Here is a 57,671-nt window from a genome sequence, read left to right on the forward strand (position 1 = left end):
TCTTCGCCAACACCGGCATGACCCTCGACCCCGAACCACCGTGACGGTGCGAACTTCAGCCTTTCAACCTCTGTAGCGGCCGAATCACGTTCAAGGATCCGTGTCGCCAGGCCGCGAGGCTGCTCAGCAGCTGGATTGTCGCTTTAGTCGCTGTCTTCGGCATCGGTAGCGTCGACAAGCCGAGGCTGACCGCCATGTCGTCGGTGTGCACGACCAGCTCCATGAACTGGGTCAGCAGGAAGTCATTGAACTTTAGGCCCCAGTCGCCGGGGTCCACGATGCACCACGATGGCTACCAGCCTTTGCGGACGGGGACAAAGGTCGTTCGTCCAGCAAGGAGCTCCACCTTGTCCCCGTCCGGGAAGGCTGGACGGTCTACGACTGCCCGACGAGGAGTTCCGCAGCTTGGCCGACAGTCACCGCTCTCGCATAACACGTGTGCGCGCGGCTAGAGCGACAACTCCAGGCAGGACAGCGGGAATGAGTCCCATGAAGCCGATGATCAGAAGGACCCGCTGGGCTATGTACTGCCCGTGCGCATAGGCGACCGTCGCCCACATGGCTAGCACGCCGACAATCAATAACCACACCAGCATGAGTTCGTCGAGCGAGTACGGCAGGTCCTGCCCCCGCGCATCGTTCAACTGTTCTAGTACCCCAACAGCCGCTAACGCCGACACCCCGGAGAAACCAGTCAGTGCAATCGTGAAGACACCACGTGAGGTACCGACCGGCACTTCAAGGCTCCTTGATCCGTTGTACTCAGGTCATGCGTCGTCATGCGCCAGATACTGCTCGCCCCAATGCGACAGGGGCTGCAGTGCGGCGATCAACTCTTCGCCCGCGGTGGTCAGGGTGTAGGTGATCTGCACCGGCGTGCTGGGGATTACCGTGCGCTCGATGAGGCCGCGGGCCTGCAGGTCTTTGAGTCGGACGGTGAGTTGAGGGTCGGAGATGCCACTTACCAGCGCGCGGTACTCCTTGAATCGGCGAGCTCCGCGGACTGCCGCGATCAAGATCGGTCCGGTCCAGCGGACCCCGACGACATCGATCGCGCGCAGGACCAGGTGGCACCTATCCTCGTCGATCCGACCGTTGAAAGACTTGGTCACTCTCTCAGAGTAAGTAACTTGGGCCGGGTCGACAAACCTGCTGCGGGAACGGCCCAGCGTTGGCACCGCACCGTCGCTGCCCGGGTTGCGTCTCCGGGTGCGACAGCGCGGTGCCTGGCGGGTCGAACTACCGTCCGGTGTCAGGCCTCCAGCGGCCGGAGCCACTCGATCTCCACGTCCAGGTTCTCGAAGAACTGGCCGTGGTAGGTCTGCAGGGATGGATTCCGCATGTGGCGGAGCAGGTCCGCACCGCTTGACCACCGCTCGTAGAACGCATAGATGCCCGGCTGGTAGAGGTTGGCGTGGATCGTGTACTGCTCGCAACCCTCTTCCTCGCGTGCTGCGGACATCATCTCCTTGAACGCCTTCTGCATGTCGTCGTCGCTCTTGCCCGGCTTGAGCCGAGCCAGCGAGGAAATCGCGATCGGGCTGGTTGAGGCCAGTACCTCGGCCGGCACCAGGTCGTCGGGAAGGACTTGCTCGTTGCTGGCCATTCCGGTGGTCCTTTCGTGTCTTGTGTCTTCAGCCGGGACCGAGGCGATTACCGAATCCGAGATCGTTCGGCAATGGGCGACCTGCCCCAGACGCCAGAGAGCGGCTGCATCGGACGGCCAACTCCTCGGCCCTGTACCGAGTTTCGAGCGGCCGTTCGATCCTCGCAACACGCCCCCAAGTTGCTTACTTGGGGTAAGTAGCTGGGGCGCCTCCGGGTGAGCCCTCTAACGCGGAGCACCGCACGAACGCCCAGGATCGGCCGCCGTACGCCGGATGTTGACCGTGTCTCGGCTTCTGCCGTCGGTACGGGAGCGGCTGGCGCGGCTCGACGCCCGCCTGATCGGGGTGCGCATCCATCCGCCCGACACTCCAGTCCTCTCGTGTGGCCCAGTCGGATAACCGCGACGTACGTGCCTGCGCTCAGGCTGGCGGGAGCGTCGGCCTGCACTTAGCCGTTGAACGGCAGGACGTTGCGACAGTCCAACGCCGTGGGAAGACTGCGCTCCTGCCCGTGAGCGGGACCGATTGACGTCGACTACGGGGCGTGCCCCTGCTCAAACGCGTGAACGTGAAAGAAGACCTCAAACGACTCGCCAATGCAGTCGCGACCCGGTGGCCACAGACCCAGGCGCTCCGGCGGACCTGGATCACCAACGCCGGCTCGCCGTCGCCGGGGACGCGGGCCCCGAACCTCTGAAATCAGCTGACGAGCTCTGCCTCAAACCGGAGACTTGGCAAAGTATGTGGAAATGCCCTTAAGTCTGAAACTGTGGGCTTGGTGTTGACTCCCAATAGTCCAGACTCAAGGGCTCTTCCCGTCAACGAGCTAGCGGGGCAACACGGGATCTAGCAGTAAATCCCGGTGACAACCCACGTCTGGCTGTTGCTGAATTTCCGCCACTGGTGAGTGGATATTCCTCGCCTGTCGTATTGGACACCATTGCCATCGATGGTCACGTTGGTGACACAGTTGGCGGGGAGGCGAATCGCGTCGGTGTCGTAATACTTGGGGTACTCGTTTGAGCGGCGCCCCGGCTGGAGGGTGAAGGAAGCGGGGTGGATATATCCGTTCTGTCGATTCGCCGCCGGGACGCAGCTCGTCGGCAGGAACTCGCCGGTGTATGTGATGGTACCTGCGGCAGAGCACCAATTGTTGCTAATCATGATGCCGCGAGTGCTTGCGTTGGTGGCCTCTCCGCCGCAGCCAGGCGTGGAACATGTGCCCGCCTGCGCCGGGGCGGGAACCCCAACGATGGAAGCTGCAATAAAGGCCGCTGCAACGGCTGCCAGGGACTTTTTGCCTGACGAGAACTTTGCCAAGGTTACCCTCCTCGTGGAGAAATGTTGATTCGCCGCTGGAGGTCCAAATAGGTATGACATCGCCTCGATGCGTGAGCTATCGAGGCGATAGCAGGCCTTCGTTTCACTCCTTGTGCAATAGGTAATGAATCGACCCCCGTCGGCTGTGGACAGCGTACGCACGCGGCCCTGACTTAGCAAGGACTTAGGACTCCGGAAGGTCGCCACGTGGTCGCTTCAAGTGGATTCGAGCAGTCGGTCGGCCGATATTTCCCGCAGCTCCCAGTACTTACGAAAGGCGGCAAACGCTGCCCGTCGGGTCTCCAGTAGGCGGGCCGCGAGTAGCTTCTAGAGCGTGTTTGAGAAGTACGATCAGGCCTGAATGAAAGTGCGGAGGGCTTGGCGTCGGGCGGGTCGGCCTCCGGTAATGCCGCGATAGCGGCCCATCGATGATGGCTTCGGAGGCGTCGAGGTGACGTTCGTAGTCGCGGGCGAGTCGGCGGCAGGCGGTGAACCAGGCCAGAGTGCCCTCGACGACTCAGCAGCGGGGATGCACGGCGAAGCCGCACTGGTCCCCGGGCTTGCGGACGATCTCAAGGGTGGTGCACAGGACGGCGCGGGTTCAGTCGACCAAACGGCGCCGGTGAGGCCTTCGCGGCGAAGACGTGCCGGATCGAGGTGGCCATGTAGGCGCTCAGTAGGGCGGTATTCGCGCCGTCGCGGTCCTGCCAGCTCGCGGCGAGGACGGTCGCGGTGGCCAGCAGGCCCAAGGTGTCGGTGACGATGAACCGTTTGCGGTCGTTGACCTTCGTCCCGGCGTCGTAGCCCCGACTGTCTCGGCCGCCGGTGTCAGCGTCCTTCATGCTCTGCGCGTCGACGACCCCCGCTGACGGCTGCGGCTCGCGGTCCTGCTGCATCCGTGCCTTGACCCGCAGAGTGGTAAGAATCTTCTCTGTCACGCCGGAGTCTTCCCACCGGGTGAAGTACCAGTACACCGTCTGCCACGGTGGCAGGTCAGCGGGCATATACCGCCACGGACATCCGGATCGCACCACGTACAGGATGGCGTTGACGATTTCCCGCCGCGGGTGCTTCTCCCGCCGGCCGTACGTGTTGGGCTCGGGCAGCATCGGCTCGATCAGCGCCCACTGGGCATCGGTCAGATCGGACGGGTAGCCACGACGTGCAGGCACCGCGCCACCCTGCCCGCTGCGCCGGTGGAAGTCATGCCGCCACGCCGTCCACAACGGACAGCCGACATTCTCAAACACGCTTCACGCTTCACGCTTTGCTTTAACGGCTGCCGTCCATGCGCAGGGCCAATCCCAGGTGTTGCACCTTGTGCGTGAGTGACCGCTAGGCGAGGTTGTGCAGGGCTTGGGCCACCTCGACGGCGGTGTGATCCACGCGAGCAGGCCGCGGGTTGGCCAAGGTGTACGACGACGAGCAGCCCGCCCGCCATCATGAGTGCCTGCTCGAGGTAGATCTCGCCCGTCAGCGGGACCTATCGACGTTAACGACAGGGGAGTGCCCCTGCTGACGCGTTCGCGGCTGCAGGGGCACTCCCTCGCTTTGGTCGCTGATCACCGACCCGCCCGGGGTCGGGGTACGCCTAGGGCAGCCACCACGGTGCGAGGTACGGCACCGACGCTCCCTCGTCCGAGAAGGACCATCCGCCCGCCGGCGCGCTTTGCAGCTTGACGACGACGTGCGCGATGTACGGCGAGCTGACCGGGGTGAAATCGACGTCGTTGTGCCAGCTCCTCCCGTTCGGGGCGCAGAAGTCCGACGCGGTGTCGGTGTAGGGCACCACCACGCCGTTCTGGTAGGTGATGACCATCTGAACCCGGACACACTCGCCCGAGGCGTTGTTGATGTAGATGCGTCCGAGCAGCCGAGGCTCCCAGGTGCCGTTGACCAGATCCCACTCCAGCCGGCCGTCAGCCTTGGGATCCCCGGAGATGCTGCCCAGGTCGCCGTCGCCGAAGTCGAAGTGTGGCTGGGTGATGGAGAACCGGTCGGTCCGCTTCAACGCAGCCTGCGCCGGGCTCGCCCCGATCAGCCCGAGTGCGCACACCACGGGCAACACCAGGAGCCGGGTCGCCGTTTTGCTGAATCGCATGTCTTCCTCCTCGATCGCGCCGCGGCCGTTGCGCGGCGTTCGTCATCGAGTCTCGGCAGGTGCGTCAGGGTCACGTCACGCTCCGCTCCGGGTGGCGGCTCGGGGCGGGCGCACCATGACGCCACCCTGAGGTCCGACCGGACCATGGATGATGCCCGGTCCCCACTGGGCCGGGACGAAACCCACCCTCGCCAGGCCCGAGTGGCCCGGCGGAATCGGCGGAATCGACCATCGCCGGCCCGCCGGGCCAGCGAGATCGACCAGAGTCTGACCCGGCCGGGTCGGCGAGCGAAGGAGCGATATGCGCACAAGGGACATCGCACGGCGGACTGTGGCAGGCGCGGTCGTTGTCGTGCTGGGTACGGCGGCCGGGACGGCCGCACCGGACCGGCAGGCCCACGCGGGAGGGCTCGCACCGGTACGGGTCGTGGAGGCCAGCGAGAACGACGGGAGCGGGACCAAGGTCGTCACCGCGACCTGCCCGGGGGCGCTATCCGTCTTCGCGGCGGGCGCCCGGATCGTGAACGGCAACGGCGGAGTCGTACTGACCGCGATGGAGCCTGACGCGGAACTCAACACTGTGACAGTCACCGCGACAGCCCGCACGGGGTACGCGGGCGCGTGGTCGGTGGTGGCGTATGCCACGTGCGACGTGTCGACGAGCCCACCGGTGCGGGCGACAGCCACTGTGGAATCGGCGTCAACGGTGGAGGTGAACTGCCCGGGCAGCACACGGTTGTTCGGCACCGGCTTCCGCTTCGAAGGACCGGTGGACCAGACGTACGTCGACGAGGTTGGCTTCGGCCCCGGACTGCGGACGGTGCGTGTGCATGCGGGCGGCGCCGAGCCGGAAAGTCTCACCGCCGTCGGAATCTGCAAGGAGCCCACACAACCGACCGGGCCGCCCGGCGAACGCGTCGAGGCCGCCACCGGGTACGACGGCACGTGGCCGAAGACTGTCGTCACCGAGGAAGCCGGCCCGGACGTCCACGTGTACGGCGTCGGCGCCCGCGTGACCGGCGCGGGACCCTTCTTCCTCAGCGCGCTCGTCCCCAGCCCGGACCTCCGTCAGGCGGGCGCCGAGGCCGTCCGGGCGAGCCAACTGCCGGGGTCGCCCGCCGCCCGGGACGATGCCGAAGGCGACGGCGAAGGCTCGCTCGCCGTAGCTGCCCTGGAATCGGCCGTCTTCCACTGACGGTCGCCGTGAGCCGGCCGGCGACCCCGGTCGGGCGCCGGCATCCCGCGGCCGGTCAACGCCCGCGATCGGGCGCCGGGTCCCGCCGGCCGTTGCCAGCGGCCGGCGGACCCTGACGAACGGCGGCCCGCGGTTGTCGGCCCTGCCCGGCCGGCGCGAGGATGAGCTCGTCCGGCGGGTGCACCCCGATTGCCCGCATCGCCTCGCGGTATCGGGCGAGTGCCCGGCGGGCCTCGCCGTGCTGGCCGGCGGCGACCAGCGCGCGCACCAACGCCCGGTGCGCCGGCTGGTCGTACGGATCCCGTTCGAGGAGCCGCAGCAGGTACGTCACCGCCGCCGCCGGGCCCGCAGTGGCCCGGCTGACCTGGGCCAGCATGCGCAGGAGGCCGAGGTACGCCGCCCGCGCCTCCTCGCGCAGTGGGCCGGACCAGTCGGCGTACGGCTCATCTTCGAACGCGTCGGCGCGGTACTGCCGGTCGGCGGACAGCAGCACAGTCCGCCCCTCCGCCATCGCCCCTCGTTCCAGCAGGCGTCGCGCGTGCGCGACGTGCGCGAGGAACTCCTCGACGTCCACCCGCAACCGGCTGACATCCAACGCGATGCACGCCTGATCGGCGATGAGGAAGTGGTCGGGCGCGAACGTCTTCGTCGGGTCGAACACCCCGCGCACGATCGAGAGCAGGACCGACAGCCGGTGACCGGTGCGATCCGGGTCGTCGTCCGGCCAGAGCAGTTCGCACAGTTCGCCTCGTGGCACCGGCCGGCCACGCCGAGCGACGAGGATACGCACGAGGTCACGCGCCTTGCGGGACTGCCACTGCGAGGCCGGTACCGGGTGACCGTCGAGATGCACCTCGAAGCGGCCGAGGGCCCTGATCACGACCCGCTGGTAGACCGGTCCGGCGCCCGCCGCCCACCCGCCGAAGCTGCTCGCCGTTCGGTCCACCAGAGCGCCGGCAAGGGCGACCTGCTCGCCTGCGAGCAGGCCGGCCAGCCGATCGTCGATGTCGGCCCCGGGCAACCGCCCGAGGAGGACGAGCAGCCGAGCCGCCTCGACCGCCGCACCGGCCCGGGTCCAGATGGCGTACCCCTCGCGCAGCGCCTCGCGGGCCCGTTCGAGGTCCTGCTCGGCGGCGGCCCGCAGCTCCAGCGCGTCGGCCATCCCGGCAAGGTCGCCCTGAACACGTGCGATGCGGGCGGCCTCGTCAGCGAGCACTGTGGCCCGGTCGGGCGCGGCCATCCGGAGCGCGACCCAACCCTGGGCCAGCAGTGCCGGTACGACGATCTCGTCCCCGACGTCCCGAGCGGCCCGGTCGGCGTGCCCCGCGGCGGCCGGTACGTCGTCGTCCAGTCGCACCAGCGCCAGCCCGGCGAGCGCGGACACCAGGACGTGCACGTTGCCCGTCTCCTCGGTGACCCGGATCGTCTCCTCGTAGGCGGCGCGCGCCTGCTCACGCCAGCCTCGCCGGCGGTACAGCTCACCCAGTCCGAGCAGCGCATGGATGAACCGACGGGAACCCTTCTGCTGGTAGAACCCCAGCGCCGCCTCGTACCGCTGCACCGCCTCGTCGTAACGGCCGAGCATCGCCAGCGCTTCCGCCTCGTTGCTCGTCGCGATCGCGCGCAGGCTCGGGGCGCCGGCCAGCGCGGCGTAGCGGGCCGACCGCTCGGCCATCGTCAACGCCTCGGCGAACCGTCCGGTACGCAGGAACTGGTGGGTGCGGTTGGTGTGGATCCGGGTGAGCAGCAGGACGTCACCGATGCGTTCCGCAATCGGCAACGCCAGGGCGAAGTGCTCCTGGCTGCCCGCGATGTCACCGGCCACACTGAGGCACAGGGCGACGCTGAGGTGGGTCGCGGCCAGCACATCGTCCTGCCCGGCGCTTGTCGCGGCGGCGAGTGCCCGCCGTGCGCATGCGGTCGCGGTCTCGGTGTCGCCGGCCAGCAGGTGCGCGTGTGCGGTCCAGGCGAGCAGCAGCGCCTGATCGGCCAGCGGAGCGGGCCGGGGGAGCGGCCGGTCGAGGATCGCCAGGGCCGACCGGGCGTCACCCCGCTGGTAGTGGATCCGACCCAGCCGCCAGGCCAGGCCGGCGTCCCAGGCCTCCTCGGCGACGGTGTCGTACTCGTGGGTGGCCGCGCCCAGGTCGCTGCTGGTGCGCAGGGCGTCGCCGAGCAGCAGGCGCAGCCGCCGGCTGCGATGCCGCTCCGGCAGCATGCCGACCAGCTCGGTCACCGCGACGGAGCGACCCGCCGCGATCATCCGATCGCCGTACGCTTCGAGCACCCGGGCGCCCGCGGCAAGGTCTCCGGCCCGCAGGTACTCCCGGGCCGCGGCGACCGGCGGCCCGTGCTCGTCGTACCAGACTGCTGCTGCGGCGGCCGTGTCGCGAATCTGATCGGCGGTCGGCGCCCGGCGCCCGTGCCGGGCGGTCTCGACGACGATCGGCACGAAAAGCTCCTCGGGCGCCGGTGCACCTGGCCCGGCCGCGGCCCAGGCCGGCCGGGTCAGCAGGCCGGTGCGGCGCAGCCCGTCGATGATGCGCTGGGCGCCGCGATGGCCGAGCGCGCGGCACAGCCCCACACTCACCGGCGTCAGCGCACCGACCTGACGCAGTAGCCGGTTCGCATCCGCTGGTAGCCCGGCCAGCACCTCGTCGGCGACGTACCGCGCGATCGGCCCACCGGGCTCGCTGAGGATCGGGGCGAGCGGCCCGGGCGGCACCCCACCCAGCCGCAGAGTCTCGGCGGACAGATGGACGAGCGCAGGCCAGCCCCCGGTCGCCTCGTACAACCGGTCGGCAAGGTCCGGTGTGGAGAGGCCGTACTCCTCGGCGATCAGGTCGGCGATCCGTGCCGGGGAGAGCGCAAGGTCGGCCGGGCCCAACTCGGTCCAGAGGCCGCTGCCGAGCAGGCGGGTAGCCGGTGCCGACAGTGGCCACCGCGAGGCGAGGACGACTGTGACGTCGTCCTCCCACCGCCCGACCTCCTTCAACAGAAGGTGCAGCTGCTCCGCCGAGGTCGGCGGCAGGTCGTCGACCACGACCAGGCGGTCGCCGGCCGCGACGGCGTCGGCGACGAGCTGGCGCACTGGTGCGTCGTCCCCCCTGCACCAGCGGGCGCCCGCTCGGGGAAACCAACGGTGCAGCGCGGTGGACTTGCCATAACCGGCGGCGGCCACGACGCAGTAGACCCCCCGCTGATGGCCTGCCCGCAACGGATGCACCGCGTTCCTCCCGGCCGTGCGGCGCGGACGACTGGCGTGCGCCCGCCCGTGGATTAAGGTTCACCGTCGGCGTCGGGGGAGGCAAGACCCCTGTTGGTCGCGTACCCGATCGAGGTTGCGCGCGGACCGGCGGGCGACGGCACCGTCGTCGCGTTCACCGGCGATCGCCGCCGCGACGCCACGGCCGGAACATGTCCCCCACCGCACGAAGGATCGCCGCCTTCTCACGAGGTGGGGCACCCTTCGTCACGATCAGCGCGACGACCACCTTGGCAAACACGGGCAGCCCCACGGCCACGATCGCCACCCATGGGCCGTACGTCAGATACCGCTCAAGGTCCACTGGTCCACCTCGCCGCTTTCCCTGTCGTCGCTCCGCAGTTCTGATCGCACCTTCACGCCCGAGCCGCTCGGTGAGGCTCTGCGGGACAAGCCGGGACACAATCGATGTGGATCGCCTGCTAGGGCGGCTGCCATCGAGACACCACAGAGAAGCTGCAGACACCTGTGGGACGACTGCGAGGTGTACGGAGTGGACCGGGACCCGACGAGCGTGTTGACACCGGCCGACCTCGGCGCGGCGCTTCAGGCGCTCAGGGAGAGAGCTGGCCTCACCACGAGGGAGATGGACGCGCGGACGCGCTTTGGCGATGTGCGGCTGACCCGTACGAAGATCAGCAAGGTGGAGGGCGGTGAGCTGCCGCGCTTGGACTGGCTTCGCGCGTATATCAACGTCTGCGGCGTCGGCACCGGTACGCGTCGCTATCGCGCGTGGGAACACGCCTGGGCCACGGCACGTCAACACGCCACAGCGGGAGCACCGTCACCTGGCACGCAGGGCGGTGTGCTGCCCAGGCAGCTACCGATGGACACCAGCCCTTTTGTCGGTCGACAGGCCGAACTGGACCAGCTCACCGCCCTGTACCGGAGGGCGCGCAACGGAGTAGCGGTCATATCTGCCGTGCATGGCACTGCGGGCATCGGTAAGACTGCGCTCGCGCTGCGCTGGGCGCACACGAACGCACGACAGTTCGCCCATGGCCACCTGTACCTCAACCTGCGCGGGTTCAATGGAGAACCTCCGGTCGCGCCTACCCATGCTGTGCGCGAGCTGCTGGACGGGCTCGGCGTGCCGGCCGAGAGAATACCGGCCAAGTTCGACGCTCAACTCAGCCTGTATCGCAGTGTGGTAGCCGGCAGACGCCTGCTGCTGTTGTTGGACAATGCCGCCACCGCCGAGCAGGTCCGCCCACTGCTGCCCGGCAGCCCGTCGTGCTTCACGATCGTCACCAGCCGCAACCAGCTCACCGGGATCGTCGCCCGTGACAAGGCTCTCCCGCTCAAACTGGACGTTCTTCCTCGCGAGCAGGCGAGACAGCTGCTCGATGACCGCATAGGCCGCGAGCGGCTGGACGCGTTCCCGGAGGCGACCGCCACGCTGCTCACCCTGTGCGGCGGGCTGCCGCTGGCGCTTGTCGTCGCAGCGGCGAGGATCATGCTCGCACCGGACCTCCCACTGGACCGACTCGTCGCGGAGGCTACGGGCGGTGGACCTTCACTACGGGACTTCGAGGTCGACGACGCAGAGTCGGACCTGCCCACCGTCTTCTCCTGGTCCTACCGGGCCCTCGACCCGGATGCCGCGCGGCTGTTCCGATACCTGGGTCTGCTTTCCGGCCCCGACTTCACCGTCGGTGCCGCCGCCAGTCTGACCGGTGCCGAAGCGGGGTTCGCCGACAGGTTGCTGAGGACCTTGGCAGCTCAGCACCTAATCGAGGAGTATTGCCCGGGTCGCTACCGGCTTCACGATCTGCTGCGTGCCTATGCGGACGAGCTGGCCGAGGAGCACGACTCCGCCGCCGACCGTTCCGATGCGCACGATCGGTTGGTCGACTATTACCTCCAGGCCGCTCTCCGTGGTGACCGTCTGTTGGACCCGCTTCGGGAGACCTTCCCGACGCCTGCTCCAGAGGACGGAATCCAGTCGGTCAGGCTCTCCTCGGCCGAGAGCGCGGCCCTGTGGTTCGAGCAGGAGTACGGCAACCTCTCCGCGGTGACCCGACTCGCTGCCGCGCGCGGCCGGCACCGACCGGCGTTCCTTCTGCCGTGGAGCCTGACGACGTTTCTTCACCGGCGCGGGTACTGGCGTGAGTACGCCGACCTGTACCGGTTCGCTGTGGAGGCTGCCGAGCAGATGGGCGATGGGCGCGCACAGGGTGTCGCACTGCGTAATCTCGCTAACGCGCTGGCGCAGCTCGGGGAGTACGACCAGGCGATGACGCACCACCGGCTGGCGGTTGGCTTCTTCCGGAAGGCCGGTGACATCCAGGGCGTCGCCCGCACCGAACGCGCCATGGGGTACGCCAGTGAACAAATGAGGGACTTCCGCGCGGCCGAACAGCATGCCAGTTCTGCCCTGGGTCTCTACCGGGAGATAGCTGACCGAACAGGCGAGGCGCAGGCACTGAATGCGCTGGGCTGGTACCGGGCGCTACAGGGCGACTACGACAGCTCGCTTGAGCACTGCTCACAGGCCCTGGCTCTGTTCGACGAACTCGACGACCGTACCTACCGGGCCCACACCTTGGACAGCATCGGGTACAGCCTTCAACATCTGCAGCGGTACGCCGAGGCGGCACACCACTACCAGCAGGCCATCGCCATCTACGAGGCACTGGGCGATCGGTACTACGAGGCGGAAACCCTGCACCATCTCGGTGACACGGAGGCTGCCGCAGGGAACGCGAGGGCTGCGCTAGTAGCGTGGCAGAAAGCCCTCACCATCTTCGTCGCGATTGACCACCCGAAGGCAGAGCAGGTACGTGCCAAGCTTGCCCGCTGAAATCTGGCCGGCCTGCTTGAGAATGCCGCCGGATGCCCGGCAGCGGCTCGCGCGCTGGGGCCGAGTCCGAACGCGCGATAATCGGAGTCAGGCGTTTCGCGTCCGATCCCCGGTCCAGGCCGCTTCGAGGATCGCTGTCAGGCTGGCGGTGTCGGTCGGCCCCGGATGGTTCTGGATCAAGCGAGTGACGCCACTGGCCATCTCCGCGAAGCGCGGGAGGTCGGCGCGCGCCACGCCGACGTCGGCAAGGGTTCCAGGGATGCCGATGTCGGCAAGGAGCCCGTCGAGCCAGGTGAGGAACGCATCTGCGGCCTCGCGATCCGACGCGTCGGTCACGTCGAGCCCGCACACCTTGGCGAGAATGGCCAGCCGGTCGCTGATGGCGTCCTTGGCAGCGTCCAGCGCGTAGGGCAGCAAGAGTCCGACGCCCAGGCCGTGCGGCGTGTGCGTGGCGGCGCCGATGGGGTACTGGAGAGCGTGCGGGGCTGCGTTACCCGCGTGGGAAAACGCGAGCCCGGCGAGCATGGACCCGTAGGACATGTCGGCGCGCGCGTCCGTGTCGCCTCCGTCCCGGAAGGCACGACGCAGGCTCCGGGCGATCCGTTCCGCCGCCAGGAGCGCGTAGTGGTCGGTGATCGGGTTGCGGCCGAGGAAGACCTGCTCCACCGGGTCGCGTGGCCCGTGGGGCCGGGGTCGCGCGGTGTAGCTCTCCACCGCGTGACAGAACGCGTCGATGCCGGAGTGGGCGGTGACGGTCGCAGGGCAGGTGTAGGTGAGTTCGGGGTCGACGATGGCGAAGTCGGGCACGATGTGGACGCTGGAAACCCCCACCTTCAGCTCGCGGTCCGGGTCGGTCAACACCGAGACGGGTGTGAGCTCGGAGCCGGTGCCTGATGTCGTCGGGACCGCGACGAGAGGGATCGTCGGCCCCGGCACCTTCGACTCGCCGTAGAAGTCGCGTGGCGTCCCACCGTGGCGGCGGATGACGCCGACGATTTTGGCCAGGTCGATTACCGTGCCGCCCCCGATGGCGAGGATCACGTCGGCGTCCACCACTGCGGCGGCGGAGACGGCCAGTGCGACATCGGTGAGTGGCACGTCCGGGGTGGCGTCGGAGAACACCTCGACGACCTGGACCTTCTCCCGCACGGCGGCCACGATCTCGGCCACGCCCGGCTGTCCCAGAAGAACCTTGTCGGTGACGATGAGGACTCGCGAGCCGCTCTCGGCCACCACCCGTGGGATGTTCTGCGCGACCCCTTCGCCCACTATGAGCTGGCGTGGTCCGCGGACGGTCTCAAGCATGTCGGTGCCTCTCCGAAACGTCGGCGGCGATGTGCGGGGCGGACGTCCGGGTCACCTGCGGGACCCCGACGGCGTCGGCAAGGCCGGCCGCCCGGGTGGCGCAGGTGCGCGCGCCGGACGGCCGGAGCAGCGGGCGGGTCATGGCAGGTCGATCGCCGCGTAGGTGAGGTCGAGGTACTCGAGGATGCCCTCGTGTGACCCCTCCTTGCCGATGCCGGACTGCTTCACGCCTCCGAACGGAGCTGACGGGTCCGAGATCAGACCGCGGTTGACGCCGATCATCCCCGTCTCCAGCCCTTCGGCGAACCGGAGCGCCCGCTGGAGGTCACGGGTGAAGACGTATCCGACCAGGCCGTACTCGGTGTCGTTGGCCTTCGCCAGCACCTCGTCGTCGGAGGTGAACGAGATGATCGGCGCCACCGGGCCGAAGATCTCCTCCTGCAACATCCGCGCGTCGTCGGGCACGTCGACGAGGACGGTGGGCGGGTAGAAGTTGCCCGGCCCGTCCGGCCGTTCGCCGCCCACCAGGACCTGGGCGCCACGGTCGACAGCGTCGGCCACGAGTTCGTCGATCTTGGTGACCGAGGGGTCGTCGATCAACGCTCCGACGTCCACGCCGTCGTCGAGACCGTGGCCCACCGACAGTGCGCCCATCCGCTCGGCGAAGCGCGCCGTGAACTCCTCGCGCACCGGCTCCTCGACGTAGATCCGGTTGGCCGCGATGCACGACTCGCCGATGTTGCGCATCTTGGCCACCATGGCGCCGTCGACCGCGACGTCCAGGTCGGCGTCCGCGCACACGATCAGGGCCGCGTTGCCGCCCAGTTCCATCGAGGTACGCAGCACGTTGTCAGCGGCCTGCCGGAGCAGCACGCGCCCGACCTCTGTCGAGCCGGTGAACGACAGCTTGCGGGTGCGCCTGTCGGCAAGCAGTGCGGAGACGACCTCGCCGGAACGCTTGGTGGTGATCACGTTGACGACGCCCGGAGGTACGCCGACCTCCTCCATGATGCGGGCCAGCAACAGCATGGTGAGGGGCGTCTGGGCAGCCGGCTTGGTGATCGTCGTGCAGCCCGCGGCCAACGCAGGGGCGACCTTGCGGGCACCCATTGCCAACGGGAAGTTCCAGGGCGTCACGAATACGCACGGTCCGACCGGCTTCGGCACGGTGAGGATGCGGTATCCACCTGCGGGAGCGGTGCTGTAGCGCCCCTCGACGCGTACCGCCTCCTCGCCGAACCACCGGAAGAACTCGGCGCCGTAGGCCACCTCTGCCCGAGCCTCGGCCAGCGGCTTGCCCATCTCGAGCGTTATCAGCCGGGCGATCTCCTCGGATCGCGCGGTCAGTGCCCGGTACGTCGCTGTCAACAACTCCGACCGTTTCCGGGGCGGGGTCGCAGCCCACTGCGCCATCGCCCTGGTCGCCGCGTCCAGAGCGGCGAGCCCGTCGGCGACGCCGGCGTCCGCCACCTCGGCGATGGTCTTGCCGGTGGCCGGGTCCTCGACGGCGAATGTGGCTCCGCTTGCGGCGTTCCGCCAGGCGTCGCCGATCCGGAGCCGCCGGTGCTCGGGGGCCAGGACGTTCATCGGGTCACTCATTGCGCCGCCTCCTTTGCTCTTCGTGGTGATGTGCAGGCGACGCACCGCGCCACCGATCGCCTTCTGACCGGTGACGGTTCGCGAGGCCGGATTGCCATGTGCGGGCGCAATGGCGCCGTCGCTGCCGGCGCGGCTACCGCCCGGCCTCCGACAGCGACAGCCCGGTGTCCGCATCGAACAGGTGCGCGCGGTCCAGGTCGACAGTCACCGACAGCCGCTCGCCCGGCGTACCGGCGACGGTGGGTCGTGCCTTGACCTTGAGGATCGCCGTCCCCACTCGGACGTCGACCACCGTTCGGTCACCGAGCGGTTCGAGCCCGTAGAGCTCCCCCGACAACGACGCGTCCCCACGCTGCTCGACGGACAGATCCTCCGCGCGCAGGCCCAGCAGCAGCGCACGACCGTCCTCGGCAGTGGTCCAGCGGGGCCGTGGCAGCGTCCAGCCTCCCGCGCCGACCAGACGATCCCCCTCGGCGTGGCAGGGGAGCAGGCTGATCGGCGGACTCCCGACGAACCCTGCGACCCACTTGTTGGCGGGACGCTCGTACACCTCGGTCGGCGTTCCGACCTGCTGCACCTTCCCCTCCTTGAGAACGGCGACCTGGTCGGCCATCGACAGGGCCTCGACCTGGTCGTTCGTCACGTAGATGAAGGTTGCTCCGAGGCTCCGGTGAATGCGGGTCAGCTCGGTGCGCATCTCGACGCGGAGCTTGAGGTCGAGGTTCGTCAGCGGCTCGTCCATGAGGAACGCGCGCGGGCGACGGACCAGCGCCCGGGCCAGGGCGACACGTTGCATCTCGCCGCCCGACAACTGCGCGGGACGACGCTGCAGCAGACGTTCGATGTGCAGCAGGCTCGACATCTGCTCGACGGCAGCGGCGATCTCGCTCGAGGAGCAGCGGCGTGCCCGCAGCGGCGAGGCGATGTTCTCGTACACCGTGTGTCGCGGGTAGAGGGCGTAGCTCTGGAAGACCATTGCCAGGTCGCGTGCGGCAGGGGCGTCACCTGTCGCGTCCCTGCCGTCCAGATGCACCGACCCCGCGTCGAGCTTCTCCAGGCCGGCGATCGCTCGCAGGGTCGTCGTCTTGCCTGCCCCGGAGGGCCCGAGCACGACGAAGAACGAGCCGTCCGGCACATCGAACGTCACCCCGTCCAGGGCCTGGACTCTTCCGAAGGACTTACGCAGCCCTTGCACTGCCACGGTTCCCATCAGGCCACCAGCTCTTCCGTGCTCACGTCGTAGACCGCCGGGGTCCCGCCGGTGTGCCGCAGCCCGACCTGTGCGTCAGTGGCGAAGCGGACAGTCGGAGGCATCCGAACCCGTACGTCGCGCTGCCCGCTGTGGTCGACCACGTAGATGATCTCGTCGCCCAGCCACTCCGCCGAGACCACACGGGCCGGGACCGCGCGATCAGCCCCTGGCGCGGTGACCTCCAGCGCCTCCGGCCGGACGCCCGCCACCAGGCGACGGTCACGCGGTACGCCCGGCGGTGGCGTGAGGACCAGTCCGCCCTGACCGCGCAGCTTCCCGTCGGCCACCTCCACATCGATCAAATTCATCGGCGGTGAGCCGATGAACGCGGCGCAGAAAAGACTCGCCGGACGGTCGTAGACCTCCAGCGGCGTGCCGATCTGCTCGACGCGACCCTTGTTGAGGATGGCGATCCGGTGACCGAGCGACATCGCCTCGACCTGGTCGTGGGTGACGTAGACCATCGTCGCTCCCAGTTCCCCCTGCAGGTGCTTGATCTCCGTGCGCATGTCCGCCCGCAGCTCCGCGTCCAGATTGGTGAGAGGTTCGTCCATGAGGAAGGCGCGCGGCCGTCGTACCAGGGCACGAGCGAGCGCGACGCGCTGCTGCTCCCCGCCGGACAGCTGGCGCGGTCGCCGGTTCAGCAGCGGTCCGAGGCGCATCAGCCGGGCGGCCTCGTCGACCCGCTTGTGCACCTCCGACTTGGGCAGTCCCTCGGCCCGCAGTGGGAACGCCAGGTTGTCGCGGGTCCTCAGATGCGGATAGAGCGCGTAGAACTGGAACACCATGGCGATGTCGCGCTCTGCGGGCGGCAGGTCGTTCACCAGCGTGTCGCCGATGCGGATGTCGCCCGTCGTCTGCCTCTCCAGACCGGCTATGGCCCGCAACGTCGTCGTCTTGCCGCAACCCGAAGGGCCGAGCATCACGAACAGCTCGCCGTCGTCGATGGACAGGTCCACGCGATCAACCGCGACCGTTCCGTCCGGGTAGCGCTTGTGCAGCGCGGTGACCTCGATGCCTGCCATCAGCGTCGCACCGCCCCGAGCGTCACACCGGCGACGAGGTGCTTGCGCACCAGGTACGCGAAGACGAGCACCGGTAGGGCGAACACCACGGAGGCGGCGGCCACGAGACCCCAGTCCACTGTGGTGCCACCGATGAGACCGGCGATGGCGGGTGGGGCCGTCCGGACGTCGTCGCTGGAGGTGAGGAAGATGGCGAACACGAACTCGTTCCACGAGAAGATGAGTGCGAAGACCGCTGTCGCGGCGATGCCGGGTAGGAGCAGGGGAAGGGTGTATTTCCAGAACGCCTGCAAGCGGGTGTAGCCGTCGAGCATGGCGGCATCCTCGTACTCCGCTGGCACCTCGTCGACGAATCCCTTCATCATCCAGATCGTGAACGGGACGTTGAACGCGGTGTAGATGAGGATCAGGCCGAGCTTGCTGTCGATGAGTCCGACCTGCCGGTACATGAGGAAGATCGGGACCACGACCACCACGGGCGGCATGAAGCGGGTGGACAGGATGAAGAACAGTTGGTCCTTCTTGGCCTTCACACCGAAGCGTGAGTAGGCCCAGGCCGCCGGGACCCCAAGCACCGTGGCAAGCACCGTGGAGATCCCGGCGACCACGACGGAGTTGAGGAACGCGACGGACAGGGCCGAGCGACCGCCACCGGGGGCGACGAACACGTCCTTGAAGTGGTCCATGGTGACCGTGAAGCCGAAGAACTTGGCCGGAATGGCGTAGACGTCCCGGTTCTCCTTGATGGATGTCTCGATCATCCAGAGCACCGGGAAGAGCATCACGACGGCCAGGACGATCAGCAGCACGATCTCCAGCGCGGAGCGGCCCCGGCCGCCACTGCGGCGTGCGGGCGGCGTGCGATCCGGGGCAGGACCCGTGGACACGGCCTCGTCGACGGAGACTGCCATCAGTCCTCCTTGAGCTTGTTCAGATAGCGCAGGTAGAGCTGCGTGAGGACGATGACGACGAGGACCATGAGAATTCCGTACGCCGAGGCGGTTCCGGTGTTGAAGCCCAGGAACGCGACCTTGTAGACGTGGAACGACAGCGTCTCGGTGGAGACACCCGGACCGCCGCTGGTGAGGATGTAGACGAGGTCGAACAGCCGGAACGCTTCGATGGCCCGGAACATCACGGCGATGAGCAGCAACGGCCACACCAGCGGAAGAGTGATGGTGCGGAACTTGAACCACTCGGACGCCCGGTCGATCGAGGCGGCCTCGTACAGGTACTTCGGTACCGCGGTGAGGCCCGCGAGGGCGATCAGCATGATGAACGGCGTCCACTGCCAGGTGTCGACCACGATCAGGGACACCAGTGCGGTCCGCTGCCGGGTGAGCCACTCCACCTGCCCCAGGCCGAGCGAGCCCAGCATGCTGTTGACCACGCCGAACTGCGCGTCGAGCATGAACTTCCAGAACAGCCCGACCACGACCGGTGACAGCATCATCGGCACCAGGAACAGGGTGGTCAGCGCTCCCCGCCCGCGCGTACGCCGTGAGATCAGGTAGGCGATGCCGAAACCGAGCACGGTCTGCAGACCGACCGCGCCGATCACGTAGATCAACGTCGTGAGGGCCCGCTGGTGGACCTGCGCCGACGTCAGGATGGCCGTGTAGTTCCCGAATCCGACGAAGTTGGCGGGCCCCCCGCGGGTAGCCGAGTAGTCGGTGAAGGACAGGTACAACGCCCACAGCAACGGGAACACCGACATGGCGAGCAACAGCAGCAATGCGGGGGAGATGAAGGCCACGGCAAGCCCGCGGTCGCTCAGCCGGCGGGACCGGCCCGGTGCAGGTGGCGTCGCGGACGCCACCTGCCCGGGCTGGTCGGTCGTCAGAGGGACGGGATCGCTCACAGCCCGCCGCCGCCCTTGCGGCCGCTGGAGTCGAGCACGCCCTGCTGTTCCTTGGCGATGTCGTCGAGCGCATCCTTCGGCTTCTTCGCGCCGTTGAGCGCCGCGTTCACGTTGGTGTTCTCGATGTCGACGAGGCGCGCGTACTCAGGCACGTTCCACATGTCCCGCATCCGCGGAACCGAGTCGGCGTACACCTGGTTGAACGGCCCGGCGTTGAGGAACTCAGGCGACTGAAGGGCGTCCGTACGCGATGGCACGCCACCGGCCGCGGCCCACTTTTTCTGGATATCGGCCCGCTGGAACCACTTCATGAAGTTCAGGGCCTCCGCCTGGTTCGCCTTCGCCGAGTAGGCCGACACGTGCATTCCCATGCCGCCGAGAGGGACCAGGTTCGTCTTCTGGCTCGGGAGGGTGGCGAAACCCAGCTTGTCGAGAATCTGCTCACGAGAAGTGCCGAGCGTCGACTGCTTCGGATCGAGCAGGCCGCCGCTCGCGGCGATCCAGTTGAACGCGATGCAGGCCTTGCCCTGGGCGACCGCCGCGTTCACCTCGTCGATGAACCAGTTGCCGGAGCCCTTGGCGGTCAGCGGCTTCATCTTGTTGACCAGGACGTCCATCGCCTCCTGGCCCGCAGCGTCGTTGAGGACGCCCTCGATCTTGCGCGTCTTGGGGTCCCAGAGGTTGCCGCCGTAGACGCCGTTTACCGTGTTGTAGGTGACGGCCGCGGCGTCGGAGCCGTTGGCCTGGTGGAAAGCCAGCCCGCTGACACCGGGGTTGTCCGCCTGGCACTTCTCGGCCACTGAGATCATCTGGTCCCAGGTCTGCGGTGGCTTGTCGCCGATCAGGTCCTTGCGGTAGATCATCGTCCAGGTGTCACCGAGCAGCGGCAGCCCGTACAGGCTGGCGTTCTCGTCACGCTTACCGGTCTCCGCCTGGGGGAACTGGCCGTATGCGGCCAGGAGGTACGGGTTGTAGGCGTTGACGTCGATGTTGCCCTTGACGAAGTCGGTGAGGTCGAGGATGTTGCCGTTCGTCACGGCCTCACCGATGTGTTGCGAGTCCAGGATCGCGATGTCGAAGTCGGTCTTGCGCGCGGCGAACTGGGTGAACATCGCGTCGTGCCAGTTCGCGTTCGGCACGGTGTTGACCTTGATGGTCGCGTTCGGCCGTTCCTTCTTGTACTCCGCGTTCGCGAAGTCTTCCAAGGCGTGGGCGGGCGGCCAGTCGAACCAGATGAAGCTGAGGGTCAGCGGGTCCTTCGTGAGTTCCGGGATGGTCGCCGGTGCCTTGGGGGCGCTCGCCTTCCCGCCGTCGTCCTCGTCACCGCCGCACGCTGCCACTGTCGTGGCCAGCAGCAGCATGGCCGCTGCCGCCAACTGCACCTTTCGTCTGGGAGTAGCCGATCGCCCTATTCGCTTCGGGTATCGCATCGTCTGGCCTGCTTTCTGGGTGGGGACTTCTAGGGCCTCGCTATGTGCTTCGTCGAGCAGTTGCTGGGTTGCCATGGCGCGCGTTGCCGGGCGGTCGCGAGGGCCGACCTGCGGCCCGGCGTCACGAGTACGCCGCGATGTGGAGGATGATCATCCGCCACTTTTCCTATACGATCCGGTTGGGGGCGTCAGCATGTCGCAGCGTTGTAACTGATGTCAATAGGTTCCCGAAGGCGCACGAGAGGACCTCAGGTCACGATGGACGACGAAGCGATGATCACGCGGGGCCGTAGGGCCGCGACGGACGGAATGCCGTCGGGAAGAGCTCGCGGCCGGCTTGCTGACGAGGTGTACGACACGCTGCTCGAACAGCTGATGTCGCTACGGATCGAGCCTGGCTCCCGCGTCACGATCGACGTCCTGGCGCGAGAGCTGGGGGTCTCGCAGACGCCGATCCGAGACGCTCTGAACCGCATGGAGGCCGAGGGTCTTGTCGTTCGCGTGCCGCACGCCGGCTACCGCATTCCGCCCCAGATCACCCGCCACCGATTCGAGGACATGCTCGAGGTCCGACTGCTGCTCGAGCCGGCGGCGGCACGCCGATCCGCCGAGCGCGCATCGTCGGAGCAGGTGGCCGGTCTGCGACGAATGCTGGAGGAGATGGCGGAGTTGGAGGGAGGCAGCGGGCCCACCGCCTATGGCGCCTTCGGGCTACGCGACGCCGCTTTTCACGATCTTGTCGCCCTGAGCGCGGAGAACCAGGTCATCCGTGAAGCGCTCGCCCGCCTGCACAGCCACGTGCACCTCTTCCGGCTGCACCGCGACGCCCAGGTCACTCACCTGGCAATGGCCGAGCACGAGGACATCGTGGCGGCGATCGCCGCGCGCGATCCCGATGCCGCCGCGTACGCGATGCGACGGCACATCCTGCGCTCCGGCGAGCGTTTCCGTCGGTTGTTCGAGGAGGTCAAGGATGCGGACGCGATGGCGGTAGAGGCTTGACGGTGGAGATGGGCCGGGGAATGCTTGCTCAACCGGATCGGATCGGATTGGATCTACCTCACCCACCACCAAATGCGAGGAGAAGCAGGTGCCCAGAGCGCTGCTCCTGACCGGCGACGCCGCCGAGGAACTCGACACCATGTATCCCTACTACCGCGTGCAGGAGGGCGGCTGGGACGTCGACGTCTCGTCCCGGACGATGCGTGACGTGCAACTGGTCATCCACGAGTTCGACCCCAACTCCGACGCCTACGTGGAGAAGAACGGCCGGAAGCTGCCTGTCGACGTGCCCTGGGCCGAGGTCGACGTCGAGCGCTACGACGCCCTCATCATTCCCGGGGGCCGTGCCCCCGAGTGGATCCGGGTCGACGCCGACGTCAGGCGCATCACCGAGCACTTCTTCGCCCGCAACCTCCCCATCGCGCTGGTGTGCCACGGCGCGCAGGTCCCTGCGGTGTACGGGCTGTTGAAGGGTCGCAAGACGGCGTGCTTCCCGCCCATCACCGGCGACATGGAGAACGCGGGCGCGACGGTCATCGACGCTCCCGACGTCGTGGACGGCAACCTCGTCTCCTGCCGGGGATGGCCCGACATGCCGCAGTTCGGCAGGGCGATGATGGAGGTCTTCTCGAAGTCCCTCAACTCCGCGGCGGCATGAGCGCACCCGGCCTAACCCGGTGACACCACTTCGGACGGTCACAGTCGACGGTTCCCCCGTCCACGTCCTGGAAAGCGGCACCGGACCCGCGGTGCTGATGCTGCACGGCTCCGGACCCGGCACGACCGGGTCCGGAGCCTGGGCAACGACCATGCAGGCGCTGGGCGAGTCCTGGCACCTGGTGGCCCCTGACCAGGCGGGGTTCGGCCGTACACCTGTCCCGGCAGGCGCCAAGGGCGGGCTCCGACTGTGGACGGAGCAGGCCGCGGGCCTGATGGATGCCCTCGGTATCGACAACTACGCAGTGGTGGGTCACTCGATGGGCGGCGCCGTAGCGCTGGCGTTGGCGGCCGCGCGCCCCCAGCAGGTCACCAGTGTCGTGGCGGTCTCGACGATGGGCGCCCCCGGAGCACCGCTGTCCGCCGATCTCGACGCGATCTGGGCCGCCCCCGCCGGCCCGCTCGGGGCACGGGACATGCTGAGTCGGCTCCTTTTCGACCAGGCGCTCGTGACCGAATCGGCAGTCGATGCCCGAGCGGCCGCGATGCGGGCGGGGGCGACCGCATTCGCGTCGTTGTTCCCTCCGCCCAGGACACGATGGGCCGACAAACTCGCCCTCTCGGCGCAGCAACTGGCAGCGATCCGCGTGCCCGTGCTGCTCGTGCACGGCGCCCAGGACCGGGTCACCCCGCTCGGGACGGCAGCACAGCCCCTGCTCGAATACCTGGCCGATGTCCGTCTGCACGTGTTCGGCCGATGCGGGCACGTGCCCGCGATCGAGCACCCGCACGAGTTCAGGCAACTACTGTCGTGCTTCCTCCGCCCGGACCGAGGTCACTGACGTCTACCGGCCACTCCCAGCGACGAACGTCGATGTTGCCCGAACGGTTGCGGGTGTGCTGGAATGGCGAACATCGCTGCAGCGCGGAGGCAACCGCGCTGGGAACGGTCAGCGCGGGAGCATCGCAATGCTGGCAGAGCGCCGCTTCGGCGGACGCGCGCCGCACCGCCGAACCATCTCCACGACGACGTGCAGGTGTCCGCCGTACGTCTCGTGTTCCCACGACACCGAGTCGTTCGACCTCTGGTACGCCGGAGGCGTCCGATGCGTCGACCCGACGCACCTGAACCGGTGACGAGTGAGCAGCGATCGCGATGTCCGACAGCACTGATCCGGTCCCTGCCCGCGCGGTAGGGACCCCACGCCATGAAGGATGACCATGCGCCGTTTCCTCGCGGTGTTCTCCGCCGCCCTGATCCTCGGCACCACAGCCGGCAGCGTCCCCGCCGGCGCGTCGGGTGCCTCCCACCGCTCGTGCACCCGTGCCCTGCTCTTCTGCGAAGACTTCGAGCGTTTGCCGCGAGGTGGCGCCAGTACGTTGGACTGGGGCGTCGACACCCGCAACGGCACGCTCACCGTCGAGCGTGCACGCCACGGCAACCAGGTGTTGCACGTGCACACTGTCGACAACGGCCGGGCCTTCCTGCGCGTCGACGATTTCGCCGCGCCGGGCAACCGCTTCTACGGCCGGATGCGCCTACGCGTCGATGAGTTCCCCACCGCCCCCGACTGGGCGCACTTCACGCTTGTGGAGGCGACAGGCACCGGCAGCTCGGAGGTCGTCCGGCCGATCGGCGGCCAGTACGCGCCCACAGTCCCCGGCATCTTCTGGGGCGTGGGCGCCGACGGTGGCCCGACCGGCGACTGGACCAACTGGCGGGAGTCGGCACCCGTGGTCGAGGACACCTGGCAGTGCTTCGAGTGGCAACTCGACCCGAAAGACAACCGCGTCGTGGTGTGGATCGACGGGGTGGCGAACCCGGAGCTGACCGCCTCCACCACGCAACACGGCGGCAACGACGTGCCGTTCATCCTGCCGACGGTGAACACCGTGAAGATCGGCTGGCAGCTCTACCAGGGCGGCACCACGCCGGGCGAGTTCGACATCTGGATCGACGACATCGCTCTGTCCACAAAGCGGCTCGGCTGCTGACGTCGTTCGTCGCGTTCCACCGCGTGCTCTCACCGGGCCCAGGCCCCCGCCGACAGCGCGCCCACCCAGCCACCAGTAGGCGGCCGGGACGGTCCCGACCGAGGCGTACCTCCCGCGACCACAGCGGTCGCGGGAGGTACGCCTACACCGGCTTCCAGACCGGAGAGTGCACACCCACCCGGAAATCAGGCAACACAACCCATCCCCGGTACGGCCGGACAGCGCCGCACCGATCCCGCCATCCTGATTGCCGACGCGGTTCGACCGGCCTTGCTCCAGGCTTGTGGAGGCGTTGTTCGCGGACGTGAGCGCCTGAGATCGACCTCGTCGAGGTTTGCCGATCACAAGGTTGCCTAGTTCATGGGTGGGTGACTGCGCGTCGGCTGGTCCCGCCGTAGAGATGCACGCGCTGGTCGGCATCGTGGTCCGGCTGGCCGCGCACGAAGCGGTCAGGGGTCACTCGGCCGTAGCTGACATGGACCAGCCAGTCCTCGTAGTACCAGCTCGGGCTGCACGCGCAGCCGGTGAACCGGAAGTTGGCCCGGTAGCGGCCAACCTGCCCTCGGGTCAGCGTGAACAGGCGAGCTGGCGCGTACGGGCGCGGATAGGCCGCCGAACCGGACAGCCGGTCGACGGTGACCGCCGCTTCGTCACGGCCCAGCCGGAGGCCGATGTCGATGGCCTGCCTGACGCCTCCGGCGAGCACCTTGCCCTGGGGTTGGTAGTTGACCGCCTCGTCGGCAAGGACCTCATGGACCACCACGTCGGTATCCGGCAGTGATTGAGGCAGGACCACCGCCTGGTCGAGGCCGCGACGGGCGTTCGCGGCCGGCGCACCCCGTGCCGCAGCCGTCCACCGCACACGAACCCGCTGGATGACGATCACACCTCAGCTTCACCCGCGCGAGTCCCATGCGCCAGCCGGTATCCGCACCCACTGCAGTCCGCTCGTGGCCGTGGCCGGCAACGCCAGGGTTGCGAGTGCCGGTCGCCGGCGTCATGCGTCGCCGTCGCCAGTGGGATGCCGTCGACGGTACGGCGGACCGGGACCTGGTGCGCGACACTGGGCTAGTGGATCACGCGTTGCAGGTGCTCTGGTCGCGGCTCCTGCACCTGCGCTCGAACGAGTCGACGTTAGCGGGTTCGCCCGGTGCCCTTGTCGTGGCGGAGCGGCACTCCCGTCTGGTCCGACTGGACCCCGAGACCGGAGCTTCCTTGTGGGACCAGGCCGTTGAGGACTGCTGGGGCACCACCGCCGTCGCGGGGGAATGCTGTCTCTATCTGAGTCAGGCCGGTGTCCTGCATTGCTTCGACATGCACACCGGGCAGCGGAGGTGGTCGACGCCGGACCTGAGCTTGCGCCACCACGTCAGCGTTGCCGGATCTGTCGTTCTCCTGGGCGGGTGGCGCGGTTACCGCGGGCTGACGCGGCTCGACCTGACGAACGGCCAGCCTCTGCCGGGCCGGATTCCGGGGCTCACGCCAGGCAGCAGCCTGGCATGGCCGTTGCCCGTCCGCTGGGACCTGCCGAGCGGCTCCACGGCCGATACGTTCCTCGTCGCGGCTGCTGACCAGGCGGCCCTGCTGCTGGTGGACGCTCAGACCGGCGTCACCACAGGAACTGCCCAGGTCGGAGAACCGTGAATTCTTCATCGTCCACGAGTTAGACGACGCAGGGGGGAGCGCGAGGTTCACGGACCCGCGGTAGTCGAACATGGCGGCGGGGAACGGGCGATGTCACCGCGTCGGACATCCGGCCTGCGGTCGACGGCCGGAGCCGCCGGACCCACCGCCGGTTGCCCTGCCCCAGAACCGATGACTGTCGCGTTGAACCGTCGTGACCCCGGCTCGTATTACAGGACCGGAACGGCAGGATGTGGATGGACCGAGGGTACGGAGGCGATGGTGCTGATACGGCGAGCCGTGGCGGCGGCACTGGTGCTGGTCGGGCTCGTCGTGGGTGCCCCAGCGGGGCAGGCGCGTGCGGCCCCGGCTGAGACCGGCCGGTACTACGTGGTGGGGCCGGCGGTCGACGGCCAGAAGGAGTATCTGTACGCGATTGCCCTGCGCACCCTCGGTAATGGCAACCGGTACCGGGAGATCGTCGAACTCAACGTGGGGCGGAAGCAGCCTGACGGTGCGACGTTCACCGACGGCCTGGTGCTCGAACCAGGCTGGATGCTGGTGCTGCCCGCAGACGCTAAGGGCCAAGGGGTACGCATCGGCCGGATGCCGACGATCGCCGCTCGATCGCCGCGACCGTCGCCGAGCATACTGACGCCGAGCGCCGTTCCGTCCAGGCCGGCTCCCCGGTCGGCCGCGCCCTCCACACCGGCCCCCTCGACGGCTGCCCCGTCCACGGCTGCCCCGCCGCCACCCTCGGCCCCTGCCGTGGCGGCCACGGATACCGAAACGATTGCCAGGCCGCGGGACGAGCGGGACGTCACCACTGATCCCGTCAACCCGCTGCTGGTACGGGGTGGTGCGGGCGTACTGGCGGTGATCTTCGCAGTGGTGGCGCTGATGCTGCTGCGCCGTGCGGGATCACGCCGGGGTGCGCTCGCCCTCACCGACGACGGGCCATGGCCGCCGCAGCGGCACCACACCCCGACCCCCGCCGAACTCGCCACCGACTCGGGCAACGGTCACGCCCGGCCGCCCGTCGCTCCGCCCTCGGTGTCTACCGCCCCGCCGTCCACGGAACAGGGGCGTTCTGAACCCACGGTGCCCGTCATCCCGCCGACGCCGACACCATCTCCGACGCCGACGCCGACGCCCGCGCCAACACCGCCGCCGACGCCGTCCCAGATCCAGGGCGGCACGCGGCCAGGCGAAGCTTCCGTGTCACCGACCACTCCGGAGCCGGCGACGAATGCCGAGCACCAGGTGCCGGGCCCCGTGGCGGCGGGGCCATCGAGTGAGCAGGAGCCAACGCAGGCACTGATGCCGGAGGTGCCACGACCGACGGTGCCGGGCGGCGACGACGTTCCCTACCTGAGCGCCGATCTGGACAGCGAGGCCGGTCCGATGCGGGTCCGGTTGGCAGGGGTGGCGACGGGGCGTGGTGCCGCGCCCGCGTACGCCTGGCTCGGTGAGCGGGAACCCGCCCCACCGGCCATCCTCCCGCTGGTGTTGGGCCACAGGGGTCCGTGGCGGCTGCACGTCGACCTCGGTCGGGCTCCGGACGTACTCACTCTCGTGGGGCCCGTCGGTGCCTGCCGGCGTGCGGCGGTGCTCCTCGCCCGGCGGCTGCATGCCGCCGGGATCGGTGTGGCGGTGGTCGGCGCGGCGCTCGGCACGCAGGCCCCCGGCGGCAGCCGGGTCCTGGACGCCCTGCCGCAGCCGCCCACGCCGGAAGAGGAGTTGCCGAAGCCGTACGTCGTGTTCACCGCCGGGTTGGCCGCCGGTGACGCGGCCGGCGCGCGGAGCCTCGCCGCCACGACGGGCGGACGGTGCGTCCCCGTGGTGATCGGCCCGGTCCCCGGCGGCCGGTGGTCGATTCAGGTCGGGCCGGATGCGGGGGTGGTGGCGCCGGACTGAAGCCGGCGCAGCGTGGCTGGCAGCGGCCCGGAGGCTGCACCCGGGCTGCGCTGCCAGGCGCCGTCGCGGGCGTGGTGGACGCGCCGTACCTGGATCCGGTCGTAGGAGCGGCTGCCCAGGATCAGCTCCACCCCGGCCCGGTGCAGCGCGTCCGCCCGGGTCCGCACCGAGGTGAGCGGGGCGAGCATCGCGGCGGTGGCGCCGACATCGACGGTACGGCTCCGGGGCACCCGCACGTCGACAAGCAGTCGGCCCTGTCGCGCCGGTGGCGGCTGCCGGTACAACCGCAGCCAGCCCTTGGGGAGACCGCGTGACCGCGCCGGTAGGAGGGCGTATGCCCTCCTGGTGCCGAACTCGGGCCAGCGGCGTACGTCGTTGGGCAGGCCGGCGGTCGAGAGGGCGGTGGGCGCGGACCGGATGCGCACCGTCGCGTCGTATGCGTCGCCGACCGGCAGGAGCCATCCGATGCCCTCGGTGCGGAACCCACTGACCGCGCGTACCCGATCCAGTCGGGCCGCCGGCAGCAGGTAGGTGTCCGAGGTGCCGAGGAGGTACTGCAACCGGGCCGGCACGTGTGATCGCAGCGTGGCGACCGCGATCGCCCCGCCCGGCTCGATCCGTACCCGCAGCAGGTTGCAGCCCTCGGGCGCGGACCGGGGGTCGAGGAAGGCGATCAGGAACAGCTCGGCGCTGGGCATGCCATCGGCGACCACCTCGGCGGGGTCGCCCGGTGTCTGGACGAACGCCTCGAACGTCTCCGCGTTGACCTGCTGGCCACGGCGCAGCCAGGGCGGACCGTAGTCGGACGCGCGCCGTCGCTCGGTGACGAGCGCGGGGCGGGACAGCGGCGGGGTCAGCACCGCAGTGGGTGCGACGGCGGGCGGATCGGGCGCGGTCGGTTCCTTCGACGTGCCGACTGTCGTCGTTTTCGTCGGTGCGGCGTCCGTCACGCGGCCGTTCGCCGGAGTTCCGTCCGCAGCCTCCCGGCCCGCCTCCGACGAGCCGTCGACGCCCGCCGGCGACCCGGCGGGGTCCTGCGCCGACCCGCCGGGGCCCTCCGCCGACCCGTCGACGTCTGCCGGCGACCCGCCGACGCCCGGCGCCGAGCCGACCACGCCGGACGCCGGGTCGTTCGGCGCGGTGACGGCCAAACCAGCGGCGACACCATTCGCGAGGGTCAGCGTGACCCGCTCTCTGGTGAGCCGGGACACCAGCAGCCCGTCGGGGGTGGCGTCGAGGGTCGCCGGACCGTCGGCGTACCTCGGCCGGTACGCCCGCCACGGCGCGACGGCGCCCGCCGCGTCGAGCGCCCGCAGGTCCCGGTGGTCGTCGACCAGTTCCGCGCGCCCTCCCGGCGGCGGGGTCCAGACCGTGGCGCCGGTCGTCTCGGCCAGCTCGATGGTCTGCTCGGCGAGCCGGGCCTGTTCGCCGGCATCGGAGGGCCAGGTCAGCCAGAGCCGCAGGTCGGCGCCGTAGAGGGGAAGGTCACCCACGAGGGCGGCGAGCTGACGGCCGCTGTGCACGCCCTGGGTGCCGCTGTAGTTGCCCACCAGGAAGCCGTCGGCGCGGGCCGTGACGGCGATGGTGACGATGCCCTCGGAGACCAGGCCGAGCCGGTGCGCGGTGGCCCGGCGGGCCACGAAGTCGGCTCGCGTCGCCAGTGCGAGCCCGTCGGCGAGCGGCAGGCGTACGACGCCGGTGCGGGGGCGGACCAGGCCCTCGTCGAGGGCGAACCAGCCGGGCAGGTGGGTGGCGAGGTCGGGTGGCTGAAGCACGAGCCAGTCCATCGGCTGCCGGGTTACCCGGTGCAGCGGCACCGCGTGCAGGGGACCGGCGCTGCCCGCGCTCGCGCCGTCGGCGCCGTTGACCCGGTGGGCGGTGTGCCGGATGTCGGTGCCCTCCGGGCTGACCAGCACGTCGTGACCGAGCAGCCCGGCAACCTCGGTGAAGAGGTCGGCGTGCCGGGCGCCGTCGTCGGTGAGGATCCGGACGTCGTCGGCGGCGTCCCCAGCGCGCCGTACGAGGTCGGCGATGGACCGGGCGTCGAGCAACCGGTTGGGGTCGGTGGGCACCATGAGACGGCCCTTCGGGCCCGGGGCGAGCCACAGGTCGAAGAGCCCGGCGACCCGCCGGTGCCGGCGCGGGTCGAAGCGCCGGGTCACCGGGACCCGGTCGATATCCCTGCTCGCCACCGCCCTGGCGGTCCGTCCGAGTGCTGTCACCGCCGCCCTGCCTTCGTCCCCACTGGACCATCGTCGTGATTTGACCACTGTGCACGGTCGGCGAAACGTGCCGTATACGCGAGTCCTGAAAAGATCGTCTCTCAGCCCTCGCCGGTACGCTCGGCCGACCTCATGACGAGGTTCGTCGGGGCCCGGTTCAAATTGATTTGAACTAACGCGGCGCGAATCCGCAATAGACGGTGGAACGCGGCGACGTTCATGGCCGTGGTGACTGAAGGAGGACACCCAGTGCTGGCGAAGCACCCCATCCTTGCCCGCCTGCTCGTGGTGGTGATGACCGGTTGCGTGCTGTTGGCCGTACCCCGGCTGTCGGCGGCGAACCCCACACCTGACAACCGGCCGTACGTGAAGTACTACGTGGTCGCGGCCCAGTTTCAGGGCCAGCCGGAGAACCTGACCGACATCGCGTGGCGGCTGCTCGGCAGCGGCGAGCGATCCGATGAGATTTATCACCTCAACACCGGACGGGTGCAGCCGGACGGGCTCCGGCTGACCGACCCGGGAGTCCTGACCGCCGGCTGGTATCTGGTGCTGCCCTGGGACGCCGCCGGTGAGGGGGTCAAGTACGGCCAGCTTCCTGCGCCACCGGCGCAGACACCGTCGGCCCGTCCCGGTGGCACCGCGAAGCCCGGTGGCACCCCGAAGCCCAGCGGCAGCCCGTCGCCCACGGCGAGCCCGACCAGGGCCAGCCCCGGACCCGGCGCCACCGGCGGCACCCAGAAGTGCACCGCCGCCGCCGGGTCCAGCAGCCGCTCGGACTGGGCGCAGCTGCGGATGGCCGCCGACAGCGCATGGACCCTGACCCGGGGCAACGGGGTGAAGATCGCGGTGGTCGACACCGGCGTCGACGCGAGCCTCCAGCAGCTGAGCGGCCGGGTGGCCGTCGGGGCGGACGTGACCGTCGGCAACGGTCGCGGCGACACCGACTGCGTCGGTTCCGGCACCGCGATGGCGGGCATCATCGCCGCTGACAGCAGCGTCGACGGCAGCCCGGTCGGGATCGCCCCGGATGCCACGATTCTGCCGGTCCGGATGGTGGGCTCCGGCGCTGCCCGGGCGGCCGACGCGGCGACCGCCATCGAGGTGGCGGTCAGCGCGGGCGCGTCAGTCGTCGCGCTCGGCTCCCACGTGGACCTGGCCGCTCCCGCGGTGGCGGCCTCGCTGACCACCGCCCTCAACCACGACGTGCTGGTGGTGGCGGGCGCACCGACCAAACCGGCACCGCTGCCGTCCCCGGGCAATGGTGCCGCAGGCGGCGCGCTGCTGCTCACCGGCGGGGTGGGCCCGGCCGACCAGTTCGCTGACGAATATCTGGAAGGGACCGTCGAGGTCGTCGCACCTGGTGTCGACGTGGCGAGCCTCGGCACCGGCGGCAGGGTGACCGGCCGGACTGGTACCGGACTCGCTGTCGCCTTCGTGGCGGGGCAGGCGGCACTCATCCGGGCGGCCGAGCCCGACCTCACGGCAGCCCAGGTCAAGGAGCGGATTCTCGGCACCGCAGATCCGCTCGGTGGACAGGACCAGCACCGGGCGTTCGGCGCCGGAATGATCAACCTGGCCACGTCGGTGGCGGGCGCTCTGGACAACAAGGGTCCGGTGTCCGCCGGGCAGGACAGGCGAGGCTCGGGCGCGGCGATCATCGTCCTGCTGGGCCTGGCGTTGGTGTGCGGAGTTGGTGTGGTCTTCGGCCTTCGGATGCGTCGACGCCGCTTCGCCGGCTGATCGTCTCACCACAGACGCCGGTGCCCGGCGGCCGCCCTTTCGGGATGGGCCGCCGGGCACCGGCTGTTACGAACATTCCCTGCGAGGCGGGGCTACCTCTGGCTGAACGTCTGCTTCGGGTTGAACACGCAGATCCAGATCACCATGGGTGCGCCCGGCGCGTGGCCGTCGACGTCCAGGCACTTGTCGGTCGCCCGGTTGAAGAGTGAGCGGCGTCCATTGCTTTCGATCCACTCCCACTTCTGGGCGGGCACGGCGGTGCAGTGGGCCGACTGCACGGGAGCGCCGTCGCGCTTCTCGCCCCAGGCGACGTCCAGGCAGAGGCCGTTCGCCCGGATGGTGCCGTCGGACGAGAAGGACCACCACTGGTTCCGTACCTCCTGGCACTTGCGCACAGTGGCCCGAACGCCGTCGCCTTCGCCGCCGCTGAGGCAGAGTCCGGTCTCCTTGCCGACGATCTGCTTGGCGCCGGCGGGTCGGACCGGCGGTGCCGGTGCCTTAGTGGGCTCGTCGGGCCGCTCCGGCTGCGCGGGCGGCACCGGAGGCCGGGGGTTGGCAGCGGTGGCGGTGGGGGAGGGCGACAGGGACGGTGAAGCGCCGGGCTTCGGCGGCACGACCGGCTTGGTGGGTGCCGTCGGCTTCAGTCGGGAGTCGAGGGCGTAGAACTCGGTGTTCTCCCGGACGGTGCGCAGGAACACCTGGGTCGGGCCGTCGAACTCCCCGCCGGTCTGCCGGACGGCCGTGGGCCCGTTGCGGAACGCGGCAAGCGCCAGCAGGTAGGGGTCACCCTCGATACCGCTCAGCTCGTTGCGCAGCGCGCACATCACGGTGCCGACCGCGGGTACGGCCACCTGTGGGTCCCAGACCGAACCCCGTGCCGGGCCGTGCTCCTGCCACACCTCGGGCAGGAACTGCCCGATCCCGCGCTGCCCCTCGTCACCGAGCATGTTGGGGTCGAAGCCGGACAGCGCCATCACCTGGCCGGCGACCGCCGCGGGCGGTACCTCGGGACAGGCCGCCCCGGCGCGCACGACGAGCGGGAGGTACCCCTCGGGGACCGCCCTCGGCTGCTGCGGCTTGTTGTTCGGTCGGGGCTCACCGGCCCCACCGAAGGGCACCAGTTCGGCGTAGAAGGCGGCGTACCCGCTGGCGTGGTCGACATAGTCGACGGCGCTGGACGGGACCCCCTTGGCCTTACGTACCTCGTCGATGCCGGCGTTGAACGCGGCAAGCGAGAGCCGCCACGGGTCGCCTTCGATCTTGGTCACCCGGACCTGGCCGCTCAGATCGCACATCTTGTGGGCCAGGGCGAGGATGTTCGCCGCGCTGTCCGAGCGTCGCGCGCCTGGCCACGGCACCCAGGCCTCCCATGCGGCGTCGTCCAGGCCGGCGATGCCCCGGCCGCCGGAGGCGGTCTTCCTGGCCCGACCGTCGAGCCCCGACTCGGCCATGAGTTGGCCGGCGAGCCGGGCCGGTGTCAGGGCCGGGCAGGACCGGGCGGCGGCCCGGATCGTGGTCAGCTGCTCGTCGGTCACGGCACGGCCGACGAAGTCATCGTCCTGAGCCGAGGCGACTCCCCAGCTGACGGTGGCGACGACCGCGGACAGCACCGCCAGGCCGGCGACCACACCGGCGGCCGCGCGTCGTGAGATCGGGCCCAGTCGGCGCAGGGGGGAGGGCTGATCGGATTCCACGGGGTATCCCTTCCGGTGTTGGCATCGCTGTCTCGACGGGCGGGCGATGCCCTCGGTTCACCGGCTCGTGTGCGGATCTGACGAAAATCTTTTTTCTGCCGGGGTATTGAACCGAGGGGCATGCCGAGCCGTCAACGCAGCAACCGCCGGCCCGCGTTGTGTGTCACACCGCAACGACGCCGACGGCTGACCGTCAGACCTTTGATCGGAGTTGATGAATGCTGACTCGGCGCAGGATGCTCCGGATCGGACTTGCCGGGGCTGCCGTGGTCGGGGCACCCCTGGTGGCCGCACCGCTGATCTCCCGGGCACACGCCGCGGACGGGCTGCCGTTGACAATCGTGAACAGCACCGGCCGTTTCGACAGCGCCGCGATCACCATGTACGTCGTCGGCACCGACCTGGCGACCGGCCGGATGGGGTACGTCCGCGAGAGCGGCCGGTTCACCCCCGCCAACCCGGCACACAACGGCCCGGACGGCTTCGCCGACATCGGGGTACGGCTTGACGCCTCCGGCACGACCCGGTTCGTGCTGCCGAGGATGTCCGGGCGGATCTACTTCGCGATCAACGGACGGCTGCGGTTCACAGTGGTCAGCGGCGGTGACGGCCAGCCGGCGTTGCAGTACCCGGTGGGCTGGGCGGAGGGCGACCCGGCGTTCCAGGTGCTGCACGACTGCTGCGAGTTCACCTACAACGCCTCCGTGCTGGCCTGCAACACCACGACTGTCGACATGTTCAGCATCCCGATGGCGATCCGGCTGCGCGGCAACGACGAGCAGGTCACCGGCAAACTCGTTGACGGTGGACGCGAGGCGATCTTCGCGGAGTTGTCCCGCCAGCCCGGCTACGAGCGCCTCGTCATCGGCGACGGGCTGCGGGTGATAGCACCGGGCAAGGGCATCGAGACCGGCCGGTTCGACCCGCACTACTACGACGGCTACGTCAACGAGGTGTGGGACCGCTACAGCCGCACCGAGCTGCGGGTGCACACCCCGTCCGGCACGCGCCGGGGCCGCGTGGTCGACGGGCGACTGGCCTTCGACGGCGGCGTGCGAGCCTTCGACAGGCCCTCGTCGCTTGATGTCTTCTACTGTGCCGGCGCGCTCGGCATGACCGGTGACGAGGCCGCCAACCAGGTGGCACGGGTCCTCGGCGCCGGGTTCAACCGATCGACCCTGGGCCAGAACGACCATCCCACCACCAACCGCAGCGCCTTCTACCAGCATCCGATCACCAACCACTACTCGCGGATTCTGCACCGGAACGCCGCAGACGGTAAGGCGTACGGGTTTCCGTTCGATGACGTGATCGATGACGCTTCGTACATCCAGGACACCGCGCCCCAGGAAATGACCATCACGCTCACCCCGTTCGGCGGGGGACGGGTGAACGTGCCGCAGCCGCAGGCCAACGAGACGGTCGTCGTGCCGCCGCCGGTGGTGGCCGCGGCCGCCGCACCGGGCGCCCGGGAGGTGGGCAAGGAGATCGCCGCCGCGAGCTTCGACCGCCAGCACGGGGTCCAGACCGAGGCATCCAACGAGGGTGGCGAGCACATCGGCTTCCTCGCCAACGGTGACTGGGCCGGCTACCGGGGGGTCGAGTTCGGCGGTAAGCCTGTCACGCAGTTCCAGGTGCGGGTCGCCTCCGGGGCGCCGCACGGCGTCTCCGGCCTGATCGAGGTACGCCTCGACGCCCCGGACGGTCCGCCGGTGGGCTCGATCGCGGTGGCGAACACCGGTGGCTGGCAGAGCTGGGCGACGGTGCCCGGCACCCTCGACCCGGTCACCGGCACGCACGACGTCTATCTGACGTTCTCCAGCGGACAGCCCGAGGAGTACGCGAACGTCCGCTGGCTGCGGTTCAGCACGTGAGCGCCGCCGTCCTCATCGGTGCCGACCGGACAGACGAGCGCACCGGCGGCGGGCGACGGCCCGCAAGCGGCAGTGCCGACGCGCGACCACGGGAGCCCATCGGGCGGCGTCCACAGTGGCTGTCGACCGGATCCGGCTATCCTTCCCCTCAGGCTGTGATCGACGTTGACACGTCGACGCGACCGTACGGGCACACCCCGTACGCGAGGGGGAGGCGTTCTGTGTCGGCGGTGCCCAACGAAGCGCTGGGATCTGAGGTCGTCAGCGACACCGTGAGCGGGCAGACCTCTCCGGATGCCCTGATGCGGTGGATCCACGAGCAGTACCGGGCGCCCTTGCTGCGGTTTCTCACCCGGCTCGTCCTCGGCCAGCACGAGCTGGCCGAGGATCTGGTGCAGGAGACGTTTCTGCGCACCTGGCGCAATCTGGAGACGCTGGCCGCCGATCCGCGGCGGATCGCCCCGTGGCTCTACACCGTCGCCCGGCACGTGGCGATCGACGCGATGCGCGCCCGGCAGGCACGTCCACCCGAGGTCGCCATCCCCGACCTGAACCGGCTCTCCGTCGCGACTGACGACATGGACCGGGTGGCGTCCGCGCACACCGTCCGGCTGGCGCTACAGCGAATCTCCGCAGAGCATCGCGCGGTGCTGATCGAGATGTACTACAAGGGCTCGTCGGTCGCCGAGGCCGCGGAGAGACTAGGAATTCCGGAGGGTACGGTAAAGTCCAGGACGTACTATGCGGTGCGCGCGCTGCACGCGGCAATTGGTCCGATCGAGTCGTCCTGATGTCATCTCTCCTGATGTCTCGTCGCCCCGTTTCCTCGCCAGATCTCCGGCACGGAGGTCGTCGCGTGTGGCGTTCCGCCGTTCGCGGTGCTCTGGGTCCGAGATGGGGGGCGTGATGCGAACCGGCGAGGAGAACTCGACCGCCGAGCACGCCACGCTTGCCCGCTATCTGCTCGGTGCCTTGGACGAGCCCGAGCGCGTCGCGTTCGAGGCGCACCTCGCGGGCTGCTGGGAGTGTCTGTCCGCGGCGGGGGAGATGGGGAGCGTGACCAGCGCCCTCCCCGAGCTGGACGCCGCCGATTGGGAGGCGTTCGCGGCCCTGCCGCCGGGCACCGTGCTCCCGACCGGGCCCGACACGTCGACGGTCGTACCGCTGGCGAGCGGTCCGGCTCTCCCGGCGGATGATCTCGCGATCAGCGCCGCAGCTGAGCCGGTCGAGGCCGCAGCCGACCCGACCAGGGTCGTCGTCGACCCGGTCGAGGCCGCAGCCGACCCGGCTGAGCCCTCGGTCGGCACTCCGGCAGGGGTGACAGCTCCGACGCCGGCCAGCGGCGGGGCTGACGTGGCCCGCCGCAGAGGTAACCGTGGCGGCGCCGGTCCACGTACCGTCGGGTCGGACCGGCCTGCCGGAAACCGACCGGGGTCGCCAACGGGGTCCGACAGCCGCCCGGGGCGGCCGGGCGACCCTCGGCGTCGCCGGCGCAAGCTCTGGGCCGGCGTGGCCGCCGCGGTGCTGGCCGTCGTCGTTGCCGGCGGTGGTGTCGTAGCCGGCCTGGGCCTCACGAACAGCGACGTGGTGCTCACCGCGAACGGGGAGGCGCCCGCCCAGGGCGTGAGTCTCGCCGTCACGATCACCACCGACGAGGACAGATCCAGCATCAAGGTCACCGCCATCGGTCTGCGTCAGGGCCTGCGGTACCGCCTCTTCGGCGTGACCCGGGACGGCGCCACCCACGTGATACGCGACTGGACGGCGTCGTCCGGCCCGCAGGAGGTGACTGCCGAGCTGTCGCTGCCCGTGAACGACCTCGCGTTCGTCACGGTGGGGCTTGTCGACGGCACGGCGATCGTCACCGCTCCGATCTCCCGCTGACCGGCGTTCGGACGGCTCCTGCGGATCGGGCTGAACCGAACGCCGATGGCAGCCGTAGGGCCTCCGACGGCGATGACCGAGGCCCACCGGAGGTGTCCGTGCCCGAGCAGAAGCGAGCGACCAACCCACACGTCGAGCGGCTGGCGCTGAAGATCGTCGAGGACGACCTGCGCCTGATCGGGGGCATTGCAAGCACCCGCTCGCCCGAACTGGCGAACAAATGGAGCGACGCGAGCACGTTCGTCGACCGCAAACAGCGCGAACTCGACCGCGGAGGGCCGCCCCCGCCCGGTGGGATGAGGCGGCGCGACCGGGATCCGGATCAGGATCTGGACCCAACGGAAGTGCAGTGGCAGCCCGAACCCGTTGTCCGCCAGGACTGGGACGCCATCATCGGGCGCCTCATACAGGAGCTGCGGCACATGTTGGACGGGACGTCGGATGCGACAGCGGCGTATCCAACCTCGCAGGGGCCACCGCACGCGACGCGGGGCCCGTGGCCGACGGGGTCGGGGCCGTGGCCGGCGGGGTCGGAGCCGTGGCCGGCGGGGCAGCCTCCGGTCCCGTCCGGCACGCCGTTCGGGCTGCCTCTCCACGACTTACCGCTCGGCAGCCGGCCAACGTCCGAATTCGACGAAGCGGTGCTGCGCAGCCAACTCACCGATGCGGTGGAATCGATGCTGAAGGAAAACCACGCGCTGAGCGAGCTGTACAAACAGGTCGACCTGCCCACGGTGTCCCACTTCCTCAAGGGCCGCGGGGTCGAACCGGAGGGGGTCGAGGCGCGGCTCGACCGGGCACCGGCCGAGCCGACCATCGCCAACATGGCCGCGCTCGTCAGCCCGGACGGCGGCCGCACCCTGTCCTCCCAGCGCGAGCCGGAGACGCCGATGGCGAGAGCGGCTGCCGTCCGGTCGTCGCCCGAGCTGACGCCGAGCACCCGGCCGGTTTCGCCGGTCAGCCGGCGGCGGAGCAGCTCCGTGGCGAGTCGGGGGCCAACGCGGGGGTAGCCTCGCTGGCCCGCGGCCTCCCGTCTCCCTCGGCCGGGTGGCCGCGGTCGCCGCCGCGCACGCCCGCGCCGGGTGCACGTGGCCACCACCGGCAAGTACACGCTGATCTGGGTGCATCCCAAGCGTGGCCGGGTCAGTGACCCCTCGCATAAGCCCTGATCAGTTACCCATCCGGTACGCCGACGGCCGAATACCGGTCTCTCGCAGGAAGGCCGCCGAAAACTGCGCGGTGCCGCCGAACCCGCAGCGGATCGCAGTCTGTCCTACCCCCATCCCACGTTCCAGGTAGCGGCGGGCCTGATCGATGCGCAAACGGGTCAGGTACCGGGCCGGGGTCAGCCCGGTGGTCTGCCTGAACACCCGCAGGAAGTGAAAGGTGCTGAGGTGCACCTCCCGTGCCAGATCGGCCAGTCTCAGTGGTTCAGCCATACGCTCGTTCATGAGCTCGATAGCGGCGTGGACCCGCTTGTCCTCACGACCCACCCGTTCGGCCTCTCCGGGCCGGCCCAGCAGGTGAACCGCGAGGAACTCAGCAGCCGTTTGAGCATGAAGGTCGCCGGCGCCCCGGCGTGCCGCGCTCGCGAGTGATGGCAGTAGCGACGGGAGTAGTTCGTCATCGCTGGGGATGTGTGTTGCAGTCGGGAGATTCATCTCGGCTGCCACCCTGCGTACCGTGTGGCCGGGCAGATGTAGGTGGACAGTGGACATCGGTTCCGAGAGCTCGAACCGCAGGCGGCTCTGATCGCCGCCCACGGACCCGCCGATCAACCCCGGGGCGACCGGAACGGTCTTGCGTTCGTTGCCCTGCTCGATCCGCATCGTGCCCTGCCCGGCCACGACCAGCCACACGTGGTAGCTGGATGTGGCGGGCAGGTCGATTTCGGCGGCCTTGTCCAGATGATCGAAGCTCTGGACAAGCAGAGCCCGCCAGCCTGCGGCGTCCCAGCTGTACAGATTCGTGTGGAGTCGTGACGTGTCGTATCCCGCGTAGGCGGCGAAGTCGAAATGGGCCTCGCGATTCACAGATCGACGCTAACACCGCAAGTCGACGCTAACACCGCAAGATTGCTACGGCTGTCCGCAATCTCACGTAACAAACGATCACGCCCACGCTTCTACCGTCGGGGAATGCCTCACCGCTACTCCATCAACGCGCGCTCGGACGCCGCTCCCACGGCTGTCTATGATGCGCTGCTGCGTGCCGGCTCCTGGCCACTGTGGTCACCTATCGACTCGGTGACCCTGGCAGACGGTCGCGACCCGTGGGATCGCGGCCGTGTAGGCGACGTCCGGCTATTCCGCACAGGACGGGCTCTGAGCCGCGAATCAATCGAAGATCTTGAGCCCGATCGCCGCTTCGTCTACATCAATCCCTCCGGACCGTTTCGCAGCTACCGCGGCCAGATAGAACTGATACCTGACGGCTCCGGAACCCGGATCAGCTGGCAGGCCGAGTTCGAGACGAACATCCGTTTGTTGGGTCCGTTCATGCGCCTCTACCTGCTCCGCTTCATGCGCCGGATGGCGTGGGGACTCGCCACCTACGCGGAACGGCCGACGATGACGAGCAAGTAGTTGTGAGCCGGGCAGCAGCCGGCGACAGGTCATCAGGTCCGGCAACCAGCGACGGCAGCGTTCGCATTACCCCGCGGCGGATGGTCGCCACGGTGGACGTGACCCGGCGGGTGCCGAACGCGGTGTCGCCCAGGGCAATCCATCACCGAGGCAGTGCCAGTCACCGACGGTGAGCACGGCGGGCTGCTGCCCGACCTCGCAATAGCCCTGACCCCCGCGCCGAGCCGGAGCCCAATGCGGCGGTCGTCTCACTGACCCGCGGCCTCCCGTCCGGCCCCCGGCCGGGAGGCCGCCCGCGGAGGCGGGCGCCTCTCTTGACCGCCGATTTACTGCTTTACTATGGTCCTAGTAAAGCAGTAAGGGGCTACCGTGTTCGTCTTCCGGCTCGACACCCACTCCGGCGTGCCGCCGTACCTGCAACTCGTCCAGCAGGTACGCCAGGCGGTGCTGCTGGGCTTCCTTCAACCCGGTGACCGCCTACCGCTCATCCGCGAGGTGGTCGAGGACCTGGCGATCAATCCGAACACCGTCGCCAAGGCGTACCGGCAGATGGAGCAGGAGAACCTGGTCACGGGCCGGCCGGGCCAGGGCACGTTCGTCAACGAGCAGCAGTCGGCCGTGATGTCGGCATCGACGTACACGTCGCTGCGCCGTGGCCTGGCGACCTGGCTGCGCCGCGCCTACGCGGCCGGCCTCGACGAGCAGGCGGTCGACGCGCTCTTTACGTCCGTCCACCAGCAAACGAGGAATGAGGACGCGGCGTGACAGAGACCCAGTTCGCGCTGCGCACCGACGGTGTGGGCAAGCGGTACCGGAAGGGCTGGGCGCTGCGCGACTGCACCCTGGCCCTGCCGGCGGGCGGCGTGATCGCCCTGGTCGGGCCGAACGGCGCGGGCAAGACCACGCTGCTACGCCTGGTCGTCGGGTTGCTGGCACCGAGCACCGGCACTGTGGAGGTCCTCGGCCACGACGTCACCGCCAGCACCCCGCAAACCCTGTCCCGGGTCGGGTTCCTGGCCCAGGACCATCCGCTGTACAAGCGCTTCACAGTCGCCGAGATGCTCCGCTTCGGCCAGGCCTGCAACCTGCGGTTCGACAAGGGGTTGGCCGAGCGCCGGCTGGCGAAGCTGGGCATCCCGCTCGACCGCAGGGCCGGTACGCTCTCCGGTGGGCAGCAGGCCCAGGTCGCGTTGGCTCTGGCACTGGCGAAGCGGCCGGATCTGCTCGTCCTCGACGAGCCGGTGGCCAGCCTCGACCCGCTGGCCCGCCACGAGTTCCTACAGGTCCTCATGGGCGCGGTGGCTGAAGGCGGCGTGACCGTCCTGTTCTCCTCCCACGTCGTGCACGAGTTGGAGCGCGTCTGCGACCACCTGGTCGTGCTCAACAACGGCCGGGTCACGCTCACCGGTGACATCGACACCCTCCTCGCCGAGCACCGGCTGCTCGTCGGCCCGCGCACCGCCACCGACCTTGACCGGGCCGGCACCGTCGTTCAGTCCGTCCACAGCGACCGGCACACGACACTGCTGGTACGCGACGGCGGTATCCCGGCCGCGCCCGGGTGGCAGGCCCAACCGGTCGCGCTGGAGGACCTGGTGCTGGCGTACCTGCGCCGGCCGTCCGAGCCGAACACCGCTGTCACCTCGGAGGTGGCGGTATGACGTGGTTGATCTGGCGTCAGCACCGGACCGAGGTCTGTGTCCTGGGTCTGCTTGTCGGCATGTTCGGCATCGCCCTGCTCGTGCTCGGGACGCAGGCCCACGACCTGTTCCCCGGCGGTCCGGCCCGGTGTGCGGGAGACGCCGGTGTCAACGAGGCCTGCGCGGCCTCCTTCCGCCGGCTCGACGAGGAGTACGGGTACGTCGAGAACCTCCTGGCGGCCTTCTACCTGGTCCCCGTCGTCATCGGTGCGTTCCTCGGTGCGCCGCTGCTCGCACGCGAACTGGAGGACGGCACCTGGCAGCTCGCCTGGACGCAGGCCGTGCCGCGGATGCGCTGGCTGGCGGCCAAGCTCGCGGCACTGGCCGGCGTCACCGTCGCGCTCACCGGGATGTTCACCGCTGTGCTCACCTGGTTCCGTCAGCCATTCGACGCGTGGGAAGGGCGGTTCCAGTACGACGCCTTCGACCTGGAGGGACTTGTCCCGGTGGCGTACGCGCTGTTCGCGTTCGGCGTCGCCACCGCTGCCGGGGCGATCCTGCGGCGCAGCCTGCCCGCCTTCGGCGTCGCGTTCGGGGCGTTCCTCGCCGCCCGGATGTCGGTGGCGCTGTTGGCCCGTCCCGCGTACGCCACTCCGCTCACCACAACGGAGCCCGTCGGTGTGGGCACGGACCAGGCGGGGCTCCGGCCCGTGCCCAGCGTCGCCGACTGGGTGATCGAACGCGGCTTCGCGGACGCCGCCGGGCGCAGGCTGAGCTCGACCGAGTACTACGAGCTGGAGGACGCCGCCAACCGGGCCGGCACCAACGTCAACCAGTTCCTGCACGAGCGGGGCATCCAGGAGTTCGGGGTCTACCACCCGGCCGACCGGTTCTGGGCGTTCCAGCTCATCGAGGCGGCCCTGTTCGTCGCCGTCGCGGCGGTCCTGATCGGTGTGGTGGTGTGGCGGGTACGGCGCCGTGTGATCTAGCGCCCTGACCCCGACCGGGCACGCTCCGGTCAAACAGCCGCCGCGGCCTCCCGTCCCCCTCGGCCGGGAGGCCGCCGGCGGGATTCAGTACGGCTCGACGTGCGGGATCTCCTTGGCCCGGTGGGCGCCCGGCTTGCACCCTGCGAACGGACCGGACGGGTCGCGCAGCGTGCTCATCACCGGGCCGAGGTAGTCCCGGTGCCAGTTCGCCGGCCCGCTCAGCCCGGCGTTCGGGCCGGTGAGTTCCTGCCACGCCAACCACAACCCGTACAGCTGGGCGATCGCCTCGGGGTGCAGCCACCACCGGGAACACCAGGGCGCTGTGGAGGCGACCTCCCGGGCGTAGACCGGCACGAGCAGGTGCCGTACCCACATCGTCAGCATGCGCAGCGCCTCGGCGTACTCGTCACCCTCCAGGTAGAGGATGAACGGCGGCTTCCTCGGCGCGGGTGGGTCTGACGCGCCCGTGTCCGGCGGAGCCGGTGCCCCGGTCGGCGGCGTGGGCTCGGCGGCCCGCTGCTGCTCCTGTTGTGACAGCATGTCCTCTCCTTCTCGGTTGGTCGGTGCGCTGACTGTCAGCTCGGCGCGGCGAAGTTCTGCGTCCAGTACGGGCCGTCCCCGGTGTCGGCCCGACCGATCCCGACCTCGGTGAACGCGCAGTTGAGGATGTTCGCCCGGTGACCGGGGCTGTCCATCCAGGCGGTCATCACCGCCTCCGGCGTCGACTGGTTGTACGCGACGTTCTCCCCGTAGGTGCGCCACGCGTAGCCGGCCCGGTCCAGCCGCTGGCCCACGTCGCTGCCGTCGCTGCCGGTGTGCGACATGCTCCGGTGCTCGGCCTGGTCCTGACTGTGCCGCTGCGCCGCAGTGGTCAGCTCCGGATTGCTCTGGACCGGCGCGCAGCCGGCCTCGCTCCGCCGGGCGTTGACGAGTTCGAGGACCCGGCCCGCGGCGGCGGCGCTGTCGCCACCGCCCGCACCGCCGGAGTCGTCGTCGGCGTCGTCCGAACCGGGGCCGGTGGTCTTCGGCGTCTCGTACGGCTCGCCGAGGATCCCCATGTACTGGCCGAAGTACGCGCGTACCTTCGCGATGTAGGCCCGGGTGTTCGTGCTCGGGCTGACTCCGCCGGCCTCGCGTACCGCGTCGATCCCCTCCTGGTACGCCGACAGGATCAGGTCGAGGGCGTTGCCGATCACCTGCCCCTCGTCCAGCAGGGTCTGGACCTCCTTGGCGAGCGCGCACATGTACTTCGCCTGCGCCATGATCGAGTCTTCCGGGTCCTCCGGGCGGGTCTTGTCGTTGTCGTCGGTGTCCTCGCCGTACTTCTCGAAGATCTCGGGATCGAGCTGGGAAATGCCCACCTTCCCGTCCTCGCCGACCTTCGCGGTGTACCACCCGGAGCCCACCTGAATCTGGGCGGCGATCACCACAGGGCCGACCTGGGTGCACTCCTCGCCGGCGTCCTCGATGGTCTCCAGCAGGGAGGCCGGCACCTGCTCGGTGTCCAGTTCGCCCTTGCCGTCGCCCCGGCCCGCCTCGATGGACTGCCGGGCGGCGTCCTGGACGTCGATGTCCGGGCCGCCGCCTCCACCGAATCCGCCGAAGAGCCAGATGAGCAGGATCAACGGGAGCAGCAGGATGTAGAGCGCGCCCACCACGATGATCAGGGCGCCGCCGATGACCAGGGCGATCGGGCTGCTCATCAATGCCATGCCCGCGCCGACCGCCGCGCCGATCACGGCGATCCGGGTGCCGCTGCCCTCCCCACCCGCACTGGAACCACTCACGTCGCCTCCCGTCCTCGGGTCGCTTGAAAAATCTGGAACTCGTCTTGAACCGGGGCGTCGGGCGCCCCGTAGAGGCGTCCGTCAACGAGCCGGACGGCCGCACAACGGGGCCGAGGGCCGGTCGGTTCAACCCCGGTCGGGACAGATCAGATCGGGACTCACGAGGAGGAGGTGGATGGCATGATGCCCGCGACCATGGCCGGGCCGGCATCGCGTGTGCCACCGGGATCGGTGTCCGCGCGTCCACCCGGTCACAGCCCCGAGCCGCAGCCCCGCCGCTACCTGTCCGACGAGGGGATCGGCTGGATCGCGGCGCACGGGGGCGCCGGCACGACAACACTGGCCCGACTCCTCGGCGGTACCGACCTCGGCTGCCGATGGCCGGACGCCGCGTTGGCCGAACCCGCAACTGTCATGCTCGTCGGCAGGACCAACGCGGAGGGGATCCGGGCACTGTCGCGGGCCCTCAACGCGTTGCGCGAGGGTCGGCACCCACCGGGCATGCGGTTGACCGGCCTGGTGCTGCTCGCCGACGCACCTGGCCGGCTGCCGATGGCGCTGTCCCGGCGGATCCGGGTGCTGCGCTCGGTCGCCCCTGTGCACCGGGTGCCGTGGGTGCCGGAATGGCGTCTGGGCCGGCAGGCACGCACGCTGCCCAAGGCGGTGCTACGGCTCGCCGCGGCGGCAGGTCTGGGCCCGGCGACACGGGGGAGGACCTCGTGAACCCCGGGTTCACCCGCGCGGCAGATCCGAGCCCGTTCGTGCCGCCGCCGGGCTACACACCGGTCTCCGCGGCCAACGACCTGCTCGGCCTGCTCGCCTGGTGCGTGTCGGCCGCCGCCGTGGCCGGCCTCATCATCGTCGGCATCCAGATGGCCCTGCAGCTCAACCGGGGTACGCCCGGCGAGGGAGCCGAACACTTCCGTGGCCTGGTTGTCGTCGCGCTCGCCTGCGTCCTCGGCGCCTCGGCCGGCCCGCTCGTCTCGTTCTTCGGCGACCTCGGTCTCTGACCAGTTCGCCGCCGGTCGACCGGGCGTTCCCGGATCGCCGATCGTCCTGATCCGCTAGTTCTCCACAAGGAGTTTTCCGATGTCGATCACCAGCCTCGCCCAGTCCGTCGCCGTCCACGTGCTCACCCGGCTGCCGATGGAGCCGGCGCCCGGAGGCGGTGGCGTGGTCAACCCGACGCCTGCCGCCCCGACCGCACTCTCCAACCTGGTCAACAAGCTGCTCGGGTTGATCGCCTGGGGCGGTACCGCCGCCGGGGTGGCCGGCGTGCTGATCACCGGCACGATGATGGCGATCTCGGTGAAGCGCGGCGAGAGTTCCGAGCACATGTCCCGGCTCGGCCTCGTCCTCGGCGGCTGCATCCTCATCGCCGTCGCCGGGCCGGTGGCGAACTACTTCCTCGGCAGCGGCGGCGGTGGGGGCACCACCCAGGGCGGAGCCCAGTGACCGGCGCCGACCGAGGGTGGTCCGACGGCGAAAAACCGCCCTTCTGGACGGAACGGGGGTGGATCGTCTCGGCGGTCTTCCTCGCCGGAGCGGTACTGCTCTCCGGGATGGTCTGGATCGCCGGGCTGGGCGGGAACGACAGGTCCAGCCAGGGCGATCGGCCGGCAGCGGAGTCCGCGAAGCGGCCGGTCACGCCCTGCCCGGAGACCTCCACAGTGGCGTCGGCCCCGACGAAGCCACCTGCGGACGTGTCCTGGCGGGCCGTCGACCTCGGCTACCAGGTGCCGGTCTCGGCCAGTCAGGGGCCGTTGCGCATCGAGGGCGGGGTGCTGCGCTGCTTCGCCCACACTCCGATCGGTGCGGTGCTGGCCGCGCACATCATCCCTGTGAAGTTGGACGGCCCCGACTGGCGGACCGTGGCCGACCTCCAGGTTCTGCCAGGCCAGGGCCGGGAGGTGCTGACTGCCCGGCTCGACCGGGCGGTCAACAACAACCGCCGGGGTGGCGGCAACTACGCCGGTTACGCGGTCGACGCGTACACGCCGGAGGCGGCCACCGTGCAGCTACTCGTCCAGGGCGCGGGGTCGTACATGGCGAGCCGGATCGAGGTGCGCTGGGACGGCGGGGACTGGAAGCTCGCGCCGTCGCGGGTGGGCGTGGTGTTCGAGCCGATCGGCACGATCGCCAGCAGCCGTGGCTTCAGCGTGTGGAGGCAGTGACAGGTGTGTGACACGAACCCGCTGAACGGCTTGAGGGACATCTTCGAGCTCATCACCAACCCGGTCGGGATGTTCGTCCGGATCATCGCCAACCTGATCCTCGCCGGGGCGATCGCGATCTTCGGTGAGCTGACCGACCAGGTGCCCACCCTCTCGGCGGAAGCCGACGGCGAACCCTCAATGGCCGTCCCCGCAATGATCAGCGACCAGGTCGAATGGCTCATCGTCTACCTGGCGATCGGTTCGATCCTCTTCGCCGCCGCGAAGATGGCGATGGAACGGCGCGGCGAGGCCGGCAAGGTGGCGCTGCGCGGCTTCCTCCGGGTGATCCTGGTGGCCGGCGCGGGCTCGTGGATCGCGATCAAGGCCGCCGCCGTCTCCGACGACTACACCAGGCACCTCTTCTCCACCTCCGCCCTGAACATCATCAAGAGCGTGCCGTGCATCGACGACGGCTCCGGGATGGAGGCGTTCCTCCTCCTGGTCCTGGCCTTCCTGCTGCTGATCTCGGCGATCGTGCACGTCCTGCTGCTCTACGTCCGGCTCGGTGTGATGATCCTCCTGCTCGGCACGCTGCCGCTGGCAGCCGCCGCCTCCATGACCAACTGGGGTGCGGGCTGGTGGCGTAAGCACATCGGCTGGACGGTCGCCTGGCTGCTCTACAAACCGGCGGTCGGCCTGATCATGTATGCCGGCTCGCAGATGATCGCGCAGGGAAACAACTTCGAGAACGGCATCCACAGTCGAATAGCCGGGGTCGGCGTGCTGCTGCTGTCGGCCATCGCACTTCCCGCCCTGCTCAAGCTGGTGGTCCCGGCCACGGCGGCGCTGGGCACCGGCGACCCGGCCGGCACCGCCATCTCCGCGGCCGGCGGAGCGATCGCCTCCGGTGCGAAGAAGGTCGCCAGCTCCGCGTCGTCGCCCTCCGGAGCCAGCGTCGCCCCGTCCGGGGCACGGGCACCCAGCGGCGCCTCGGGCCCTTCCGGCCGCGACGGCAGGGGTGGCGGCTCCGGGAGTGGCGGCCGCGACGGCGCGTCCGGCCGCGACGGCGTCGGCGTACGGCCCGCCCCGAGCCAGGCCGGTGCCGCGTCGAGCGCCACCGGCGCAGCGGCGGCAGCCGCCGGGCCGGTGGCCGCCGTGATCGGAGCGTCGTACCAGGCGGCCCGGGTCGGCAGCCGCATGGTGACAGGCGCTGTGGAACGCGCCGACGGCGACGCGGGCCACAACTGACTGCGGGTCGGCGGCCGACCGCCGACCAGAAGAGACGAGGGAGAGGTCCATGTCGACGGAGACCATCATCGAACCGACGTACGGCAACTGGCGCCGACCACGCCGCGCCGGGCTGGGCCCGTTCGGTCTGCTCGGCACGGTCGGCGTCTTCGGAGGGCTGGTGGTGGTGCTGCTGGCGTCGCTGGCATCGCTCCAGGCGGCGATGGTGATCGGTACGCCGTTCGTGCTGGGCCTGCTTCCCATGGCGGTGCGTACCCCGGACGGCCGCAATCTGTACCAGCTCGTGGCGCTGCGCGTCGGCTGGTCCCGGCGACGGGCCCGGGGCGAGCACCTGTACGTCTCCGGGCCGCTGTCGGCCCGCCCCGAGGGTCGGTTCGCCCCGCCCGGCATGCTCAGCGGGGTGGTCGCCCTGGAAGGGCGGGACGCCTACGACCGGGCGTTCGGGGTGCTGCACCACCGCCGCCGCAACCTCTACACGATCGTGCTGCGCTGCGAACCCGACGGCGGGTCGCTCGTCGACCCGGACCAGGTCGACACCTGGGTGGCGCTGTGGGGCGAATGGTTGTCGCGACTCGCCCACGAACCGGGGTTGCGCGGCGCATCGGTGGTGGTGGAGACCGCTCCCGACCCGGGCACCCGGCTGGCGACCGAGGTGCTTCCCCGCCTCGACGCCGACGCCCCGCCCGCCGCCCGGGCGGTGATGCAGGAGGTGGTCGACGACTACCCGTCGGCGTCGTCGGAGATGAACTCGTACATCACCCTGACGTACGCGCCAGTGGGTGGACCCCGCCGCGACCCGGAGGACGTCGTCACCGACCTGGCCATCAGGGTGCCGAGCCTGCTGACCGGGCTGGTCAGCGCCGGCGGTGGGGTGGCCGAGCCACTCACGGCCGAGCAGATCGCCGAGGTGGTCCGGGTCGCGTACGACCCCGCGTGCGCCGCCGACGTGCTCAGCGTCCGCGCCGAGCACGGGCGCACCGGGCTGGAGTGGATCGACGCCGGGCCGGTGGCGGCCGTGGAGACTGTCGACGCGTACCAGCATGACTCCGGGGTGTCGCGGACCTGGCTGCTCACCCTGGCACCTCGGGGCACGGTCCGCTCCAGTGTGCTGCGGACCATGTTGGACGCCTCCGCCGGCACCCGCCGCAAGCGGGTGGCGCTGCTCTACCGGCCGATCGACCCGGCCACCTCCGCCCGGATCGTCGAGGCGGACCGACGGACCGCCCAGTTCATGGCCACCTCGGGTCGCGGCATGGTGCAGGCGCGGGCCGCCGCCGAGGTACGCGCCGCCGAACAGGCCGCCTCCGAGGAGGCCACCGGCGCCGGGCTTGTCGAGTTCTCGCTGATGCTCACCATCACCGTCGACCGTCCCGACCAGCTCGACGACGCCTCGGTGGTGGTGCGCAACCTGACCGGTGCCGCCCGGATCTCCATGCGTTCGGCCAACCGGATGCAGGCGGCGGCGTTCAGTTGCAGCCTGCCGGCCGGAATCCTGCCCTGGGAGCAGACCATGCTGCCGCACGAACTTCAGGAGGCGATGTGAACACCCCACTCGGTGCCGGCTGGCCGGTCGGGTACGCCGGGGCGTCCACGGCGCTCACGGGCCTTGTCGGCGACCCGGACGACGAGGCTCCCAAGCCGGCGAAGGTCAAACCACAGAGGCCCCGCCGGGACTTTCCGATCTCGGCACGCGGCTGGGACGGCCCGGGCGGCGGCAAGGTCGGCTACCTGGACGCGCCGACGATGTGGCGGGCCACCACGGTGCAGGCGTGCGGGCTCTGGCCGTTCTCGGCCGGCTCCGGCGCGCCGATGTCGGGGGTGCCGCTCGGTCAGCACCTCTTCACCGGCGCGACGGTCTGCGGTGACCCGATCTCGTGGTTCACCAGGGCGAAGTACATCTCCAACCCGTCGCTGTTCATGCTCGGCATGCCGGGTCTGGGCAAGTCGACCCTGATCAACCGGATGGCTGTGGGTCTGGCCGCCACAGGTGTGGTGCCGCTGGTCCTCGGCGACCTGAAGCCGGACTACGCCGACACGGTCCGCGCCCTCGGTGGACAGGTGATCTCGATCGGCCGTGGCGTCGGCGGCATCAACGTGCTGGACCCGGGGGCGATGGGCCTTGCCGCCGAACGGATCGGCGGCAAGGCCGGTCAGGCGCTGGCCGCCGAAACCCACGGCCGGGTCCTCAACATGGTGGCGGCGCTGCTGACAATCGTGCGCGGCCGGGCCCTCGACGACCATGAGCAGGCGGTGCTGTCCGCCTGCCTTCGGCACCTGCGGGAACGTACCCCGAGTGGGTCTGCCCCGGTCCTGCCGGATCTGCTGCGGGTGTTGGAGGAGGGCCCGGACCGGGTCCGGGCGGTGACCTTGGACCGGGGGCAGGAGACCCGGTACCGCGACGCGGTGGATCCGCTGCACCGGTCGCTGCTCGGCATCCTCGACGGCGCGCTCGGTGACACATTCGGCTCGACCACCTCGACCCGGATCAACCTGGACGCTCCCGCCGTCTGCATCGACATCTCCCGGATCGGCGAGTCGGACACCCAGCTCACCGCGGCGGCGATGCTCGCCGCCTGGTCTGACGGACTGGGCACGGTCGCAGCCGCGCACGCCCTGGCCGACGCCGGCCTGGCCCCGCGCCGCTGGTTCTTCACAATCCTCGACGAGTTGTGGCGCCCGCTGCGGGCAGCCTCCGGCATCGTCGACCGGATCGACGCGCTGACCCGGCTCAACCGTTCGCTCGGCCTCGGCGACGCGAAGATCACCCACACCCTCAAGGACGCCGAGGCGCTCGGCACCGACGCCGACCGGGCCAAGGCGCGCGGTTTCGTGGAGCGGGCCGGGATCGTCGCCTGCGCCGGGCTGCCGGCCGCCGAGATGACCGAGTTGGGCCGGGTGATCGGCCTGTCCCGCAGGGAGATCGAGCTGGTCTCCTCCTGGTCGTCCCCGCCGGGCTGGGCGAGCAGCGGCAGCAACGAGGAGCCACCCGGCCGGGGTCGGTTCCTGATCAAGGTGGGTGGTCGGCCCGGCATCCCGATCCGGGTGTCCATCACCGACACCGAGCGCCGCCTGCACGACACCAACCAGCGCTGGGTGCAGAACGGATACGCCGAGCAGCAGGCCGCCGAGCGGGCGGCGGCCCGCAAGGCCGTCTTCGAGGCCGAGGCCGAGCTGGGCAACCTGACCACCCGACCGGAGTACGCCCAGGTGACCGACGGAGCCGGCCGGAGGTGGGAGGCGTGAGCGGGAAGATGTCCTCCGGCCCGCCACGCGGGGCAGACCTGTTCTTCTGGGCCTTCAGCCTGGTGGTCCTCGCCAACCTCGGACTCTTCATCGTCGCCTGGACCGGCGGCACGCTCGGCGCCGGCGTGACCGGGCACGGCTGGAGCCCGCCGCCGTTCACAATGGGCTCGTACTTCGCCCTGGCCTCCGGCGACCTCGACACGCTCTGGCCCGGCGCGTCCCCGTACGCGGTCTACGGCGGGATGGCCGTGGTGGCCGCGCTCCTCGTCGTGCCGGTCGTGGTGGCCGGGCGCTGGCTGCTCGACCGGCGCAACCAGGGCGTCGGGCTGGCCCGCCGCGGCGATCTCGCATCGCTCGCACCGGCGGGCATCGCCGCCCGCGCCCGGGAACTGCGGCCCTCGCTGGCCGGGATGAAGCACCTGCCGCCGGACGAGACCGGCAACCTGCTCGGCGACCTGTCCCCGAACGGCCCGGAGCTGCGTTCCTCCTACGAGGACGTGGAGCTGGACCTGATGGCGCCCCGGGCCGGCAAGTCCACGGGCATCGCCATACCCCGGGTGCTGCGGGCCCGCGGTGCGGTCCTGCTCACGTCGAACAAGTCCGACGTGTACGCGGTGACCCGCGCCGAACGGGAACGCGTGGGCACCGTCTGGACGTTCGACCCGCAGGGCATCGCGCACGCGCCTCGGGAGATGTGGTGGGACATCCTCGCCGACTGCGTCACGATCGAGGGCGCGCGGCGGCTGGCCGGACACTTCGTCGCATCGGTGAACGACGACAGCTCGAAGAAGGACTTCTGGATCTCGGCGGCGCAGAACACCCTGACCGCGCTCTTCCTGGCCGCCGCCCGGGGGCGGGCCTCGGTCACCGACCTGCTCGGCTGGCTGGCCGACCCGGCCGACCGCACCCCTGTCGACCTGCTGCGCGACGCGGGGATGTCGGCGATGGCGGAGCAGTTGCAGGGCACCGTACGCGGGGCTGTGGAGACCCGCGACGGCATCTACGAGACCGCCCGGCAGTGCGTGGCGTGCCTGCTCGACCCGGAGATCCTGGCCTGGGTCAGCCCGGACCCGTACCTGCCGCAGTTCCGCCCGGACCGGCACGTGCTCGGCCGGGACACCCTCTACCTGCTCTCCAAGGACGGCGGCGGCTCCGCCGCAGGTGTGATCGCCGGGCTCGCCGACGCGACGCTGCGGGCCGGAGTGGTCGCCGCCGAGCGGATGGGCGGGCGGCTGGACCCGCCGATGACGGCGGTGCTCGACGAGGCGGCGAACGTCTGCCGGATCTCCGACCTGCCCGACCTCTACTCGCACCTCGGCTCGCGCGGAATCAACGTGGTGACCCTGTTGCAGAGCTACCGGCAGGGGTCCCGGGTCTGGGGCGAGGCGGGCATGGACGCCATGTGGGGCGCCGCCACCATCAAACTGCTCGGCGCGGGCCTCGACGACGCCGACTTCGTGGAGAAGATCTCCAAGCTGGTCGGCCAGCACGACGTGAGCACCGTCAGCGTCTCGCGCAGCAAGGATGGCTCGTCGCGGTCCGTCTCGTACCGCCAGGAGAGCGTGTTGCCGGCCGACCGGATCCGGGCGCTGCCGAAGGGGACCGCCCTGCTGCTGGCCACCGGCGTCCGTCCTGCGGTGATCAAGCTGCGTCCCTGGTACAAGGAGCCGGACGCCGGACGGATCTCGGCGCTTGCCAAGCAGGAGGTCGCGGCCATCACCGAACGGGCCGCCGCCAAGCTCGGCACGGGGTGGTCGTAGGGCTTCGGCGGCCGCCTCGGAAAGCGATAAAATCTCCCGTTATGAGATGAACCGCGCCGCGCCTTCCTCCGTAGTGCTGGCGACAGAAAGCGTGCGACGAGCACGGTGCCGCCGCGCTCGGCACCGTGCTACAGGAAGGCGGCAACAGTGGTCAGGTACGCACCGTGGGAGATCGGACTCCAGCAGGACGCACTGGACGACAGGCGTCAGGAACTCGCCGGGATCATCGACCGTCTGCCGGAGATCAGGCGTCGGTTGTGGAGCAGCAGCCGCCACGAGAACGAGTTCGGCGTGGCGGTCGGGCGGTACCGGTTCGTCGAGGCGCTGCGCGCGTCGTCGCTCAACAACCCGCCGGACCTCGGATCCCACGAGTCACGACGCTTCGAGCGCTACCAGCGCAATGCCCGGACGCTTGTCGACGAGCCGGTCCGCGCGCTGATCGAGACCGCACGGCAGCGCTGCGCGGAACTCGACCGGCGCGGCAGGCTGGTGAACCCGGCGGACCGTGCGGACCTGAACCGGGCGAGAGACCTGTTCGGGGAAAAATTCGAACTGGAACGCGACCTGAGGGAGTCCCGGCAGCACTACGCCCAGCAGGTGATCGACGACCTGCGCGGCCGGATCAACGTCGCCAATCAGCACGGCCGCTTCGCCGCGACCGGCGGCCAGAGCCTGGAGGTCCTCCACGCCCAGGTGCGTAATCCGGAGGCCAAACTCGATCCGCCGACCCAGGAGATCGAGATGGGTCAGGAGGGGGCGCTGGCAGAGCATTACCAGGAGGCCGGCTGCGAGGAGTTCGCGTCCCTGATGGCCTGCGCCGGGCACCGCGACCTCTACGACCCGGCCACAGGGACCGGCGACGTGATCACGAGAAAGGACTTCTCCGATGTGACGTCCGCACCCGGCGCGCCAGCCGCCGCTCGTGATCACGTGGTTGTCTACTTCGGCCCTCCCACCTCGCCCGAGGGCGTTGTCTGCGAGGCGTGGACGGACCAGCCGAGAGCCCTCGGCGCCCTCGACTATTCGGTTCGTGAGGCCCACGCGTACGACAACGACTATCAGAAGTGGGCGCACGGCAGGGACTATCTGGCCACAGCCAGAGCCCAGTACCTCGATCACGCGTGGATCGCCAATCATCCGCGGGCGGACATCACTGCCAGCCCGAACACCGCGACCGCGACCCTCGATGCGATCGAGGACCATGCCGACGCGCACGCCGTGTACCAGATCGGACATCCCTACCACGGCGTCGCGGACCCTGCCCTCGGCCGGCCACTGAATCAGGACACCCTGTTGGCGACGGGCGCTCAGGGCTTCGCGGTGTACCCCGAGAACTGGTCTCCCACCCCCCTGACGCCGTCGTCGGACCAGGCCGAGGCGCTGGGCCCCTACCTGCCCGCGGGCGCGGCATCGCTGTCGTTCGGGGACCGGATGCTGCCCACGGCCCACGGTTCGGGCTCGGAAGGGGAGTCGCCGACGGCGGAGCCCGCAGCACCTGGCCACTTCGCCTACGACCAGTTCGGCTACGGACACCCCGCCTGGAGCGCCTCGGTCGAGGGACAGTTCAGTGATCTGTCGGTCTCGGACTCACCGTCGCCACCGGGGCAGACGGACCCGGGGCCCAGTGTCACCCAGCAGGCCGGATCCTCGCACAGCTGGACCCCCAGCCAGACGCTCGCGTATCTCGCCCAGGTCAACGCGGCACGCGCGGGCCAGGACCACGCCGAGCAGGGGTACCCCGCGCAGGAGTACCCCGGGCAGGGGTATCCCGCCGGGAGCAACCCGCAGCAGCCCGCCCGCCGGGGCGGGCGCGGTCGGTAGCCGGCATTGCCGCCGTGACCGGCCGGGGTCCGTCCTGGGTACGGCCGGTCACGGCGGGCGGGCCATTCAAAAAGATCTCCGTTCCGGACTGAACCGGCGCGCCGGGTGCCGCGTAGAGCGGGAATCCACGTCCGCCGTCGTCAGGAGACGATGAAATGGAACGTAGTCAGGACTCCAGACAACCCTACGACCACGGAAGCGGCTACCAGGGCTCCAGCCGCGGCACCAGCGACCAGGGCGACGACAACGCCTACACCTACACCTACACCTACGAGGACAGTCCCGCGCTCGATATGGGCTCGTCCTCGACCGGCGACTACTACCTGCCCTCGACGTACGGGATGTACCCCTACCCGACCGAATGGGCGCAGAGCGACCAGGTCGACCACCTCGCCGCCCTGATGCAGCAGCAGCAACTCTCCGACAACTTCGCCTCCGTCTACGAGGAGGCGCGGGAGGCGCAGGACGTCTTCGCCACGTCATCTGCTGATTACTGGGCGTCCGTACCTGCCCCGGTGACGCCACCGCCGCCGACCTTCGGCGAGTTGGACGAGAGCACTGCGGCGTGGCAGAGGGAGGATCAGGAGATCGCCGACGGGCTCACCGACGCCGTGAACGGGGAGGGGTTCCAGCTCGGGACCTACCCGGTGACCGGCGGCGAGGTGGTCGTCCCCGAAGGTTCCCCGCTAGCCAGCCCCAGCCACACCCCGAGTGGATCGCCGCCCCGCCCGACCAGCAGCGCGTACTCGACCGGAAACGTTCCGGGCAGGGCTGACCTGGAGGCAGGGCGGACGCCCTCGTTCCGGGTGGCCCCGGACACCGGGACGCTCCTGCAACGTACCGCGGCGGGTTTGTGGGCGGCCGTCCAGGACGAGGAGATCCGGACCCGGGTCGGGTACGCGATCGGCAGCACGCTCGAGGGGATCGGGCGAAGCGCTGGCGTGTCGTACGCCATCGCGACAGGCAACGCTGTTGTCCTCGGCTCCGACATCTACAACAGAGGGCAGAGCATCTACAACAACCTCACCACGCCGCCGGTCGACGTGCCGCTGCTGGCGCGGGACGTCGCCGACGTCGTCGGCCTCACCACCGGTATCGCGGCCGGCTACACCATCATCTCCGGCGTGGACCGGCAGGCGTCCTCGGCCACGCAACTCGTCATCAACAGGGCCAACATCGAAGCGGCGGGTTACCTGAACGCTGCTGGCGCACTCGCGAACACGGCTGGCGCCTATCTGGCCAACGTGCAGCGCCGGAGGGAAGCAGCAAACCCCACCGACGCCGGCAGCGAGCACGGGTCGCACGAGACGCTCAACCCGCCGCCGTCGCATCGGTCGCACGGGACGACAAGCGGGGCCGCCCGGATGACCGCGCCATACGCCCCGCAGGAGTTCGACGCGTACCAGCAGGGGGAGTCGAGCAACCAGTCGACACTCCAGCACCGGGGTCGGGGCAAGGGCAAGGGTAAGGCGCCGGTGAGATCCTGACGTTCAGGTACGCCGGGTGAGGCAGAGGCACGTAGTCCTCCTCTGCTCTTGCTGACGGCAGGCGGTGCCCCTGACCCGGTCGCGCCTGGTCAGGGGCGCCGCTGCGTGGGCCACCTCCCTGCTCCGAGAAGATCACCGCAGGAGATCGCTTCCGTGGCCGTCCGTACGGCCGCACGGATGTCGTGGCGCAAACGAGCGCGGTCCGGGATAGCCTTGCCGCATATGGCTACCTATCGCAGTGCCTCAGTGCTTCTCTCGTCCGACGGCACCAGGACCCCCGGCACCGTCGCGCTCTTCGCCGAGCCCGCCCGCAGGGGTGGGATCGCACCGTGGGCTGGCGACTTCCGGCCCGCCAACAGCGCCGGTAACGGCCCCAAGAACGCGGTCGGAAAGACCTTCAGTCTGGAGTTGCCCGACGGCAGCACCGGCACTGTGGTGGTCCAGAGCCTCAAGCAGGGCAAGGGCGGCACCGTGCTGGCGCTGATGGGCGAGGACGCGCCTCCCTTCTGAGGCAGCACACGACAGACCTCCTGTTCCCCGCCGACGGGCGGCGGCCGGGAGGCGGTTCGCGATCGGAGCACGTGGCCTGACGGCCGCGCGCCGCCCGGCACAGCGGCCGGGCGGCGCGTGGTCGACGCTGCCTGATGCGGTGCTAGGTGCGCGTGCTCCACTGTTGGTTGGCGCCACCGTGGCAGGCCCAGAGGTGAAGTTGCGTCCCGTTGGCAGTGCCGGCGCCGACGGCATCGAGGCACAGCCCTGACTGGGCCGCGGTGATGGTGCCGTTGGAGTTCAGGTTCCACTGCTGGTTGGCTTGGCCGTTGCAGTCCCAGATGATGACCGCGGTGCCGTTGGCACTACCGGCTCCACTGGCGTCCAGACACTTGTTGCCGTAGACGGTAAGGGTGCGGTTGGCGGTATGGGTCCAACGCTGGTTGGTCCCGCCGTGACAGTCCCACAGCTGCGCCCGGGCGCCGTTGCTCGTGCTGGCGTTGGGGATGTCGATGCACCGGCCGGACTGACTGCCCGTGATCAGCACGTTCTGCCCTGCGGGCGGCGGGGTCGACGGCGGGGGAGTGGTGGGCGGCGGATTCGACCCGAACTGGGTGAAGAACCGCCACACCTCCTGCTTGACCCAGCTCCGCGCGCCGCTCTCACAGCCGGCGCAACCGTCCACGGGGCCCTGCTGGTGGCCGCCGTCGAACGCGGCCCACACCACCGGATAACCGCTCTGGCACGAGTAGGCGGTGGTGATGTGGGTCCGGCTGCCCGGTGCGGGCTCCGGCGGGTTCTGCGCGGCACAGCCGTTGTTCCGGACGAACCTGTCGCGCAGGGACCGTCCGCTGGAGATGTTGTCGTTGATGCCGTGGATTCCCAGGTACGCGACCGGCTGCGTGCCGCCGCTGCATCCGCTGATCGGCCCGGGAGCCGCGATTGCCGCGACCGCCCGGAACACCGTCGGTCGGGAACACGCCAACGAGTAGCTCATCGCGCCGCCGTAGCTGAACCCGACCGAGAAACGCTGTGTCGTGTCGACGCAGAGCGCGTTGTCGATCAGGCGGATCATGTCGTCGGTGAAGGTCACGT

51 protein-coding genes (1 of these 51 running past the window's edge) are annotated in these 57,671 nt (G+C 69.9%); 28 read left to right on the forward strand and 23 right to left on the reverse strand.

Features of this window, described 5'->3' with window-relative positions; all coding sequences use genetic code 11:
• Nucleotides 1-55: 55 nt before the first annotated feature.
• The 7 genes from ACPXB1_RS12795 to ACPXB1_RS12825 all read right to left on the reverse strand — a co-directional run bounded on the left by ACPXB1_RS12795 (nt 56) and on the right by ACPXB1_RS12825 (nt 5,028).
• The gene (locus ACPXB1_RS12795; RefSeq protein WP_425735302.1) at nt 56-277 is read right to left on the reverse strand and encodes a hypothetical protein; all 222 of its coding nucleotides are present in this window, start codon (nt 275-277) and stop codon (nt 56-58) included.
• Nucleotides 278-416: 139 nt separating this feature from the next.
• The gene (locus ACPXB1_RS12800; protein ID WP_425735303.1) at nt 417-737 is read right to left on the reverse strand and encodes a hypothetical protein; all 321 of its coding nucleotides are present in this window, start codon (nt 735-737) and stop codon (nt 417-419) included.
• Nucleotides 738-767: 30 nt separating this feature from the next.
• Nucleotides 768-1,112, reverse strand: coding sequence for a winged helix-turn-helix transcriptional regulator (locus ACPXB1_RS12805; protein ID WP_425735304.1), 345 nt, complete (start codon nt 1,110-1,112; stop codon nt 768-770).
• Nucleotides 1,113-1,252: 140 nt separating this feature from the next.
• Entirely contained in the window at nt 1,253-1,606 is a 354-nt protein-coding gene (locus ACPXB1_RS12810; RefSeq protein ID WP_355627626.1) for a putative quinol monooxygenase, read from the reverse strand.
• 847 nt (nt 1,607-2,453) lie between these two features.
• Nucleotides 2,454-2,927 (reverse strand): hypothetical protein, encoded by a 474-nt coding sequence (locus tag ACPXB1_RS12815; RefSeq protein WP_355592055.1) that lies wholly within the window; start codon nt 2,925-2,927, stop codon nt 2,454-2,456.
• Between the two features lie 572 nt (nt 2,928-3,499).
• Nucleotides 3,500-4,099: an IS5 family transposase gene (locus ACPXB1_RS12820; protein ID WP_355592053.1), complete on the reverse strand. Its 600-nt coding sequence runs from the start codon at nt 4,097-4,099 to the stop codon at nt 3,500-3,502.
• 419 nt (nt 4,100-4,518) lie between these two features.
• The gene (locus tag ACPXB1_RS12825; protein ID WP_355627627.1) at nt 4,519-5,028 is read right to left on the reverse strand and encodes a hypothetical protein; all 510 of its coding nucleotides are present in this window, start codon (nt 5,026-5,028) and stop codon (nt 4,519-4,521) included.
• Between the two features lie 301 nt (nt 5,029-5,329).
• Here ACPXB1_RS12825 and ACPXB1_RS12830 point away from each other — a divergent pair, with 301 nt between their 5' ends.
• Nucleotides 5,330-6,223 (forward strand): hypothetical protein, encoded by an 894-nt coding sequence (locus ACPXB1_RS12830; RefSeq protein WP_355592049.1) that lies wholly within the window; start codon nt 5,330-5,332, stop codon nt 6,221-6,223.
• A 55-nt stretch (nt 6,224-6,278) separates the two neighbouring features.
• Here the strand turns inward: ACPXB1_RS12830 and ACPXB1_RS12835 are convergent, their stop codons facing one another.
• Nucleotides 6,279-9,311 (reverse strand): BTAD domain-containing putative transcriptional regulator, encoded by a 3,033-nt coding sequence (locus ACPXB1_RS12835; RefSeq protein WP_355627630.1) that lies wholly within the window; start codon nt 9,309-9,311, stop codon nt 6,279-6,281.
• A 289-nt stretch (nt 9,312-9,600) separates the two neighbouring features.
• A complete protein-coding gene (locus ACPXB1_RS12840) occupies nt 9,601-9,789 on the reverse strand; it encodes a hypothetical protein (protein ID WP_355627633.1) in 189 nt (62 codons plus the stop codon).
• A 189-nt stretch (nt 9,790-9,978) separates the two neighbouring features.
• Here ACPXB1_RS12840 and ACPXB1_RS12845 point away from each other — a divergent pair, with 189 nt between their 5' ends.
• Entirely contained in the window at nt 9,979-12,288 is a 2,310-nt protein-coding gene (locus tag ACPXB1_RS12845) for an ATP-binding protein (RefSeq protein WP_355627635.1), read from the forward strand.
• Nucleotides 12,289-12,375: 87 nt separating this feature from the next.
• Here the strand turns inward: ACPXB1_RS12845 and ACPXB1_RS12850 are convergent, their stop codons facing one another.
• The 7 genes from ACPXB1_RS12850 to ACPXB1_RS12880 all read right to left on the reverse strand — a co-directional run bounded on the left by ACPXB1_RS12850 (nt 12,376) and on the right by ACPXB1_RS12880 (nt 20,712).
• A complete protein-coding gene (locus ACPXB1_RS12850; RefSeq protein ID WP_355627638.1) occupies nt 12,376-13,593 on the reverse strand; it encodes an iron-containing alcohol dehydrogenase in 1,218 nt (405 codons plus the stop codon).
• Nucleotides 13,594-13,731: 138 nt separating this feature from the next.
• The gene (locus ACPXB1_RS12855) at nt 13,732-15,192 is read right to left on the reverse strand and encodes an NAD-dependent succinate-semialdehyde dehydrogenase (protein ID WP_355627641.1); all 1,461 of its coding nucleotides are present in this window, start codon (nt 15,190-15,192) and stop codon (nt 13,732-13,734) included.
• 133 nt (nt 15,193-15,325) lie between these two features.
• Entirely contained in the window at nt 15,326-16,402 is a 1,077-nt protein-coding gene (locus ACPXB1_RS12860; protein ID WP_355592042.1) for an ABC transporter ATP-binding protein, read from the reverse strand.
• Nucleotides 16,402-17,469, reverse strand: a complete 1,068-nt coding sequence (locus ACPXB1_RS12865; protein WP_355627643.1) for an ABC transporter ATP-binding protein — start codon at nt 17,467-17,469, stop codon at nt 16,402-16,404. The genes ACPXB1_RS12860 and ACPXB1_RS12865 overlap by 1 nt, the downstream gene beginning before the upstream one ends.
• Complete coding sequence (locus ACPXB1_RS12870; protein WP_425735305.1) at nt 17,469-18,380, reverse strand: carbohydrate ABC transporter permease; 912 nt, start codon at nt 18,378-18,380, stop codon at nt 17,469-17,471. Before ACPXB1_RS12870 ends, ACPXB1_RS12865 begins: the two co-directional genes overlap by 1 nt.
• A complete protein-coding gene (locus tag ACPXB1_RS12875) occupies nt 18,380-19,330 on the reverse strand; it encodes a carbohydrate ABC transporter permease (protein ID WP_355627649.1) in 951 nt (316 codons plus the stop codon). Before ACPXB1_RS12875 ends, ACPXB1_RS12870 begins: the two co-directional genes overlap by 1 nt.
• Entirely contained in the window at nt 19,327-20,712 is a 1,386-nt protein-coding gene (locus ACPXB1_RS12880; protein WP_425735306.1) for an extracellular solute-binding protein, read from the reverse strand. Before ACPXB1_RS12880 ends, ACPXB1_RS12875 begins: the two co-directional genes overlap by 4 nt.
• Before the next feature lie 306 nt (nt 20,713-21,018).
• Here ACPXB1_RS12880 and ACPXB1_RS12885 point away from each other — a divergent pair, with 306 nt between their 5' ends.
• The 4 genes from ACPXB1_RS12885 (at nt 21,019) to ACPXB1_RS12900 (ending at nt 24,414) form a co-directional block, all read left to right on the forward strand.
• Entirely contained in the window at nt 21,019-21,762 is a 744-nt protein-coding gene (locus ACPXB1_RS12885; protein ID WP_355592032.1) for a GntR family transcriptional regulator, read from the forward strand.
• 88 nt (nt 21,763-21,850) lie between these two features.
• A complete protein-coding gene (locus ACPXB1_RS12890; protein ID WP_355592030.1) occupies nt 21,851-22,420 on the forward strand; it encodes a DJ-1/PfpI family protein in 570 nt (189 codons plus the stop codon).
• Between the two features lie 19 nt (nt 22,421-22,439).
• Nucleotides 22,440-23,261 carry an alpha/beta fold hydrolase gene (locus ACPXB1_RS12895; RefSeq protein WP_425735307.1) on the forward strand — a complete coding sequence of 274 codons (822 nt, stop codon included), beginning with the start codon at nt 22,440-22,442 and terminating at the stop codon, nt 23,259-23,261.
• 379 nt (nt 23,262-23,640) lie between these two features.
• Nucleotides 23,641-24,414 carry a hypothetical protein gene (locus ACPXB1_RS12900; protein WP_355592026.1) on the forward strand — a complete coding sequence of 258 codons (774 nt, stop codon included), beginning with the start codon at nt 23,641-23,643 and terminating at the stop codon, nt 24,412-24,414.
• Nucleotides 24,415-24,772: 358 nt separating this feature from the next.
• Here the strand turns inward: ACPXB1_RS12900 and ACPXB1_RS12905 are convergent, their stop codons facing one another.
• On the reverse strand, nt 24,773-25,300 hold the full coding sequence (locus tag ACPXB1_RS12905) for a hypothetical protein (protein ID WP_355592024.1): 528 nt from the start codon (nt 25,298-25,300) through the stop codon (nt 24,773-24,775).
• Between the two features lie 203 nt (nt 25,301-25,503).
• Here ACPXB1_RS12905 and ACPXB1_RS12910 point away from each other — a divergent pair, with 203 nt between their 5' ends.
• Nucleotides 25,504-26,058: a PQQ-binding-like beta-propeller repeat protein gene (locus ACPXB1_RS12910; RefSeq protein ID WP_355592107.1), complete on the forward strand. Its 555-nt coding sequence runs from the start codon at nt 25,504-25,506 to the stop codon at nt 26,056-26,058.
• Nucleotides 26,059-26,319: 261 nt separating this feature from the next.
• Nucleotides 26,320-27,954 (forward strand): hypothetical protein, encoded by a 1,635-nt coding sequence (locus ACPXB1_RS12915; RefSeq protein ID WP_425735308.1) that lies wholly within the window; start codon nt 26,320-26,322, stop codon nt 27,952-27,954.
• Here the strand turns inward: ACPXB1_RS12915 and ACPXB1_RS12920 are convergent.
• Entirely contained in the window at nt 27,915-30,176 is a 2,262-nt protein-coding gene (locus ACPXB1_RS12920; RefSeq protein WP_425735309.1) for a hypothetical protein, read from the reverse strand. The genes ACPXB1_RS12915 and ACPXB1_RS12920 overlap by 40 nt on opposite strands.
• 249 nt (nt 30,177-30,425) lie before the next feature.
• Here ACPXB1_RS12920 and ACPXB1_RS12925 point away from each other — a divergent pair, with 249 nt between their 5' ends.
• Nucleotides 30,426-31,919: a S8 family serine peptidase gene (locus ACPXB1_RS12925; protein ID WP_355592019.1), complete on the forward strand. Its 1,494-nt coding sequence runs from the start codon at nt 30,426-30,428 to the stop codon at nt 31,917-31,919.
• A 92-nt stretch (nt 31,920-32,011) separates the two neighbouring features.
• On the opposite strand, the gene ACPXB1_RS12930 is transcribed toward ACPXB1_RS12925, so the two are convergent.
• Nucleotides 32,012-33,613, reverse strand: coding sequence for a ricin-type beta-trefoil lectin domain protein (locus ACPXB1_RS12930; RefSeq protein ID WP_355592017.1), 1,602 nt, complete (start codon nt 33,611-33,613; stop codon nt 32,012-32,014).
• Between the two features lie 236 nt (nt 33,614-33,849).
• Between ACPXB1_RS12930 and ACPXB1_RS12935 the strand changes: the two genes are divergently transcribed.
• The 4 genes from ACPXB1_RS12935 to ACPXB1_RS12950 all read left to right on the forward strand — a co-directional run bounded on the left by ACPXB1_RS12935 (nt 33,850) and on the right by ACPXB1_RS12950 (nt 38,381).
• Complete coding sequence (locus tag ACPXB1_RS12935) at nt 33,850-35,487, forward strand: beta-1,3-glucanase family protein (protein ID WP_425735310.1); 1,638 nt, start codon at nt 33,850-33,852, stop codon at nt 35,485-35,487.
• Between the two features lie 221 nt (nt 35,488-35,708).
• A complete protein-coding gene (locus tag ACPXB1_RS12940; RefSeq protein WP_355592013.1) occupies nt 35,709-36,278 on the forward strand; it encodes a sigma-70 family RNA polymerase sigma factor in 570 nt (189 codons plus the stop codon).
• Between the two features lie 115 nt (nt 36,279-36,393).
• Nucleotides 36,394-37,371, forward strand: a complete 978-nt coding sequence (locus ACPXB1_RS12945; RefSeq protein WP_425735311.1) for a zf-HC2 domain-containing protein — start codon at nt 36,394-36,396, stop codon at nt 37,369-37,371.
• Between the two features lie 98 nt (nt 37,372-37,469).
• The gene (locus ACPXB1_RS12950; RefSeq protein WP_425735312.1) at nt 37,470-38,381 is read left to right on the forward strand and encodes a hypothetical protein; all 912 of its coding nucleotides are present in this window, start codon (nt 37,470-37,472) and stop codon (nt 38,379-38,381) included.
• Between the two features lie 159 nt (nt 38,382-38,540).
• On the opposite strand, the gene ACPXB1_RS12955 is transcribed toward ACPXB1_RS12950, so the two are convergent.
• Entirely contained in the window at nt 38,541-39,404 is an 864-nt protein-coding gene (locus ACPXB1_RS12955; protein WP_355592007.1) for a helix-turn-helix domain-containing protein, read from the reverse strand.
• 105 nt (nt 39,405-39,509) lie between these two features.
• Here ACPXB1_RS12955 and ACPXB1_RS12960 point away from each other — a divergent pair, with 105 nt between their 5' ends.
• The 4 genes from ACPXB1_RS12960 (at nt 39,510) to ACPXB1_RS12975 (ending at nt 42,585) form a co-directional block, all read left to right on the forward strand.
• On the forward strand, nt 39,510-39,956 hold the full coding sequence (locus ACPXB1_RS12960; RefSeq protein ID WP_425735313.1) for an SRPBCC family protein: 447 nt from the start codon (nt 39,510-39,512) through the stop codon (nt 39,954-39,956).
• 369 nt (nt 39,957-40,325) lie between these two features.
• A complete protein-coding gene (locus ACPXB1_RS12965) occupies nt 40,326-40,721 on the forward strand; it encodes a GntR family transcriptional regulator (protein WP_355592003.1) in 396 nt (131 codons plus the stop codon).
• Nucleotides 40,718-41,617 carry an ABC transporter ATP-binding protein gene (locus ACPXB1_RS12970; protein ID WP_425735314.1) on the forward strand — a complete coding sequence of 300 codons (900 nt, stop codon included), beginning with the start codon at nt 40,718-40,720 and terminating at the stop codon, nt 41,615-41,617. Before ACPXB1_RS12965 ends, ACPXB1_RS12970 begins: the two co-directional genes overlap by 4 nt.
• Entirely contained in the window at nt 41,614-42,585 is a 972-nt protein-coding gene (locus ACPXB1_RS12975) for an ABC transporter permease subunit (protein ID WP_355591999.1), read from the forward strand. Before ACPXB1_RS12970 ends, ACPXB1_RS12975 begins: the two co-directional genes overlap by 4 nt.
• A gap of 84 nt (nt 42,586-42,669) precedes the next feature.
• On the opposite strand, the gene ACPXB1_RS12980 is transcribed toward ACPXB1_RS12975, so the two are convergent.
• On the reverse strand, nt 42,670-43,125 hold the full coding sequence (locus ACPXB1_RS12980; RefSeq protein WP_425735315.1) for a DUF4913 domain-containing protein: 456 nt from the start codon (nt 43,123-43,125) through the stop codon (nt 42,670-42,672).
• Between the two features lie 35 nt (nt 43,126-43,160).
• Nucleotides 43,161-44,372 (reverse strand): CAP domain-containing protein, encoded by a 1,212-nt coding sequence (locus tag ACPXB1_RS12985; RefSeq protein WP_355591995.1) that lies wholly within the window; start codon nt 44,370-44,372, stop codon nt 43,161-43,163.
• Nucleotides 44,373-44,552: 180 nt separating this feature from the next.
• Between ACPXB1_RS12985 and ACPXB1_RS12990 the strand changes: the two genes are divergently transcribed.
• The 11 genes from ACPXB1_RS12990 (at nt 44,553) to ACPXB1_RS13040 (ending at nt 56,597) form a co-directional block, all read left to right on the forward strand.
• Nucleotides 44,553-45,095, forward strand: a complete 543-nt coding sequence (locus ACPXB1_RS12990; RefSeq protein ID WP_355591993.1) for a hypothetical protein — start codon at nt 44,553-44,555, stop codon at nt 45,093-45,095.
• Nucleotides 45,092-45,382, forward strand: coding sequence for a hypothetical protein (locus ACPXB1_RS12995; protein WP_355591991.1), 291 nt, complete (start codon nt 45,092-45,094; stop codon nt 45,380-45,382). Before ACPXB1_RS12990 ends, ACPXB1_RS12995 begins: the two co-directional genes overlap by 4 nt.
• Nucleotides 45,383-45,461: 79 nt before the next feature.
• On the forward strand, nt 45,462-45,827 hold the full coding sequence (locus tag ACPXB1_RS13000; protein ID WP_355591990.1) for a hypothetical protein: 366 nt from the start codon (nt 45,462-45,464) through the stop codon (nt 45,825-45,827).
• Nucleotides 45,824-46,546: a hypothetical protein gene (locus ACPXB1_RS13005; RefSeq protein WP_355591988.1), complete on the forward strand. Its 723-nt coding sequence runs from the start codon at nt 45,824-45,826 to the stop codon at nt 46,544-46,546. The genes ACPXB1_RS13000 and ACPXB1_RS13005 overlap by 4 nt, the downstream gene beginning before the upstream one ends.
• A 30-nt stretch (nt 46,547-46,576) precedes the next feature.
• Complete coding sequence (locus ACPXB1_RS13010) at nt 46,577-47,776, forward strand: hypothetical protein (RefSeq protein ID WP_355591986.1); 1,200 nt, start codon at nt 46,577-46,579, stop codon at nt 47,774-47,776.
• Between the two features lie 49 nt (nt 47,777-47,825).
• Nucleotides 47,826-49,319, forward strand: coding sequence for an SCO6880 family protein (locus tag ACPXB1_RS13015; protein ID WP_425735316.1), 1,494 nt, complete (start codon nt 47,826-47,828; stop codon nt 49,317-49,319).
• A complete protein-coding gene (locus ACPXB1_RS13020; RefSeq protein ID WP_355591982.1) occupies nt 49,316-51,019 on the forward strand; it encodes an ATP/GTP-binding protein in 1,704 nt (567 codons plus the stop codon). Before ACPXB1_RS13015 ends, ACPXB1_RS13020 begins: the two co-directional genes overlap by 4 nt.
• Nucleotides 51,016-52,779, forward strand: coding sequence for a type IV secretory system conjugative DNA transfer family protein (locus tag ACPXB1_RS13025; RefSeq protein ID WP_355591981.1), 1,764 nt, complete (start codon nt 51,016-51,018; stop codon nt 52,777-52,779). The genes ACPXB1_RS13020 and ACPXB1_RS13025 overlap by 4 nt, the downstream gene beginning before the upstream one ends.
• Before the next feature lie 147 nt (nt 52,780-52,926).
• Nucleotides 52,927-54,600, forward strand: a complete 1,674-nt coding sequence (locus tag ACPXB1_RS13030) for a hypothetical protein (protein WP_355627679.1) — start codon at nt 52,927-52,929, stop codon at nt 54,598-54,600.
• A 155-nt stretch (nt 54,601-54,755) separates the two neighbouring features.
• Nucleotides 54,756-56,087 carry a hypothetical protein gene (locus tag ACPXB1_RS13035; protein WP_355627682.1) on the forward strand — a complete coding sequence of 444 codons (1,332 nt, stop codon included), beginning with the start codon at nt 54,756-54,758 and terminating at the stop codon, nt 56,085-56,087.
• 222 nt (nt 56,088-56,309) lie between these two features.
• Nucleotides 56,310-56,597 (forward strand): hypothetical protein, encoded by a 288-nt coding sequence (locus ACPXB1_RS13040; RefSeq protein ID WP_355591975.1) that lies wholly within the window; start codon nt 56,310-56,312, stop codon nt 56,595-56,597.
• Nucleotides 56,598-56,739: 142 nt separating this feature from the next.
• On the opposite strand, the gene ACPXB1_RS13045 is transcribed toward ACPXB1_RS13040, so the two are convergent.
• Nucleotides 56,740-57,671 carry the 3' portion of a ricin-type beta-trefoil lectin domain protein gene (locus tag ACPXB1_RS13045; protein ID WP_425735317.1) on the reverse strand. It continues 406 nt past the right edge of the window, so the window shows 932 of its 1,338 coding nt (coding positions 407-1,338); its start codon lies beyond the right edge, outside the window; its stop codon occupies nt 56,740-56,742.

Source organism: Micromonospora sp. DT68 (genome assembly GCF_049847245.1).
Lineage (GTDB): Bacteria > Actinomycetota > Actinomycetes > Mycobacteriales > Micromonosporaceae > Micromonospora > Micromonospora profundi.

What these genes read in the sequence shown, in the direction of transcription:
- ACPXB1_RS12810 (WP_355627626.1), bottom strand. Translation starts at nt 1,606, where the DNA reads ATGGCCAGCAACGAGCAAGTCCTTCCCGACGACCTGGTGCCGGCCGAG.
- ACPXB1_RS12825 (WP_355627627.1), bottom strand. Translation starts at nt 5,028, where the DNA reads ATGCGATTCAGCAAAACGGCGACCCGGCTCCTGGTGTTGCCCGTGGTG.
- ACPXB1_RS12830 (WP_355592049.1), top strand. Translation starts at nt 5,330, where the DNA reads ATGCGCACAAGGGACATCGCACGGCGGACTGTGGCAGGCGCGGTCGTT.
- ACPXB1_RS12850 (WP_355627638.1), bottom strand. Translation starts at nt 13,593, where the DNA reads ATGCTTGAGACCGTCCGCGGACCACGCCAGCTCATAGTGGGCGAAGGG.
- ACPXB1_RS12855 (WP_355627641.1), bottom strand. Translation starts at nt 15,192, where the DNA reads ATGAGTGACCCGATGAACGTCCTGGCCCCCGAGCACCGGCGGCTCCGG.
- ACPXB1_RS12860 (WP_355592042.1), bottom strand. Translation starts at nt 16,402, where the DNA reads ATGGGAACCGTGGCAGTGCAAGGGCTGCGTAAGTCCTTCGGAAGAGTC.
- ACPXB1_RS12865 (WP_355627643.1), bottom strand. Translation starts at nt 17,469, where the DNA reads ATGGCAGGCATCGAGGTCACCGCGCTGCACAAGCGCTACCCGGACGGA.
- ACPXB1_RS12870 (WP_425735305.1), bottom strand. Translation starts at nt 18,380, where the DNA reads ATGGCAGTCTCCGTCGACGAGGCCGTGTCCACGGGTCCTGCCCCGGAT.
- ACPXB1_RS12885 (WP_355592032.1), top strand. Translation starts at nt 21,019, where the DNA reads ATGGACGACGAAGCGATGATCACGCGGGGCCGTAGGGCCGCGACGGAC.
- ACPXB1_RS12900 (WP_355592026.1), top strand. Translation starts at nt 23,641, where the DNA reads ATGCGCCGTTTCCTCGCGGTGTTCTCCGCCGCCCTGATCCTCGGCACC.
- ACPXB1_RS12935 (WP_425735310.1), top strand. Translation starts at nt 33,850, where the DNA reads ATGCTCCGGATCGGACTTGCCGGGGCTGCCGTGGTCGGGGCACCCCTG.
- ACPXB1_RS12945 (WP_425735311.1), top strand. Translation starts at nt 36,394, where the DNA reads ATGCGAACCGGCGAGGAGAACTCGACCGCCGAGCACGCCACGCTTGCC.
- ACPXB1_RS12960 (WP_425735313.1), top strand. Translation starts at nt 39,510, where the DNA reads ATGCCTCACCGCTACTCCATCAACGCGCGCTCGGACGCCGCTCCCACG.
- ACPXB1_RS12975 (WP_355591999.1), top strand. Translation starts at nt 41,614, where the DNA reads ATGACGTGGTTGATCTGGCGTCAGCACCGGACCGAGGTCTGTGTCCTG.
- ACPXB1_RS12980 (WP_425735315.1), bottom strand. Translation starts at nt 43,125, where the DNA reads ATGCTGTCACAACAGGAGCAGCAGCGGGCCGCCGAGCCCACGCCGCCG.
- ACPXB1_RS12990 (WP_355591993.1), top strand. Translation starts at nt 44,553, where the DNA reads ATGATGCCCGCGACCATGGCCGGGCCGGCATCGCGTGTGCCACCGGGA.
- ACPXB1_RS13000 (WP_355591990.1), top strand. Translation starts at nt 45,462, where the DNA reads ATGTCGATCACCAGCCTCGCCCAGTCCGTCGCCGTCCACGTGCTCACC.
- ACPXB1_RS13015 (WP_425735316.1), top strand. Translation starts at nt 47,826, where the DNA reads ATGTCGACGGAGACCATCATCGAACCGACGTACGGCAACTGGCGCCGA.
- ACPXB1_RS13035 (WP_355627682.1), top strand. Translation starts at nt 54,756, where the DNA reads ATGGAACGTAGTCAGGACTCCAGACAACCCTACGACCACGGAAGCGGC.
- ACPXB1_RS13040 (WP_355591975.1), top strand. Translation starts at nt 56,310, where the DNA reads ATGGCTACCTATCGCAGTGCCTCAGTGCTTCTCTCGTCCGACGGCACC.